The sequence below is a fragment of the Actinoplanes sp. NPDC023936 genome (assembly GCF_040639325.1).
Classification (GTDB): domain Bacteria; phylum Actinomycetota; class Actinomycetes; order Mycobacteriales; family Micromonosporaceae; genus Actinoplanes.
This window is the reverse complement of the sequence record NZ_JBEZZR010000005.1, coordinates 197644-251541: the sequence shown is the minus strand read 5'-3', so window position 1 is coordinate 251541 and position 53898 is coordinate 197644. Positions and strand designations below refer to the sequence as shown.

The window sequence follows — 53898 nt, the reverse complement described above, 5'->3', positions numbered from 1 at the left end:
CACAGCCGACCATTTCAAGGCTGATCTGCACCGGTACCTGCAAGAGGCGCGCGACGCCCTGCTCTGGAAACTGGAAGGCCTGCCGGAGTACGACATCCGGCGCCCGCTCGTGCCGACCGGCACCAACCTGCTCGGCCTGGTCAAGCACAACGCCGGGGTGGAGGCCGGCTACTTCGGCGCGACGTTCGGGCGGCCGTTCCCGGACGCCCTGCCGTGGATGGAGGTGGACGCCGAGCCGAACGCGGACATGTGGGCCACCGCCGACGAGTCGCGGGACGACATCGTCGGGCTCTACCAGCGGGTGTGCGCGCACTCCGACGCGACGATCGAGGCCCTCGGGCTGGACGCCGAGGGGCGGGTGCCGTGGTGGTCGCCGGAGCGGCAGGTGGTGTCGCTGCACCGGATCCTCGTGCACGTGACGGCGGAGGCGCACCGGCACGCCGGGCATGCCGACATCGTGCGGGAGCTGATCGACGGGGACGCCGGGGTGCGGAGGACCAACAGCAACATGCCGGACGCCGATCGGCAGTGGTGGACCGGGTACCGCGACCGTCTCGAAGCGCTGGCCCGGACCTTCCGAGCCTGACCTCGGGCCCCCGGCTGTTCCGTTCCGCCGGGTACGGATACCCGGCCTGCGGGTATGCGGCCGCCATGAGCACAGACACCGGGTTAGCTGGACCGGCAGTGGCGCGCAAGGCGCGCCGCGGCCGGGGGCACGGCAGGTGGCCGCGGGGGACTCACGGGGACGTTTCGACGTTCGTACCGTCTCTGGTTCTCAAGCGTTCCCGTTGCGGGACGACCGTGTATTTCGGGTCCTTGGCCGAGGCGATGCCGCCGTCGAAGATGCCGAAGCGGGTCGCCAGGGAGGCGGCCAGCAACGATGCTCCGGACAGGGCGGAGACGACGCGGCTGCGGCGTCCGAGCAGGGCGCCGGCCACGCCGAGAATGGTCAGCGTGCGGCCCGCGCGCAGGAGTTTCCCGGGACGGCCCTGGGCGTACGGCTCGCTCAGGATGCCTTTCGTGGTCTCGACGCGGTGGGCGCCGTAGAGCTCCATCGCCGCGCCGAGGACGGCCATCGTGCGAGCCGGGGCGGTCTGGGTGTGCGGGGCCGCGATCAGGCCCACTCCCGCGCCGCTGGCCAGGGCGCTCCCGGCGAAGACGAACGGGAGTTCGGGGTAGGCGGCGTGCCAGCTCGGGGTGGCGGTGTCGGCGAGCAGAACCGCGGTGTAGGTCGCCAGCGCGGGCGCGAGGGCGGCGGCCGCGTAACCCCCGGCCGCACCGATCCGGGGCCAGCGGAGGATCTCCGCTCCGGCGGCGACGCCGGCCGCACCGCCGAACGCGCTGAGGATCCAGGTGCCGACCGACATCGGTGAGGTCAGTTTCGCGACCCGGAGCATGTGGTGGAAACGTTCCGGGCGGCCTAGGTCGTTGACCAGGAAGTACGTGCTGGCGCCGAGGGCGCCCAGCGCGGTGAGGCGGCCGGCCCGGCGCAGCGCGGGCCGGTTCGTGGCGTCGCCGCCCGCGGCCAGCAGGGCGGATCCGGCGGCCAGCCCACCGGTGAAGAGGTAGGCGGCGATGTCGTGGTGCCAGACCGCCGGGCGGACGATCGGGCGGCCGTAGTAGGAGCGGAACTCGGCGGGCGGAACCATGGCGCGGTCCTTCATCGGTTCCCTCCCAGGAAGGACACGGCGACGGCGGCGGCCATCGCCAGGCCGGCCAGTCCCGCCCGTTTCCACATGGCCGGCAGGTCGCGGGTGGTGACGATCGGGTCCGGCGGCAGGCCGTAGACCTCGGGTTCGTCGAGGAGCAGGAAGAACGCGCCGTCACCGCCGACGCCGTCGTCCGGGTCGTGGCCGTACAGGCGGGCGCCCTCGACCTTGGCCACCCGCTCCCGGGCGCGTTCCCGCAGCTCGTCGAGCTCACCGTACTGAATGGACTGGGTGGGGCAGGCCTGCGCGCAGGCCGGTGTCAGGCCGTCGCCGATACGGTCGTAACACATCGTGCACTTCCACGCCCGCCCGTCGCCCTTGCGCTGGTCGATGACGCCGTAGGGGCAGGCCGGAACGCAGTACCCGCAGCCGTTGCAGATGTCCTCCTGCACCACGACGGTGCCGAACTCGGTGCGGAACAGCGCGCCGGTCGGGCAGACGTCGAGGCAGCCGGCGTGGGTGCAGTGCTTGCACACGTTGGACATCATCAGCCAGCGGAAGTCCGGCGTGGCCGGGCCGCCGGCGGCGACCGCGAGGGCATCGACCGAGGAAGCGGCCGGCTGCTCGATGAACGCCACATGCCGCCACGAGTCCGCGGACAGCCCGCCGGTGTTGTCGTAGGAGTGGCCGAGCAGGGTGAACCCGTCGTCCGGGACGGCGTTCCACTCCTTGCAGGCCACCTCGCACGCCTTGCACCCGATGCAGACGCTGGTGTCGGTGAAGAAACCCATGCGCGGTGGCGCGTCGGTGTAGCCCGCGTCCGACGCCGGGTCGAGCGGGCCGTACAGGCTATTGGTCCCCATTCGCCCGCCTCCGGTAGTCGTTGACGTAGTCGATCAGCGCCGGGCCGGTCGGGCGGCGCCCGGGACGGATGTCGCAGGTGCCGACCTTGCTCTCCTGGATGAGCACGTTCGGGTCCAGGACGATGCCGATCAGGTCGTTGGCGGAGTCGCCGGTGACCAGACCGGAGCTTCCCCAGTGGTACGGCATCCAGATCTGGTGCACGACGCGGCCGTCGATGCGCAGCGGCCGGAGCCGGTCGGTGACCATGACCCGGGCCTCGATGGCGGCGCGCGAGGTGACGATGTGCGCCCAGCCGAGGTGCTCCAGGCCGCGTTCCGCGGCCAGCTGCGGGGAGACCTCGACGAACATCTCCGGCTGCAGCTCCGACAGGTACGCGAGTTGCCGGCTCATGCCGCCGGCGGTGTGATGCTCGGTCAGCCGGCTGGTGGTGAACACGTACGGATAGGCCGCGGACACCGGGTTCTCCGGGTTCGCCGGGTGCGCGTACCGCTTCCGGGTCGGATTGGCCTGCTGGCCGTAGAGCGGATTCACCACCGGCGACTCGGCCGGCTCGTAGTGCGTCGGCAGCGGCCCGTCGATCAGGCCGCTCGGCGCGTACAGCCAGCCCTTGCCGTCGCCCTGCATGATGAACGCGTCGTCCCCGGCGATCGCCTCCACGCCGGTGGCGCCCTCCGGCGGGCGGTAGGACGGTGGCTTGGTCTTCTCGAAGTCGGGCACGTCGTAACCCGTCCACTCGCCCGCGCCCGGATCCCACCAGACGTACTTCTTCCGCTCCGACCACGGGCGCCCCTCCGGATCGGCCGAGGCCCGGTTGTAGAGCGTGCGGCGGTCGGCGGGCCACGCCCAGCCCCATTCCCGGGCCACCCAGTCCTGCTCGTGGCCGGGTTTGCGGCGGGCGGCCTGGTTGACGCCGTCCTTGAACACACCCGAGTAGATCCAGCAGCCACACGCCGTGGAGCCGTCGGCCTTGAGGTCGGCGAATCCGGAGACGACGGACTTGTCGGAGACGCGGTAGCCGTTGATCTCGCGCAGCACGTCCGCACCGCTCGGCTCGTCACCGTGGACCTGGTAGTCCCAGTTCAGCTTGAGCAGCCCCTGGTCGCGGTCCAGAGTCGACCCGGCCAGCTTCGCCCGGATCCGGCGGCCGAGGTGGTAGAAGAACCACAGCTCGGAGCGGCAGTCGCCGGGCGGGTCCAGGGCCTTCTCGCGCCACTGCAGCATCCGCTGGGTCTGGGTGAACGTGCCCTCCTTCTCGGCGTGCGACGCGGCCGGCATGAAGAACACCTCGGTCCGGCACTCGGACGGTACGATCTCGCCGGTGGCGATCTCCGGCCCGTCCTTCCAGAACGTGGCGCTCTCGATCATGAAGAGGTCACGGACGACGAGCCAGTCCAGGTTCGCCATGCCGAGCCGCTGGGCCTTGCCGTGCGCCGAGCCGACGGCCGGGTTCTGCCCGAGCAGGAAGTACCCCTTGATCTTCCCGTCGATCATGTCGAGCACCTGCTGATACGTACCATGGTCGCCGGTCAGGCGCGGCAGCCAGCCGAAGCCCCAATCGTTCTCCGCTGTCGCCGCGTCGCCCCAGTAGGCCTTGAGCAGGCTGACCGCATAGGACTCGGCGTTGGCCCAGAACCCCTTCTGCTCCGGGTGGCGGATCTCGTCGACCCACTTCTGGAACGTCTCGTGCTGCCTGTGGTGCGGCATCGGCAGATATCCGGGCAGCAGGTTGAACAGGGTCGGGATGTCGGTCGACCCCTGGATGCTGGCGTGCCCGCGCAGCGCCATCACCCCGCCGCCGGGCCGTCCCATGTTGCCGAGCAGCAGCTGGATGATCGCGCCGGTGCGGATGTACTGCACGCCGACGCTGTGCTGCGTCCAGCCCACGGAGTAGACGAGCGCGGTGGTGCGTTCCCGGCCGGAGTTCGCGGTCCACGCCTCACAAACCCCGAGAAACTGCTCCTTGGGTACGCCACAGACCCGCTCGACGACCTCCGGCGTGTACCGGGCGTAGTGCCGCTTCAGGATCTGGTAGACGCATCGCGGGTCCTGCAGCGTCGGGTCGCGGGGGACGCCGGCCGGGATGGGCGGGCCGTGCGACTCCTGTTCCAGGCCGGAGGCGGTCTCCCGGTCGGCGTGCGCCTCGCCCTCCTGCTGTCCCATGTGCTGCTGTCCCGCGTACTGCCAGCTGGACTGGTCGTACACGTTCAGCTCGGGGTCGAACCCGGAGAACAGCCCGTCGAGCTCCTCGGTGTCCCGGAACTCCTCGCTGACGATCATGGACGCGTTGGTGTACGCGACCACGTACTCCCGGAAGTCCTTCTCGTTGCTGAGGATGTAGTTGACCACCCCGCCGAGGAACGCGATGTCCGCGCCGGCACGCATCGGGACGAACTCGTCGGCGAGCGCGCTGGTCCGCGTGAACCGCGGATCGACGTGGATGATCTTCGCACCGCGATTCTTGGCCTCCACCACGTACTGGAAACCCACCGGGTGGGCCTCCGCCATGTTCGAGCCCTGAATGACGATGCAGTCGGCGTTGGCCAGATCCTGGAGGAATCCGGTGGCCCCGCCACGGCCGAAGCTGGTTCCCAGACCGGGAACGGTGGCGGAGTGTCAAATGCGCGCCTGGTTCTCGATCTGTATCGCGCCCATCGCGGTGAACAGCTTCTTGATCAGGTAGTTCTCTTCGTTGTCGAGGGTCGCCCCGCCGAGACTCGAGATGCCGAGCGTGCGGTTCAGCGGGCGGCCGTCGGCGTCGGTGTCCTCCCAGGTCTCTTCGCGGGCCGCGATGACCCGGTCGGCGATCATGTCCATCGCCGTGTCGAGGTCGAGTTCTTCCCAGTCGGTCGCGTAGGGCCGCCGATAGAGGACCGTCTTGATCCGGCGGTCGCTGGTGACCAGGCTCTTGCTCGCCGATCCCTTCGGGCAGAGCCGCCCCCGGGAGATCGGGCTGTCCGGATCGCCCTCGATCTGGACGACCTCGCCGTCCTTCACGAAGATCCGCTGGCCGCAGCCGACCGCACAATAGGGGCACACGGATCGCGCCATCGTGTCAGCGGTCTCGGTCCGTGCTTGCAGACTGCGCGAACGGGTGGATTGCGCGGCAGCGCCCCGCCCCAGCGGGTCGGTGCCGGTGAGCTGCCGGTAGACCGGCCAGCCCTCGATCCAGGTGCGCACGCCCATGTGATCGACACTAACCCCGGTGCGCGCAATACGCACGATATGGGGAATTGCAACCGGCGACGGCCGACCACCATGATCTACGGCATGGCGGCGCTCGCGGGTTTGCACGACATCGACTGGTCCTCACTCGAGCACGGATCGGCCGTACCCCGTCTGCTTGCCGACCTGGCCGGCGGCGAGCCGACGGCCTTGCGCGACCTCTATCGCCTCGCCCCGGACGGCGAGGACGTGCGTCAGTGGGTGGTGACGGCGCTGCCGTTCCTGCTGGATCTGGTGACCGACACGGCGCGGCCGCTGCGCGGTGAGACACTGCGGCTGGTCGGTGATCTCGCGGGGGCGGATCGAACCTGGCAGATGGCCGGGCAGACCCTGACCGCCAAGCGACTGCTGGCGGAATGGGACGGTTTGAGTGATCTGCTGCTGGATGAGGATCCGTCGGTCCGGGAGGCCGCCGCCTACACCCTGCGTGCCGTCTACCGCCTGATCACCAACCCGACGGGTGACCTGTGGGAGCGGTTCGCCGAGGAGCCGGACCCGGGCGTGCGCCTCATGCTGCTGCGAACCAGCGTGATCACCGGCGCGGTCGGTGGCGGTTACGAGCTGACCAAGGTCTGGCTGGCCTCGGTCGCGGACACCGACGACGACCTCCGGGTACGGATCAGCGCGCTCACCGAGTTGATGGCGCTGTACAACCCGGTCCCGTTCGACGCGCACCGTGCTCGCGAGACACTGCTCGACGCGTACCGGGAAGGTCTGAACCGGGAGCCGGAGCCGGTCGCCGACATGGCCGCGCCGCTGCTCACCGGCGCGCGGATGGCGACCCGGCAGTGGACGCCCGGCTATCACCAGGTGGTGCAGGCGGTACGGGCCACGTACCGCGACGACGTCGACGCCCACCTCGGCCTGCTGCACGAGATGCTGGCGATGGACGCGTGGGACGCCCGGCAGGACGCGCTCTACGAGGCCCGGTCGCTGGTGCAGCGGCTGCGCGGACCGTACCGGCCGCTGATCGACCGGGCCGCGGAGCTGCTGTTCGACCGGGACGCGCAGGTCCGGGCGGCCGCGCTGCATCTGCTGCAGGGCGTCGGTGAGCTGGCCCGGCCGGCCGCCGACGCGGTGTGGGAGACGATGTCCGGCGCGAAGCCGTGGACTCATCAGGGCGCGCTGAGCCCGGCGGTCGACATCCTGGCGAGGCTGCGCGACGAGCGTGTGCTGCCCATGCTGGAGCGCCTGCTGGACGACGCACCGCAGACGACCGGCCTGCACGAGGTGATCGCCGGGTACGGGGTGCGGGCGCGCGGGCTGGGTCGCACGCTGCGCCGCCTGCTGCGTTCCCTGCCGTCCCCGCCGTCGTCCTCCGCCTCCGCTGCGTCCTCCGCCTCCGCTACCGCCTCCACCTCCGCTGCTTCCGCTGCATCCTCCGCTTCCGCTGCCGTTGCGTATCGTGCGGCGCTGCTCGATGCGCTGATCGCCGTCGTGCCGCAGGAGGCCGCCGACTATCTGATGCAGGAGCCGCTCGATCTGACCGGTCTCCATCGCCTGATCCGCACCGGTCGCGCCGCCGCGGCCCGCGCCGCGGAGATCCGCACCGCCCTGACCAGCGAGGACCCGGTCGTCGCGCTGACCGCCGCCCGCGCGATCTGGTTCGTCGCCGGCGACGCCGAGGCCGCCGCGACCGTTTACGACCAGTACCTGACCCGCCCGGACCACGCCGTGCCGGCGATCGACGGCCTCGCCGAGCTCAACTCCCGCGCCGCCGGCCGCGCTCCCCTGCTCAACTACCTGGTCAAGAGGCGCACGAGCGGCGAGATCCGGGTGGCCGCCGCCTGCGCCCTGTGGCGGATCACCGGCAACCCGAGCAGCGCCCGCCGCCTCGGCCCGATCTGGGAGGTCACACCCCGGCTGCGCCCGCGCATCGCCCGGCTGTGGGTGGAGACCGGCATGGGCGCTTACGCCACTCGTTACGCGAAGGCCGAACTGGCGATCCCGACCCGTCACAACCTGACCAATCGCGGTGTGAGCCCGTCCGAGGTCAGCGACGACGAACAGCTGCTGGCCGACTGCCGCAAGCTGATCACCGACAAACCCCGCTGGCCGTTCTGAGCGTCAGCTCTGCTGGTAGTTCACCGCGGTGAACCCGCACGGCTGATGTGTGTGCAGGTAATAGGCGCCCTCCCCGGCATCGATGTCGGACCCGCCGATCAGGCCCAGATAGTCCATCCGCTGACCGCAGCCGGGACACCCCGGGTGGTCGGCGTCCTGGATCCACTCCGGCCGCCCGCCCAGCGTCGACCCGCCCGAGCTCCAGGCGCTGGCCCGGAACGGACTCGGCCGCCGCGGACCGGCCACCGGGAGCAGCGCCGGCGGCTCCTCGGGCCCCTCGTCTTTCGGCAGGTAGGCCGGTGCGATGTTGCCCGGCCACCAGCTCGCCCCACCGTCCGGCGTGACCTCACTGAACACCGTCGCGTAGCACGCGCAGAAGTAGCAGGTCTCGACGACCAGCCGCCCGGACCAGCCGGTGTGCCAGAGCGCGGTCACCACCGCCTGCTTGCCGAAGTCGAGCTCGGCGGCCACCCACAGCGGCGACGAGCACCACGGGCATGTCTTCCGATCCGGGCTGTCGCCGGCCCGGCCCGGCGCCGGCGCCCGCAGTAGCCACTCGTAGGCGACGTCCCCGCACAGCTCCCGCCGGCTGCCGTCCGCGTCGATCGTCCAGCCGCCCTCCTGCGCGTAGTCCAGCGGGCCGACGTGCAGCTCGCCGGCGCCGGGCGGCGGCTGGCTCGCCCAGCGGCGCAGGGCAAGCTCGGCGAGCGGGTGGCCGCTGTGTGCCAGCACGAGGAGCAGGTGGTTGAGCGACAGCCGGTCCGCTCCGGCGTCGACCCGCTCGATGACCCGTCGCACGGTCTGCTCGTCGGCGGCGCGGTACAGCTTCGCCGGCCACAACAGATCGTGGTCGAGCATGAGCCCGTGGTGCGGCGTCAAGCGTGCGGGCGCCGAGTCCGCGATCTCGGACAGCTCCTCCACCGCGACGTCGTCATCCCCGGCGGCCCGCCGGACCAGGTCGTCAATCATGCGGCGGATGCTAGACCCGGGGTCCGACAGAAACGGCGGCGGCGGTCACGACGCTCGCTGACCGCGCAGGCTGATCAGACCGTGGTGAAGAACGCGGCCGGATCCTGCAGCCAGTAGTAGAGGAAGCTGCCGATGATGACGAGCCCGAAGGCGGTCTCGACGGCGCTCTTCTGATGGAGTTCCCGCCGTTCATGAGCCACGGTGGCCCGCCGGAACCGGGTGGCGGTCCAGATCGCCTTGGCGAAACAGAACGCGGGAAGCACGAAGTAGGGCGCGTTGAGCACAGAGACCTCAAGCCTGTCGTACCGGACCGCCACGACGCCGGCGAGCAGCGCCAGCAGATAGACACCGAGCAACAGTTGAGCGGTCCGGGCCACGAGCTGCTGCCGACCGGCAAGCACTTCCGCCTGATTCATCGACCGTTCCCTTCATCCGGGGGCGACGCTCAGGTGTACGTGCCCACCGAGAGGGCGGTTCGAAATCAGCCCAGTGCGGGGGCGGCCACGTCGATGCGGTTGGTCCAGATGCCGCCGGACCAGCCGTCGGGCAGCTGGTTCAGGTCGGCGGGGGTGTCGAAGCCGGCGGAGAAGTCGCCGCCGTCGGCGGTCAGGATGACGCGGGTGCCGGCGTCGGCCATGCGCTCGACGAAACGGTGGGGCCAGCCCCACAGCCAGCGTCCGTATCGCTGCGGCAGGTGCAGCTGGGTGTCGCGGCAGGCGTCCGGGACGTGGCCGGTCCAGCCCGTGGCCTCGTACCTGATCAGGCATTTTTCCATCGAGGCCCGGGACGTGGCGCGGACCTCGGGGAGTTTCGCGGCGAAGGCCTCGACGGCGCGGTCCTCGCCGTAGACGGTGAGCTGGCGGCGGCGCTGCTCGGGCAGGCCGGTGAGCAGCGCGGCGAGGGCCTCGCCGTCGGCAGGATCGTCGTTCTTGAGGTGGATGAGCAGCTCGCGGTCGCCGAACGCGGCGAGCACCTCGGGCGCCGTGGGCATCAGGCCGGCGCCCTTGCCACGGAACGGGTAGGTCGCGCCGCCGTCCGCGGTGTAGCCGTACCCGATGTCGAGTTTGCGCAGCTCGTCCATGGTGTGATCGGCGGTCGTGCCACGGCCGTCGGTGCGGCATTCGAGGGTGGCGTCGTGGAAGACGGCGAGCTGGTTGTCGCGGGTGAGCTTCACGTCGAACTCGACCACGTCGGCGCCGGCGTCGAACGCGGCGCGCATCGAGGTGAGGGTGTTCTCCAGGTAGGGGTGCGCCGGGGGATGGATCACCTGAGCGGTGCAGGTGTCGGCCCGCACCTTGGCGACGTCGAAGGTCTGTGCGAGGCCACGGTGCGCCATCAGCAGCGGCCGGCCCTCGGTGTCCACGAAGGCCGAGGTGTTGCCGATCCAGAGGGCAGCCACGATGACGGCCAGCACCGCGAGGGGGATCCGTAACCGCCTGACGATCTTCGCCATCCCGACATCCTGTCAAGGGCCCGCAAACCGGTGCTTCAGCCCGGCGGTCCGGTTGCGGTCGGGCGCGGGCTTTGATCGTACGGAGGAAGGCTCTTGATCTTTTGAAAAGGTGCTCCGGTCGTCCAGGATGGCCGGGTGCGGATGACGTTCGTGGTGGCCCAGGTGCCGGTGTCGTGGGATGTCGAGGCGAATCTGAGCAGCGTGCGGGAGGTCGTCGGGTCGGCGCGCGCCGGTGATGTGGTGGTGCTGCCGGAAGGGATGCTTTCCGGGTACGGGGAGGATCTGTCGCCCCTGGACCGCCTCTCCCCCGCGGTGATCTCCGATGCCGTCGCCGACGTGGAACGGCTGGCCCGCTCGTCCGGGGCGCTGGCGGGCGCGGTGGTCGCCGTTCAGTTGTGCCGGGAGATCAGGTTTCCGGAGCAGTGGCAGCACCTGGCGGCGGCGGGCGCGCAGGCCTTCGTCTACCTGACGAACGCGGCGAACGTCCGTGAGGTGCCGGGGGTGTGGCGCAGCCACCTGATCAGCCGGGCGGCCGAGAACCAGCGGTTCGTGGTCTCGTCGAACGTCGCTCATCCCGATCAGCACTGCCCGAGCATGGTGGTGTCGCCGCGCGGGGAGGTCCTCGGTGAGCTGCCGCCGGGTGGCGCCGGGGTTCTGCGGCTGACCGTGGACCTGGCGGACGCCGGGGACTGGTACCTCGGGCAGCGCCGCACCGATGTGGTGTCGGTGACCTCTCACCCGACCCAGACCCGCCCGGCGGAGGCGTAGCCGGCGTCGGCGCGGTCGACCAGGAGGATCGTCTCGCCGGTGCGCAGCGTGCGCGGCGTGGGGAAGTCGACGCCGAGGACGGTGATCGGACGCCCGGTGAGCTCGTCGTGCAGGCGGGGCACGCCGGCGAAGCCACCCTCGGCGCTGCCGACGACGAGGCCGGGGCGCGCCGCGATGTCGAACACCTCGTTCACCTGGAAGCGGATGGCTGTCACGGCTGGTTCCTCCGGTAGCGCTCCAGGGCTGGGATCTCGCTCGCGTACGCCTCGTCCTCGAGCGCCTTCAGCGGGCGGTGGAAATGCTCACCGGCGCGTTGCTGCTGGACATCGAGGGAGACGCCGACCCCGCCGAGGGTGCCGTCGACCCAGCTCTGGCCACGGATGCCCGCGACGATCTGCCGGCCGTCCTCCACCAGGCCGATGCCGGTGAACGCGGTGGTGGTGTCGGCGGCGACGGCGACGGCGGAGCTGTCATGGGTCCCCTCTCGATGGTTACCTCGGGAGGGTGTACCTACGTGCGGATGGCCGGGTTCGGAAAATCAGCGGCGTTTCTGCGGGCCGGTGCTGCACACTCGCGGCCATGTCGATCGTGATCTCGGACGTCTCCAGCCTGGTCGCTGCTCGGGCTCGTGGGGAGCGGCTCAAGTTTCTGTTCTTCTGGGGGCATCAGCCCGAGCGGGACGGCAGCGTCGGCACCGGGTGTCTGAGCCAGTGGGCGCCGGCCCCGTTCACCGTGGACGGTGTCGCGTTCGCCACGGCTGAGCACTACATGATGTGGCGCAAGGCGGTGCTGTTCGGTGACGATGCCATGGCCGAGCGGATTCTCGGGGCGTCGCATCCGCGGGCGGCCAAGACGCTCGGCGGGCGGGTCGCCGGGTTCGATCAGCAGACGTGGAACGAGCACCGAGTCCCGATCGTGGTGGCCGGCAACCTGGCGAAGTTCGGTCAGCACGCTGACCTGCGCGCCTATCTGCTGGGTACCGGGGAGCGGGTGCTCGTCGAGGCCAGCCCGATGGACCGGATCTGGGGCATCGGGCTGACCCGTGACGACCCGGCGGCCGGTGACCCGGCGCGGTGGCGCGGGCTCAACCTGCTGGGGTTCGCACTGATGGAGGTGCGGCGGACACTGGCCGCGGGGCGGTGACGAAGCCCCAGGCGGGCGGGATCCCGCCCGCCTCTCGGGGGCGCTACGCCGCGGCGCCGGCCCAGGTGAACGTCTGGGGCCGGGCGGTCACGGCGGTGGCGAAGTTGTTGTTGACGGTGGTGGCCTCGCGGGCGTTCGGGTTGGGGTTGGTGCAGCTGACCGGCGCGCTGCTGCCGGACATCAGGTCGGCGCAGAGGCCGGTGCGGCGGTCCGGCAGGCCGAGCAGGTGGCCGAACTCGTGTGCGGCGATCCGCGGCTGGTAGTAACCCTGGTTGACCGCCTGACGACCCATGTACCAGCTGCCGTTGCCCAGTGAGCTCGTGTAGGCGCGGGGCCAGCCGTTGTCGGCGTACACACGGATGTTGGGGGTCCGGCCGGCGGGGACCGGCTCCAGGCGGACGTTGGCGACGCGGCTGTTCCAGATCTGTGCGCCCTGGGTGACCACGGCGCGGAACTCCTGGGCCTGGCTGGCGTCGTAGTACAGGATGCGGGGCGCCGCGGTGGCGGGTGCGGCGGTGACCGCTTGCACGCCGAGCACGGCCAGAGCCGCGACGATGGCCGCGGCGAGTTTGCGGAGCAGCATTGCTTCCTCCGGAGGGGGTCAGGAACGGGTATCCCTGACAATGCCGCCATTCAGTGATAATCATCAATGCGTTGCGGCATACTGGTTCACCCCTATCACCGCGGTACGAGGCCGGGCGCCGGCCGATTCTTCGGTCACCTCTTCGCGACGGCGGCCAGGGCACCGCTCTCCATCGCCACCCACACGTGGGTGTCGGCGGGCCAGAGGCCATGGGGTTCGTCGCCGGGCAGCGGGTGCAGCGTGATGTCGCCGCCGGCGGTGATGTGCGCCAGTTCCCCGGAGCCCCAGAGGGTGGCCCAGCAGGAGCCGTCGGCGTCGGCGGCCACGGCGTGCGGACGGCAGGCCGGGTCGTCGAAGGGGAACTGATGGATCTTCCCGGACTCCTCGACACGGCCCACGCTGCCGCCGGCGATGTCGGCGTACCAGATGCCGGTTTCTCCCGCGGTGATGCCGACCGGAGCCGGCGGGGTGCGGCCCTCGGGGAGTTCGACGATCTCCACGGCGCCGTCGCGGACGCGGGCCAGGGCGGCGGCGCCGTTGAGGGCGGCCCAGGGTGTGCCGGCGGCGTCGACCGTGAGCATGGCCGGGCGGGCGTCGGGGACGGGCAGGTCGACCATGGTGATCGCGGCGCCACCGGAGAGGCGGCCGATCTGGTTGGTACCGGGGGCGGTGAACCAGACGTCGCCGCCGGGTGTGGCGGTGATGCCGTAGGGGGCGGTTCCTTTCGGCAGGTCGATGACGGCGTGGGCGCCGGACGGGTCGCGGCGGGCCAGCCGGTCGTCGGCGCGGGTGTACCAGACGGCGTCGGCGGTGACACTGAGCAGCATCGGCCGGGTCTCGGGGAGCGGCTCGTGGTGGACGGCGGGTTCCGGGTCGCCGGGGTCGACGTGTGCCAGGCCCGGCGGGGTCAGGACGGTCAGCCACAGGGTTCCGGTGGGGTCTCCGGCGACGGCGTAGGGGGCCTGGCCGGGCAGTGCGATGGTCATCCGAGCTCCGATCGTTAACGCTACAGCTGTAGCATTAAGGCATGGAGAGCTTCGCGCAACCCCTTTCCTCCGGCGCGGCCCGGCCCGGCGGGCGGACCGCTCGCACCCGGGAACGGGTGCTGGAGGCCGTCACGGCGATCCTGCCGGAGAAGGGGTTCGACGGGTTGACCGTGGAGGCGGTCGCCGCCCGGTCGGGAGTGCATCGGACCACCGTCTACCGGCGGTGGCGGGACACCGGCGGACTGCTCGCCGACGCGTTCGACGCCGCGCGGGAGATGCCGTGGGAGCCACCGGACACCGGGACGCTGCTCGGTGACCTGACCGAGGTGAACCGGCAGGTGGTGGCGGCACTGACGGAACGCCCGTCGATCGCGCAGGCGCTGATCGCGGCGTCGTTCCGGTCGGCGGTGGCCGCGACGGCGCTGCGGGAGTTCTGGGAGGACCGGTTCGCACGGGCCGGGGTGGTGGTGTCCCGTGCGGCCGAGCGCGGTGAGATCGGGACGGATGCCGGGGCACGGGAGGTGCTGGTGGCCGCTTGCGCGCCGGTGTTCTACGAGCTCGTGCTGATGCGGGCGCCGGTCACGGACGACCTTGCCGAGCGGTACGCGCGGGCAGGCGCGGCGGTGGCGGCCGCCGGGTGGTGACGGCTCGGGCGGGCGGGACGGCGTGACCGGAAAGGGTGACCATGCACCGGTCGCCGTAGCTCGCCGGACGGCCGTGAGCGGGCAGCGGATCGCGCGGACTCTCGGGGAGCCCGCTTGGACGCGTACCCAATGCTGTTGTCCTTTGTGGAATTCTGGATGCATGGTCAAACTCGGTGTCAGTCTGCCCCAATTCCAGCACTTCGTCCCTGGTAAGGATGTCGTCGCCGCGGCTCGGGCGATGGAGGAGATCGGTTTCGACAGTCTGTGGGTGTTCGAGCGGATGCTCGTTCCGGAGGATCAGAGTGGGCCGCACGGGCTGTACGGCGTGCCCGGTCTGCCCTGGCCGGAGCGCTATCGCGGGGTCGCGGACGCGCTGGTGACGCTCTCCACGGCGGCTGCGGTGACATCGCGGATCGAGCTCGCGACAGGGGTTCTGGTGGTGCCGCTGCATCTGCCGATGCGGCTGGCCCGGGAACTGGCGACCTTGGACGCGGCGAGCGGCGGGCGGGTCATCGCGGGGCTGGGTTCCGGGTGGTCGCCGGACGAGTTCGCGGCGGTCGGCGCCGTTCCGTTGTCGGAGCGCGGGCGGGCCCTGGATGACTTCCTGGACATCGCGGCGGAGGTGTGGGGACCGAATCCGGTCAGTTTCAAGACGCGCCGGTTCGAGGTGTCGGTGGCCGACATCGGACCGAAGCCGGCCCGGAAGATCCCGATCCTGCTGGGCGCCAACAGCGAGCGGGCGCTGCGGCGGGTGGCCCGGCGCGCGGACGGCTGGGTGGCCAGCGGGGTGACGCCCGCGCAGGTCAAGGAGACCCTGGCCGGGCTCCGGGCGATGGCGCAGGAGTTCGGGCGGGACCCGGCGGGGATCAGCTGCACGGTAGGGATCAGCACCCTGGATCTGACCGCGTCGACGGCGTCGCCCCGGCCCCCTTATGCCGGGAATGTCGCGCAGCTGGCGGAGGATGTGGCGGCGCTGGCCGAGGCGGGCGCGGACCACGTCTACATCACGCTGCCGGCCGCCGTGGACGGCATCGGTGAGCTGATCGACAAGGCCTCCGAGCTGCATGAACGGGTGCGCGCCCAGTGGTGATCAGGCGCGGAACGTGCGTCGATACGTGTCCGGTGGGACGCCCACGCTGCGCTGGAAGTGACGGCGCAGCGTGGTGGCGGTGCCCATGCCGGCCGCCTCGGCGATGACATCGATGCCGTCGTCGGTGTTCTCCAGGAGCTCCTGAGCGCGGCGGAGGCGCTGGGTGAGCAGCCACCGCAGCGGGGTGGTGCCGGTGGTGGCGCGGAAGTGGCGGATCAGGTGGCGTGAGCTCATGTTCGCCTGCCGGGCCAGGTCCTCGACGGTCAGTGGCTGGTCGAGGCGCTGCATCACCCACGGGAGCAGTGCGGACAGCGGGTGATCGTCCTGCTCGGGGATCGGTGTGGTGACGTATTGGGCCTGTCCCCCGGCCCGGTGCGGCGGGACGACGAGCCGGCGGGCCACGATGTTGGCGATCGCCGGGCCGTGGTCGCGGCGGACCAGGTGCAGGCACAGGTCCATGGCGGCGGCCTTGCCTGCCGAGGTGAGGACGCGGCCGTTGTCGACGTAGAGGACGTCGGGGTCGACGGTGACGTCCGGGTAGCGGGCGGCGAGCTCGGCGGTGTGCGCCCAATGGGTGGTGGCCTGCAGACCGTCGAGGATTCCGGCGGCGGCGAGGACGAACGCGCCGGTGCAGAGGGAGACGATGCGGGCGCCCGCGCGATCGGCCTCGATGACCGCCGTCAACAAGCCGGCGGGCAGCTCGGCCTCGACGTCGACGACCGCGGGGACGATCACCGTGTCGGCGTCGGCGAGCTGGTCGAGGCCGCGATCGGGTTCGACGTGGAAGCGGCCGGCGCGGACCGGGTGGTCGCCGCAGACGGTGACGTCGTACCACGGGCCGGGGATCGCATCGGGTTTGGCGCCGAACACCTCGTAGGCCATGGCCAGCTCGAAGTGCAGCATGCCGTCGGTGGCGGCGATGGCCACGGATCTCATGTCGGGAATTGTATGGGTCGTGTCGTTCCGGACACTGTCCCGGTCTTCCCTTCCCCGACAGAATTCTCGGCATGGTGAAGGTTGCGGTGTTCGGGGCGTATGGGCATACCGGTCGGTTCGTGGTGGCCGAGCTGGTGGCGCGGGGATTCGAGCCGGTGCCGCTCGGCCGGCGCGACGCGTCGGTGGAGGATCCGGAATCGCTGGACCGGGCTCTGCGCGGGGTGGCTGCGGTGATCAACTGTGCCGGGCCGTTCGCGGCCACGGCCGGGCCGCTGGTGGCGGCGGCGGTGCGGGCCGGGATCGGCTACGTGGACGTGGCCGCCGAGATCGAGGCGAACGTGGACACGTTCTCCCACTTCACCGCGCCGGCCCGGGAGGCGGGGATCGTGGTGGTGCCGGCCATGGCGTTCTTCGGCGGGCTCGGGGATCTGCTGGCCACCGCCCTTCTGGAGGGCTCCTCCGCGGCGGACGAGATCCATATTGGGTACGGCCTGAGCAGCTGGCATCCGACAGCGGGAACCGTGGCGTCGGGGGCGGTCTCGCGCGAGCGTCGTGGTGGGCGGCGGGTCCGGTTCGCCGGTGGACGGCTGGAGTATCACGACGACGAGCTGCCGGTGGTGGAGTGGGAGTTCTCGGAGCCGTTCGGGCCGCGGAAGGTGATCTCGGAGTTCTCGATGGCGGACGTGGTCACCGTGCCGAGTCATCTGGAGGTGCCGGTGGTGCGCTGCTACATGAACGCCGACGCGGTGGCTGATCTGTCGGCGGGTGACTCGTCGGCGGTGGCGGCGCAGACGTTCGTGGTGGACGTCCGGGTGCGGCGCGGCGGAGTGGAGCGCCGGGTCGTGGCCAGTGGCTCGGACATCTACGCGATCAGCGCGCCGCTGGCGGTGGAGGCGGTCGCGCGGATCCTGGACGGGCGGACGCGGGCGGCAGGGGTGGTGTCGGCGGGGGCGGCCTTCGACGCTGAGGACTTCTTGCGGGCGATGTCGGCGCACCTGACGGTTACCGCCGGTTGACCGGGGTTCGCGGAGACTTCTCCGATGGACCGGTGCTGGCGGATCCGGCGGCGCTCGCTGATCGACTGCTCAGGCGGGGTTGAGCCAGTGGGTCTCGCCGGTCGCGGTGATCGCCAGATGGACGAAGGTGCTGTCGGCGGTGGCGCCGTGCCAGTGCGGGATCCCCGGCTCGACGTGGATCCAGTCGCCGTGGGCCAGCTCCCTGGGCTCGTCGAGGCCTTCCCATTGGAGGAGGCCCCGGCCGGAGAGGACGATCAGGGCCTGCTCGCCGGTGTGGATGTGCCAGTGGGAGCGGGCGCCCGGGGCGTAGGTGAAACGGTTGCCGCGCATGCCGCCCGGGTGGGTGGCGGGCAGGATGTCGGCCTGCCACACGCCGCCGGTGAACTTGTCGGTCGCGGCCGGTGGGCTGGGCACGGCGGCCTCGGGGATGATCGCGAAGTCCATGCGCTCGATGATCCTCCGGGTGGGGTGATCGCGCGATCTTGTTGACCGGTGTGGCTAGGGTCGGTTCATGGCTTCTGCTTCGTATGGGCGTGCTGTGGGGTTGGCGGCTTTGCAGGCGGTTCTGAGCAGCACGTGGATCGCCGCGCGGGAGTTGTCGCCGGCGAAGCGGCGCATCGCGCGGGCCGGGACGGTGGCGGCGGTGGCGGCGGTGGGCTGGGTGGCCGCGCCGAAGGATTCGCCGGACGATCAGGTCGAGCTGGCTGTCGGGGAGAGGCCGTATCTGGTCGCCGAGGGCGCGGTGGCGTCCGGCGGGGCTTCGCCGGACAGCGGTTCCGAGGCGGCTTTTGACAAGCGCAAGGCCGCTCTGGCGGTCGGCGCGATCGGCATCGGGGTGGCGGCGATGGTGGGGCGGCGGCAGCTGGAGAAGCGCTGGCTGGCGAAGCTGACCCGGAACGGTCATCCCCATCCGACGCGGGCGCTGGCGGTGCGGATGGCGGGGGTCGAGTTCGCGGGGCAGCTGGCGATGCAGCTCAACGACGTCCGCAAGGCGCGCTTGCAGGAATCGCGCCGTTAGAGGAACACAGTCGGTCGAGGGGCGGTGCGCTGATCACGCACCGCCCCTCTCGTATGTGCAATCGACGTGGACATCTGAGCGGCTCACGGGGCTTTCCCGGACTATCCAGCGGCTCTTCTAATGCTCCGAAGAAGAAGTTCGGAGGCCTTGAGTGGCCAGCGTTGTAGCGACACGATGATCGTGCCGATACAGTCTCCTTTGTCAGTAAGCGGTCCGACAGGCTTCCTGCACCTGGATATGCCTCCCATCCGCACGATCGATTCGTGCTGCCCGGGGGCAACCGTCCATGTCGGCATTCCGCGTTTCTGCGGCTGCTCTGCTCCGCCTCGCCACCGAAGGAACGCTCATCGACCGTGTCGCCGAACACGTTCGGAGCACCGGCCAGGGGCCCAGTCCTTCCGAACGCAACGCGTGGGGGCGGAGCCTGTCCGTCCTGGCGCAGGATCTCGCCGACGCAGGGCTGCACGACGTCGAAGTTCTGGTCGAGTACAAACTTCCGCTGACAAGCCGGCGGATCGACGCCGTGCTGGCGGGCCTTCACCCGCGGACCGGCGAGGACTCCTTCGTCGTCATCGAGCTCAAACAATGGTCCGCCGCCGAACTCCACGAGGGCAACGAACGGCTGGTCGACGTCAGGCATGTGGCGGGCACGCGTCTGCACCCCGGCCTCCAGGTCGCCGAGTACTGCGAATACCTGGTCGACTTCCTCGGTCTCCTGTCCGAGCACCAGAACGCGATCCGGGGCGCCGCCTACCTGCACAACGCGGTCGACCAGGATGTCGCGGGCTTGTTCGAGCGGTCGGCCGACGAGCGCAGTCGCATCTTCACCAAGCAGCGCCGGGGCGCATTCCTGGATTTTCTGCAGGCCTCGCTCGACCCCCGCAAGCCCGGCGCCGCGGCAGCGGATCGGTTTCTGGACAGCGCGGTGCGTCCGAGCCGGCATTTGCTGAGCTACGCGGCGCGTGAACTCAAGGAACGGTCGCATTTTACTCTGCTGGACGAGCAGCGGGTCGCTTACGAACTGGTGATGCATGCGGTTGAACGGGCTCGTCAGGACGACCACAAGAGAGTGGTGGTGGTCGCCGGGGGTCCTGGCAGCGGCAAGAGTGTCATCGCGTTGAGCCTGCTCGGCGAATTGGCGCGGCAGGGCCGGACCGTGCTTCACGCGACCGGTTCTCGGTCTTTCACGGAAACGCTCCGGAAGTACGCTGGGAAGGGCTCCACGCGGCTACGGGACATGTTCAAGTACTTCAACAGCTTCATGACCGCTGAGCGCAACGGCATCGAAGTTCTCATCTGCGACGAGGCTCATCGCATCCGGGAGACATCGGTCAACCGCTGGACGAAGAAGGACCAGCGGCAGAATGCCCGGGCGCAGATCGAGGAATTGGTGGCCGCAGCGCGGGTCCCTGTTCTGTTGCTCGACGATCACCAGGTCGTGCGGCCCGGCGAACAGGGAAGCGTGGAGCTCATCATCTCCTACGCCAAGTCGCTGAACCTCAACGTCGAGGTCGTGTCACTCCACGACCAATTCCGGTGTGGCGGCAGTGAGGCGTACGAAGAATGGGTCGTGAATCTGCTGGGTCTGGATGGCGGCACGCCTTTCGTCTGGGAGGGCGACGGGCGCTTCGACCTGCGGCTGGCCGAGACTCCGGAAGAGATGGAAGCCTTTCTCGCCGCCAAGCAGGCCGCCGGGCAGACGGCCCGGATGACCGCCGGCTACTGCTGGCCGTGGAGCGACCCGCGTCCTGACGGGACGCTCGTGGACGACGTCAAGCTCGGATCGTGGTCCCGGCCGTGGAACGCGAACAGTCTCCGGACCGTCGGGAATGCGCCGGGAAGCCCGTACTGGGCGACAGACCCGAACGGTTTCGGACAGGTCGGTTGCGTATACACGGCGCAGGGCTTCGAATACGAGTGGTCCGGCGTGATCATCGGGCCTGACCTCGTCGCACGGGACGGACGGCTGGTAACCGACCGTGACGCGTTCAAGGATCCGGATTTCCGCAACCGTAAGGCGGTCAGTGATGAGCGGGTCGACCAGCTCATCCGTAACACCTACAAGGTCCTGCTGACCCGCGGGATGCGCGGCACGATCGTGTACGCGGCGGATCCGGAGACGCGGACATTCCTTCGTCACCTGGTTCGGGTGCGTCATGAACCCGAGGTCACGTACGAGGATTGATCGCCAGGCGTCCCGCCACGCCTGCGGCGTGCCGATGGATCCGGCCGTCCGGCGCACGTCTGATCACCGGGCCGGATCAGAAGGGCGGTCCGTCGTCGACGGCGGGGTCGAAGCCGGCCCGGATCGGTCGGGGCTGCCGCCTGCCGCGTGGCCAGCGATCATCGATGACGGTCGCGGCGCTGCGGCAGGCCGGGCAGGCGGTCGCCCATCCGGGAACCCACGGGTACGGGGAGGCGCTGACGTCCTCGCCGGCGATCCCGCACAACGTCGAGCCGAAGTAGCCGTACGCATGGCGAGGTTGATCCTCCCAGCCGTCCATCTCGGCGCGCTCCCAGCGCCTCTCCGGGCGCTCGTAGTTCCGCGGACCGATGCCGGCGTCGATCACCGCGTAACACCAGCCACACACCCAGATCTCGTCACCGGGCACGGGCAGTCTCCGCGCCTGACGTCCGCACACGTCACACCGCACCGCGCACCCCCGGCCTCCGGGCCCTGGCATCCCGACCTGTCCGAGGCGATGACCGGCAGGGGCCGGGCGGTCATGGAGGAACGCCTGCTCGACGCCCTCCTGACCGATCTGAAACACCCGTGACGGGCGCCCCGGGTGATGGCTAGCTGGTGACGATCTCCGAAGCCGCCGGGGCCTTGATGTCGACCGGCACGCCGAAGTCGGAGTAGGCCATGTCCATCTTGACCTCGGGCTGGGTACCCACCGCGGGAATCGTCAGCGTGTACCGGGTCAGGCGGCCCTCATCGTCGATGCCGGCTTGGAACGGGACGGTCTTCGCTCCCAGCTTCTCGACGTCGGCGGCGCCCATGCCCAGCTGCTGGCCGGCCTTGGACAGGTCGATCGTGCCGGTCACGGTCTCATCGCCGGCCCATGTGACGTCGGTGGCGGCCTCCAGGCTCCGGACGGTGTCGGTGGCGTCGAAGGCGCCGATGGTGCCGGTGCCGCCGGCGCCGTTGAGTTTGCGCCAGGTCTTGCCGTCCATGCCGGGGATGTCGGAGCCGGGCATGGTGATCCGGATGTAGTTCGCCCCGCCGACGATGCGCATCTCGGTCTTGATGTCGGTGCCCTCGGACTCGGCCTCCATGATGAACTCGCCGGTCTTCTTCACCGGGTCCATCACGCCGTTCATGGTGCCCTGGTCGCCCATGTTGATGACGGCTTTGAACGACTCCTGCTGCAACTTGTTCGCGGCGTCGACGAGCGCGGCGGCCGGGTCCTTGGTCGCCTCGGCGGGCTTGGTGTCGCCGGACGCGTCACCGCCGGACGTGTCGTTGCCCGCACAGCCGCTGAGCGCCAGTGCCGCAGCCATGGCCAGTGCCACCCCGCCGCGCATGATCCGCACCTTCATGTGACCTCCCCGTCTCTGGAGCAGGCCACTTTAGCGACATCAGTCGATCAATGTGGAACCGGGGCGAGGCCCTGGATCAGGTAGAGCACGGCGAGTGCGGCGGCCAGGACGCCGAGCAGCAGTCGCAGCAGGCGTTCCGGCAGGTGTGGCTGCAGGCGGGCGCCGAGGTAGCCGCCGGCCAGCCCGCCGGCGCCGCAGAGCAGGCCGAGCAGCCAGTGCGGGGCGATGTCGCCGCCCTCGGCCAGGGCGAGGACGCCGTAGGTGGCGGCACCGGCTATCGAGGTGACGAACGTGGAGGCGAGGGCCGCGGGGGCGATCCGGCTCATCGGGGTGCCGCGGCCGGCGAGGACGGGGCCGAGGATCGAGCCGCCGCCGATGCCGTAGATGCCGCCGACGGCGCCGGTGGCCAGGCTCAGGCCGAGGATCGCGGGCCGCGACAGCGGCGGGCGGTCCGGGATGCCCCGGCGCAGCGCCCGGGAGCAGAGCCACAGGCCGAGCGGGAGCAGCACGGCGGCGGCGACCAGGCGGAACACCTGAGGGCCGGGGATCGCGTAGACCCGGATGATCGCGCCGAGGACCACCCCGGGCAGGGTGCCGGCGAGCAGCAGCCGGGCAAGCGGGCCGGTGAGCTGGCCGTTGCGGCGGTACCTGGTCAGGGCGCCGGGGCCGGCGACCACGTTGTAGAGCAGGTTGGTCGGGGTGATCGCGGGGCTGGGCACGTGCAGGACGCTGAGCTGCACCGGGAGCAGGAACACCGCACCGGAGACGCCGACCGGCGCCGTGCCGATGGAGATCAGCAGACCGGCCAGGAAACCGGTGAGGCCGGTCTGCCAATCCATGATCAGCAGCTTAGGAAGCCGGTGTTACGTGACATGTGTGAAGCGACCCCGGCGCGGGCGGCGACCGGCGGTGACCGTGGACAGGACGGCGCCGCAGGGCGTGGGGATGCGGCCCGCGCCGGGGTCGGGATGCTCGACAAACAGACACTTGTCGATGCCTTGAGTATTCGGCGACGGCACTGTCGTGTCAACAACTTCCGGAGACGGACCGGAAATTACGGGAAGCGGGTGCGGCTCCCCCGCTCACGGCCGGTAGTTCGGCGGTCCGATCAACGACGTTGCGCCGCCGGCCGCCGCGACCGGGCGCAGAGTGGGACGCGCACGCGCCGCCGCAGAGAGGGGCCGAGCCCATGATCAAGCTGCTGGTCGTCACCGTGACAGTGCTCAACGCCGGGCTCATCGCCGTGCCCGCAACCGGCGTGCCCGCGACCCGGCCGGACATCGACAGCGTCCGCACCTGGAACGAGCTCGCGGTCGACGCGGTCCGCCTCAACCGGGCCACCGACGCCGACGCGGCCCGGCTGTACGCGATGGTCGGCGTCGCCGTGTTCGACGCGATCAACGGGATCACCCGGCAGCGGACCCCCGGGCTGGTCCCCGCCACCGGCCCGCACCACGCTGACCAGCAGGCAGCCGCCGCCGCCGCGGCCCACGCCGTGCTCACCCGCCTCGACCCGGCACGATCTTCCGGGTACGACGCACAGCTCACCGCCGACCTCGGCGAACTCGGCGCCACCACGCCCGCCGTGACCCGTGGCGCCGCCTGGGGCGACCGGGTCGGCGAGCAGGTCGTCGCGGCCCGGACCGGCGACGGATCCACCCCTGTCGCATCGCAACCGGCCGGCAGCGGTCCCGGGGTCTTCCGCGCCGCGTGGTCCGGCGTCCAGTACCGCGACGTCGCCCCGTTCGCCGCCGACGACCCCGCCCGGTACGCTCCCGGGCCGCCGCCCGCGCTCACCAGCAGCGCCTACGCCGACGCGTTCGCCGAGGTCGCCGTGCTCGGTGACGCCGGCCGGCTGGCGCCCGAGCTCCTCGCGACCTACCAGTTCTGGTCGCTGCCGCCCGGTTCCAGCCAGCCGCCCGGCGAATGGCTGCGGATCGCCCTGACCGTCTCCGCCGACCGGCACCTGCCGCTGGCCGAGCAGGCCCGGCTGACCGCGCTGCTCACCATGGCCCTCGCCGACACCACCGTCGCGACGGTCGCCACCAAGTACGCCTATCGGCACTGGCGGCCCACCACCGCGATCCGCGAAGCCGACACCGACGGCAACGCCGCGACCGCCCCGGACCCGGCGTGGTCGCCGCGGGCGGGCAGCGCCGGCGGCAGCCCGGAGTACGTCTCCGGGCACAGCTCCTACAGCGGGGCGGGCGCGACGGTGCTGGCCGCGTTCTTCCACCGCGACCACGTCACGTTCCGCCACGCGACCGACTCGGCGCCGGGTGGGGTGGCACGGGCGTACCCGAGCTTCTCGGCCGCCGCGGCCGAAGCCGGCGTCTCGCGGATCTACGGCGGGCAGCACTTCGGCTTCAGTAACCGGGCGGGGCTGGCGCTCGGCCGGGCGGTGGCGACCGAGGTGGTGCTCACGAGCCTGCGCTAGGTTCCGGCTTCTCGGCTGCCGCGTCTCGGGGGGGGCGCGGCGGGCCGTTGGGCGGGCCGCACCGCGCGAACGCTCGACCGTCACGGTCACTGGCGCGAGCGCGAGGCGGGCGCGGGGCGGGCGCGGGGCGGGCGCGGGGCGGGCGCGGGGCGGGCGCGGGGCGTGGTTCCGCGATCTCGGAGCATTCGCGCTTTGCGTAACCTCGCGGACGCCCCAGGCCCCACCAGTTTCCGCACACCCCCGAGGGCTAGAGCTTCAGCACATACCGGTGCTCGCCGGAGAGGACCAGTTCGCCGCGCTGGTTGTGCACCGTCGCGCGGGTGGTCACGATGCCGGTGCCGTCCTGCGGTTCCAGGCCGATCACCGTGAGGCTCGGGTAGAGCGTGTCGCCGGCGTTGACCTCCTTGTGGAACTCGGCGGTCAGGCCGGCGAACGCCACGAAGACGTCGCCGATGTACTGCGGGAACAGGGTGGCTCCGGGCGCGGTGAACGCCAGCACCTGCAGGCCGTGGACGACCGGCGCGGGGTGGCCGTGCGCGCGGGCGTAGACGGCGTCGTAGTGGATCGGGTGGTTGTCCGCGGAGACGGTCTGGAACGCGGCGGCGTGGGCGTCGGTCACGGTGCGGCTGGGGGCGTTGAACACCTCGCCGACCCAGAGGTCGGCGAAGGTGCGAGAGGGGACGACGGTGTGCTTGGCGGGATCAAATTCAGTCATGCGGCAAGAGTTCCCGCGGTGTGCGGCCACGCCGTCCGTCAGTTGACTGCCGATCGCCTGCGGGCCGATAGGGTTCTCTGGTGTGCTGAGGCAATGAGGTTATTACTGGTGGTGAGTGCCGGACTGGTGACGGCGGCGATCGGGGCGGGACCGGCGGCGGCAGCGCCGGCAGGCTGTTGTGACGCGCCGGGGATCACCGCTGTGCAGAGCGGGACGCTGCAGCAGCGCGGCATCGTAATCGGCAGCAACGTCCAGAGGAACGGCATCGTGATCGGCAGCAACATCGACCGCAACGGCAGCATCGCGGTCGGCGGCCGCTGACGTGGGAACTCGGCTCAACGTCGGTCGATGACCTGGATGTCGATCGGTTCGCCGCTGTTCAGGTAGAGGAGATAGCCGTCCTCGTCCGCGTCCACGGGAACGACCACGAGTGCGTACTCCGGCCGCGGCAGCCACCCATAGTCCGCAGGTGGGTCGTAGTGCTCGATCGCCGTCACCCGCACCCGCGTCGGCGGAATACCGATCATGCACGGATCGCCCTCCCCCATCTCGGAGGGATGCGGCTCCACCCGCCATGGCGTGCTCTGCCAATCCACATCATCGGGATCCAGCGGGAAACCCATGGTCCCGTGCCACGAATTCTTCGACTCGGGATCGCGCTCGGCCCACGGCCATTCGAGGCTCGCCCACATCGGTGAAATCCTGCTGACCCGCGAGTCGAACGGCTCAGCCGAGATCATCAGCACGTCACCCACGGTATAGCCCTGCGCCGTCGCCAACCGCCTGCCCAGCATCGACCACCTCCACTAGCGCTTGACGAATCGGCGCAACAGTATCGCCGGCCGCGTGACAATACGTTGCCGACAACGGTGGAGCAGCGCTGCGTCCACGCCCTTCCACGAAGCGCGGTCGGCCCCCGCACGCGGGCGCTCAGCGCACGCAAGAGCCGATCGCGTGCGCCAGCCGCCGCCCCGCGGGCGGTCACCAGCGTGCGCGACACACCGCTGTCGGCATTCATGCCGAGCGGATGATCCTGCGGCGCCGCCCGACCTGATTCGATGAAGGCCCGGGGAGAGGGCGGCATCGATGACCACAACCGCGACACTCGTGTTCCTGCTGGTCGTCGGTGCCCGTTTCCTCGTCCCCCTGCTGATCCCGCGCTACCCCCTTCCCGCGATCATCGCCGCCCTCATCCTGGACGCCGTCGACCAGACCGTCTTCCAGTCGTTCGGCTTCGACCCGCCCGGCTACCAGGGCTACGACAAGGCGATGGACGTCTACTACCTGGCGATCGCCTATCTCTCCACGATGCGCAACTGGGCCAGCCGCCCCGCCGTCGCAGTGGCCACGTTCCTCTACTTCTACCGCCTGGTCGGCGTCGTCGCGTTCGAGCTGACCGACTCCCGCGCGCTGCTGATGGTCTTCCCGAACACGTTCGAGTACTTCTTCATCGCCTACGAGGCGTACCGCCTGTTCTGGAACCCGGCCCGCGTCACCCTGCACCGCTGGATCACCACGGCCGCCGTCATCTGGATCTTCATCAAGCTGCCGCAGGAGTGGTGGATCCATGTCGCCCAGCTCGACTTCACCGACACGGTCGCCGACGTGCCCTGGTTCGGCCCGGCGGTCGTCGCCGCGCTGATCGCCGCCGGTCTCGTCTACTGGTTCCTGATCCGCCCTCGCCAGCCGCGACCCGACTGGTCCTGGCACGTCGCCGCCGATCCGCTGCCGGCCGGAACGCTCACCGTCGCCGACCGCAACCGCTGGGTCGCCGAGCACGGCCGGCTGTGGTCGATCGGCACCCTGGAGAAGGTCGCCCTGGTCAGCCTGATCTGGATCATCTATGCCCAGGTGCTGCCGAGCGCCACCTTCACGAACGACCAGCGGATCCTGGTCACCTCGGCATTCGTCGTGGTCAATGCCGCTATCAGCCTCGCCTCGGCCCGCGCCGCCCGCAGCGTGGAGAGCGCCCTGACCGCGTTCACCGCCCGCGCCCTGATCAACATCGGCCTGGTCTGGCTCGCCGACTGGCTCCTGCCCCGCAGCGGCGGCGACCTCGACCCGGCAGTCGCGCTCTTCTTCGTGCTGCTGCTGAGCCTGATCACCCTGCTCGACGACCGCTACCGCCCGATCTACGAGATCCGCTTCCGCAACAACCCCCTTGCGGTACGGAAGTAGCCCTCCCCGCAAAACCACACCTCCCCGGGCTACACCGCGATCCAGGAGATCCGTCCCGGCCGCTGCGCGGCCTACGGCGACGGGCGGTCCGTCCCGCTTGAACGCCCCCGCCAGAATGATCGCCATGCCACCGGAACGCGACCGCCTCCCCTGGCCGGCGATCGGTCCCGTGATCGGCCTGACGCTCGGCGCCGTCGACTCGGTCGTGAACCACATCCCGGTGCTGCTCGGCGAGACCGGCGCCGCCCGCGCCGACCGCGGCCCCGCGTCCCAGGCCGCCGAGTTCCTCAGCCTGATCCTGGACGCCGGCTGGGCCTGGGCCGCGGCAGCGGTGCTGGCCGGCTGGCTGGCGAGCCGCTCCCCGCGACCGGCCGCCGGACCGGCCGCCGGATCTGCCGGAATGCTGCGCGGCGCGCTGGCTGGGGCTCTCGCGCTGCTGGTCGCCACGTCCGCCTACTACGCCACGGACCTACTCTTCGACGGCGGCGGCTGGTGGGGCATCCCGACCCGGTACTGGCTGATCGGCAGCCTGGTGCTCGGCCCCCCACTCGGGCTGACCGGCGCGCTGATCCACCGCCCCGGTCCGATCGGGACAGTCGCCGCCCTGGTCGTCCCGGGCGGCGCCACAGTGCAGATGCTGATCCTGCCCCCGCCCGCGGAGAGCCTGATGGCCACACCGGTGCGCCTGACCGTCTGGCTGGCAGCGTCCCTGACCGTGGTCCTGATCGTCCGCCGCCACGCCCGCCGCTCACCCCGGCGCGCCCGGGCGGTGCCATCATGAGGCATGAGGTTCGCGGGGCGGCTGGACCGGGCCGCCTTCACCGAGATGGTCGACCGGAAACTGGCGAAAATCAGGCAGGCGGCCGCGGAGTTGCCGCTGTACGAGCCGGTCGGCTGGTCAGGCGCGCGGCGGATCGGCTCGTGGTCGTGGACGAACGACCGGCTGACCGCTGGCGCGCTCCGCTTCGGCGCCGCCCCGTGGCTGGAGATCACGACGACGACCGAGCCGGTGGTGGACGTCGTGATCGGGCAGCGGATGGCGGCGGCGCTGGAGACGCGGGATCCCCGGGAGGTCGACGTGCCGGTCCTCGGTCCGCCCGGTGAGCTCATCATCGAGGTGGACGGGCGGGCGAGGCGGTTCGACCACTGGCCGGACGAGGCGGGCTGGCAGGCGGCCTCGACCCCGATCGTGATCAGCACCAACGGCTTCGCCCCGAGCGGAATCCGCCTGGTCCGGGTCTCCGAGATCGAGCCCTACCTGACCGAAACCAGAACCGCCCTGCTGGCCGACTACGACACCGCCTGACTGCCATTTGTGGCCGCGTCGTGGTATAGCATCGCTGCTATGGCGTGGGGTGCTGTGGAACTTGAGCCGGAGGTGCAGAAGTGGCTGGAAAGCCTGCCGACAGCTCAGTTCGCCCACGCCGCGTTCTATATCGATCTCCTTGCCGAACAGGGTCCTCTGCTCGGTGAGCCCTACACCAAACAGCTCGAACGGAAGCTTCGTGAGCTGCGGTTTCACCTCGAGCGGCGGGCGATTCGGATCACCTACTGGATTGCCACCGACAGGAGAATCATCCTTCTGACCGTGTTCCACAAGACGCGGATGCGGGAGGAGCGAGAGATCGACCGGGCACGTCGGGCGTTGGCGCGGTGTGTCGACGAGGCACACGAGATTGTGGACGAGGAAGGCTAGGTCATGGGTGAAGGTGGCAACTGGGCCGCGATGCGGGAACGGCGACTGGCCGAGCCGGGTGCTGCTGAGGCGTATGACGCCGCGCGGCTGGCGTTCGAGCTCGGTCGTTCCGTCCGAGAGCTTCGTGAGCGCCGGGGTTGGAGCCAGACGCAACTGGCGACGGCGTCAGGAATGACGCAGTCCGCGGTCGCGCGTTTCGAGGCCGGCGGGACCGTCCCGACTCTGATGGTGCTGGAGCGGCTGGCGACGGCGCTGGACGTAAGTCTCAAGGTCGGCTTCGAGCCGCGTGGTGAAGCCGCCTGAGCCGGGGGAAAGGGCGCGCGCCGCGGCCCCGGTTGTGTCAGGATGCGCGGCATGCCGGTTCGCGCGCTGACCTTCGGAGCCGTCGCGGAAGCCTACGAGCGGTTCCGCCCGGAATACCCGCAAGCCGTCTACGACCTCGTCGCGGAGTACGCCGGCCGCCCGATCCGGACCGCTGTGGAGATCGGCGCCGGCACCGGGAAGGCGACCCGGCTCTTCGCCGCGAACGGCGTCGCGGTGACGGCCACCGAACCCGATCCGGCCATGCTCACGGAGCTGCGCGAACACGTACCCGCAAAGGTCACGCCCGTGCGGGCGGCGTTCGAGGACCTCGAACCCGGCGCCTACGACCTCTTCTACGCGGCGGCCGCCCTGCACTGGACGAAACCGGAGGGCCGCTGGCCGCGCGTCGCCGCCCTGCTCGAACCGGACGGCGTGGTCGCCAGCTTCGGCGGCCCGCTCCAGTTCACCGACCCGGCCGTCGAGCGGGCCGTCCGGACCGCACGCGCGCCGTTCCTGGAGAGCGACGACCTCCCCTCCCCGGACGGCACCGGGCCGGACGAGGCGATGCAGTGGCCCGGCACCGAACTGCAGCGGTCACCGCTGTTCACCGACGTCCGGCAGCACGTCATCGAGCGCCGCGTGACGATGACGCCGGGCGGTTTCATCGGTCACCTCTCGACGGTCTCGGCGTACCTGGAACTGCCGCCCGCCCGGCGCGCCGAGGTGTTCCGCCGCATCGAGAAGGTCCTGCCGCGCGAGGTGGAGCTGACCGCCGACCTCTACCTCCATCTGGCCCGGAAAACTGGCCCGGAAAAATGATGCCGGGCGCCGATGAGTTTCCGCGACCACCCCGGTCTACCCCTGCGAAACCAGCTGACGTGAAGGGAACATCATCATGGCGAAGGTCATCTCCACGCTGTTCATCTCGGCCGACGGCGTAGCCGAGATCGACCCCGGTTGGCACTTCCCCTACTTCGACGAGAACATGGGACGCGCCGTCACCGAGGACTACGAAACCTCCGACACGCTGCTGCTGGGCCGCGACACCTACGACAGCTTCGCCGGCGCCTGGCCGGACCGCGAGGCCGCCGGCGGCGAGGACGCCCCGTTCGCGAAGCAGATCGGCGACATGCGCAAGGTCGTGGCCTCCCGCCAGAACCTCCAGTTCACCTGGCGCAACTCCGAGCTGATCGACGGCGAGCTGACCGACGCGGTCCGCGCCCTCAAGGCCGACCCGAGCGTCCAGGGCATCCTCATCCCCGGCTCGATCTCGGTGGTCCAGCAGCTGCTCGCGGCCGGCCTGGTCGACGAGCTTCGCCTGCTCATCCACCCGGTCGCCGCCCGCAAGGGCCGCAAACTCTTCGACGACGGCGACACCGCGTACCACCTCAAGGTCACCCTCACCGAGGCCTACCCCACCGGCGTCATCCGCGTCATCTACACCCCCACCGAGGCCCCCAAAACCGCATAGGGTACGGCTAAATCATCCACAAAAGCAGCAAACCCGTCCCCGACTACACCGCGAGCCGGTGGGCACGCGCCCGGCGTGCCCACCGATGTGCCCGGGCGACAGCGGTGGCCGACCCCGTGGCCGGACGTCAGGACGTCAGGAGGGGCTGAAGGACCTCGTGGACGTAGGTGTTCGGGTGCTTGCCGGTGAACCGCTCGGCGTACGGGCCGAACGCGGTGACCGGGACGTCCTGGCCGGTGTGGCCGTCGGTCGTCCAGTCGATGAAGAACTCGAAGCCGGTGCCCTTGACCGGGAACGGCCCGTCCTCGCCGACCGACTCGTCGTCGGCGTCCACGTCCTCCACGGCCAGGCCGCCGGTCTCGTGGTCGCCGGTCACCACGACCAGGGTGTCCCGGTGATTGGCGGCGTACGCCCGGGCCACCGCGACCGCCTTGTCGAGCTCGCCCATCGTCTGCAGGGTGCGGCGGGCGTTGTTGCGGTGCGCGAACTCGTCGACCCCCTCCTCCTCGACCAGCAGGAAGAAGCCGTCCCGGTCGGCGGACAGGTTCTCCAGGGCCTTCTTCGTCATCGTGGAGAGGCTGACCACCGGGTCGTAGATGTCGCCCTCGCCCTCGGCGCGCTGCTGGAACATCTCCTGGTTGGCGAAGAGGCCGAGCAGCTTGCCCCGGCCGGCCGCGGCCAGCTGCGCGGGCGTGGAGACGTACCGGTAGCCGGCAGCCTGCGCCTGGGTGATCAGGTTCCCCTTGGTGCCGCGGCTGCCCTCGGTGGGATCCTCGGCGGGCTGGTCCGGGTACGCGCCCGGGGTGCCGGCCGGCAGCCACCAGTCCTCGCCGCCGCCGAGGATGACGTCCGGCTTCGAGACCTCGAGGTACTGCCGGGCGATGTCGTCCTGCGCCCCGCGGTCGACGGAGTTCGAGAAGAACGCCGCCGGGCTCGCGTCGGTGACCTGCGCCGTCGTCACCAGGCCGGTCGCCTTGCCGGCGCGCTTGGCCTCCGCGCCGAGCACCGGCAGCGGGTTGCCGTCCGGGTCGACGCTGATCGCGCCGTTGTAGGTGGCCACGCCGGTCGCCCAGGCGCTCGCGCCGGCCGCCGAGTCGGTGATCGCCGACTCCGGGTCGTCCGGGCTGGTGGTGAGCTGACCGGAGACCGGAAACTTGTCCATGATGAGCCGGCCGTTCAGGCCGGCGTGGTAGAGGCGGGCGGCCTCGCGGTGAGCGGCGGCCATGCCGTCCCCGACGATGAAGATGACGTTCCTGACCGCGGGCGGTTTCGGCTTTCCCGCGCCGGCGTCGGTCACCGGGTTCATCAGGCTGAGCCCGGCGGCCGCCACCACTCCCGCCACGACCGGCGCCGCGAGCCAGCGCACAGTGCGAACCTGCATGTCTCCTCCTACAGCATCAGCGATGTATCGGGAGGCCCCTCCGACAGGGATGGGCATCGATGTCAGTAAACGCCACACCACGATTGATCGCTCGGTCCCGGCGAAGCGGGTGTGTGGCACGACCGGGGGCGGGTACTGCGAGCGGCACAGGCAGCGTATCGAGGAGGAGCCGTGACCGAGCAGGATTGGCAGCCGCTGGAGGAGTCGCCGGAGGTGGTGGACGCCGCGCAGGACGACACCACGGTGCCGGAGCTGGCCACCGAGGACGCGGCGGACGACGGCCCCGAGTTCCTGGAGCCCACCGAACAGGGCTGACCGCGGTGTGACGAAGCGCGCCGGCGCGTGTCAGGGCCGGAAGCTGGCCCGGTATTCGGTCGGTGTGCGTCCGGTGAGCTGCCGGAACGCCGCGTTGAACGCCGACAGCGACGTGTACCCGACGGCGAAGGCGATCCGGGTGACCGGAGTGTCCCCGGCGGCCAGTTCCTCGACCGCCCGCAGCACCCGCATCCGGCGCAGCACCTCCCGCCACGTCATCCGGGTCTCGTCGGAGAACCGCCGGGCCAGCGACCGGGGCGCCAGCCCCACCAGCTCCGCGATCCGCTCGAACCGGACCTGCTCACCGAGCCGCTCCTCGGTGAGACGGAGGGCTCGCCGCAGCTCCGGCGACGATCCGGCCGGCACGACGACCGGGCTGGGCCGCTCGGCGAGTCGCCACGTGACAGCGGCGAGGGTGGTGAACAGCGTTCCCCCGTACCCGTCGGAGCTGTCCTTGATCTCCGCGCATTCGGCGAGCAGAGCGCCGGCCAGCGGGCTGAGGTCGAACACCGTCAGCGCCGCCGGTGGGCTCGGCGTGCCGGCGGGATCGAACAGCACCGACGCGGTGGTGACCGGCTGCGGAATGCTCACCCGGACCGCCCGGCCCGCCTCGATCAGCGCCGCCCGAGCCGGCGGCAGCAGCCACGACTGCCCGCCGCCTTCGAGCCGCAGCGCCCCAGCCGAGGCGCAGAGCAGGTAGTGCCGGTCCACGCACAGCTCGCGGGCGGGCGCCCGCGGAAACGTGCGAACGAAGGTGTACGCCGCCGGTGTCATCGGAGACTGATGGTAGGGAGTCAGCCGACCGTCTCCAACAGCTCTGCCCGGAACCGGCGGCTGACCGGCGGCCCACTCATCAGGGGCCGGAGCACCGCTCCGGACCGGGCGAAGGACTCGGATCGCTGATAGTCGGCGAACGACTCCTCGTCCGCCCACTCGTGCACCAGAGTCACGTGGTTCTGGCCGTCCCGTGCGGCGTACACCCGGAAGGCGACGTTGCCCGGCATGGCCCGGACCACCTCCCCCTCCCTGTCGAGTTGAGCGAGCGCTGCGGCCCGGTCACCGGCCGCGGTGGCGAAATCGACGATGGCGATGAACATGATTACCTCCCGAATCGATGGATCGATCCTCGCGCCACACCGGCCACGCCGGCTGCCGCCGGCCGGACAGGTTCACGCTCCGGTCTGCCAGGGCATGATGAGAACGACGACCCGGAGGGAGCTTCGATGATCGGCACGCTGCGCGGGGTGGTGCTCGACGCACCTGACATCCGGCTACTGGCCGCGTTCTACTCCGCCCTCGGCGGGTGGACCGAGCGGTACGCCGACGACGAGTGGATCAGCATGGACGCCGGGGACGGCTGGCGGATCGCCGTGCAGAGCAGCCCTGACCACGTACCCCCGCGGTGGCCTGACCCGGAGCGTCCGCAGCAGGCCCACCTGGACCTGCGCGTGCCCGACCTGGCCGCCGGCGCGGCGCGGGCGGTGGAGCTGGGGGCGACCCCGCTGCGCGAGAACGAGAACTGGCACACCCTGGCCGACCCGGCCGGCCACACCTTCGACCTGTGCCTGTTCCCGGCGAACCCGGAGCCCACGCTGATGGGCGTCATGCTGGACTGCCCGGACGCGAAGCAGCTGAGCACGTTCTACGCCGAGCTGCTGGGCAAACCGGTCACCTATGAGGGCGACGGCATGGCGATGATCGGCGAGGAGGGCGGCCAGCCGATCATGTTCCAGCAGGTGGCGGACTACCGGGCACCGCGGTGGCCCGACCCGGCGTACCCGCAGCAGTTCCACATCGACGTGACGGTCGACGACATCGAGGCCGCCGAGCGGGCGACGCTGGAGCTGGGCGCCACCAGGCTCCCCGAGCAGGGCGACAACTGGCGCGTCTACACCGACCCGGCCGGGAAGCCCTTCTGCCTCTGCTGGGACTGACACCCCACGGCACGCACTCCCGCCTGCGTGGATGGTCAGCTTCCCCGCGCTCCCGCCTGCGTGGATGCCGATCTTGGAAGTGCCGATGCCGGCCGGCGCTCAGTGCTGACCCTGGTAGCGGAGTTTTCTGGATGAGCCAGCGGGGTCGGTGCTGCCGGAATGGGCGCGCCGGAGCACTGTGTCGACGGTCAAGACGACGTGTTTCCGCTAGTAGCCAGCCTGAGCTACGGCCGGGCGGCGCCAGCCGTAGGCCAGAGCGGCTACCCGGGCTTGATCACACGCTTGAGCTACGGCCGGGCGGCGCCAGCCGTAGGCCAGAGCGGTTACCCGGGCTTGATCACATGTGTGGGCTACGGCCGGGGCGGCGGGTTCCAAGATCGGCGAGGCGGGAGGTGCCAGGTGCGAGGTGCGAGATGCCAGCCGCAGGACGCCAGCGCGGGGCCGGCGGGGCACGCGGGGGCGCGGGGCCGAGGCCGAATATCTGCTGGTAGCGGGGCTTTCTTGATCAGCCAGCGGGGTCAGCCCTGAGAACCAGCCGGACCAGCTGGTTCTCAGGTCTGTCTTCCCGGTCGGCCGGCAGCCGGGGTGACGTTCTCCATCCGGGCGCACTTGTCTCATGGCGGCCTCGCGGCTGCCGATCAGCACGCCGACGGAACAGGTGCGACCCCGGAGGCGTCGGTGTTCACACGGTGGGCGGCATTGGGCACGGCAGTGGCCCTGTTGGCCGCGACGGCCGGCTGCGGCAGCAGCGACGACGAGGCAGCCGCGGCTGCCAGCGCGGCCAAGGGCACGATCGGGCTGGCCATGCCGACCAAGGCCTCGTCGCGCTGGATCGCGGACGGGGACAACATGGTCAAGCAGTTCCAGCTGCTCGGCTACGGCACCGACATGCAGTACGCCGACGACGACGTGGACGTGCAGGTCCAGCAGATCGACGACATGATCGACGCGAAGGTGAGCGCCCTGGTCGTCGGTGCGATCGACGGCACCGCGCTGAAGAGCGTGCTCGGCAAGGCGGCCCGCGCGGACATCCCGGTGATCGCTTACGACCGGCTGATCCGGGACAGCGGCGACGTCGACTACTACGCCACGTTCGACAACTTCAAGGTGGGCGTCGAGCAGGGGACCGCGATCGTGGACGCGCTGAAGCTCTCCTCCACGAAGAAGACCTACAACCTGGAACTGTTCGCCGGCTCCCCCGACGACAACAACGCGACGTTCTTCTTCAACGGGGCCATGAGCGTGCTCAACCCGTACATCACGAAGGGTCGTCTGAAGGTCCGCAGCGGGCAGACCACGTTCGCCGAGGTCGCGACGATGCGCTGGGACGGCGCTGTCGCGCAGAAGCGGATGGCCGGAATCCTGGCGAAGAACAGCGACGTGGACGCCGTCCTCTCGCCCTACGACGGGATCAGCCGGGGCATCCTCGCCGCCTTCGCGGACGCCGGGATCGACCTGCCGGTGATCACCGGGCAGGACGCCGAGCTGGAGTCGGTGAAGCTGATCGCGAGCGGCGAGCAGACCGAGACCGTCTACAAGGACACCCGCGAGCTCGCCAAGGTCGCCGTGCAGATGACCGACGCGCTGCTCAGCGACGAGAAGCCGATGGTCAACGACACCGAGCAGTACGACAACGGGGTCAAGACCGTGCCCACGTTCCTGCTGCAGCCGGTGAACGTCGACAAGTCCAACTACGAGCGTGTCCTCGTCGACGGCGGCTACTACACCGCCGCCCAGATCGGAGCATGAGCGATGCTGAGCAACACTCCCGTCTGGGCGAAGCTCACCGGGCTGGTCACGGCCGGCCTGTGCGCCGTCGGCACCTGCGTCGGCGTCACGCTCTACACCAACCACGTCGCCTCGGACACCGCGGACCGGCTGGCGAACCTGAACACCGCCAGCGCGCTGGTGCTGCGCCTGGACCGGGTCGCCAGCGACCTGAAGGTCAACGGCCTGCAGGCGATCACCCGGGACGACCCGGCCACCCAGGCCGCGCTGCTGGACGCCCAGCTCAAGCAGGCGAACACGCTGCTCGACCAGCTCGACGGCGTCGAGCTGCCCAGCGACCTGGACGCCGCCGTCACCCGGATCCGCACCGCCTACGCCGACTACAGCGCCGTCGTCGAACGCTACGTCGCCGGCGCCGAGGCCGACCAGGAGTCGGCCCGGCTGGCCTGGGAGCAGATCGACGTCGACAACTACCTGACCAGTGCGGTGCTCGCCAACGAGCGCGCGCTGTTCGCGTCGACGATCGAGCGGGCCGAGGCCGACGCCGCGACCAGCCGGGACCGGGCGCAGCTGATCCTGCTCGGCACCGCGCTGGCCGCCGCGGTCCTGCTCTGCGTGCTGGCCCGGATCATCGTCACCTCGATCACCCGGCCGTTGCAGCGGGTCCGCACCGCGCTCGGCGCGATGGCGGACGGCGACCTCACGGTCACCGCCGACGTCACGTCCGGCGACGAGGTGGGTCAGATGGCGCGGGCGCTGGACGAGGCGCAGGCCAACATGCGTACCGTGGTGGCGCAGGCGGCGGCGTCCGCACGCGCCCTGGCCACCGCCGCCGAGGAGATGACCTCCACGGCCGGCGCGATCGCCGACACCGCCCGCGGCTCCTCCGAGCAGGCCCGCGACGTGTCCGGCACGGCAGCCGCCGTGTCGGCGAACGTGGGCGCTGTAGCGGCCGGCGCGCAGGAGATGGCCGAGTCGATCCGGGAGATCTCGCAGAGCACCGCGCAGGCCGCCCAGGTCGCCAACCAGGCGGTCGCGGTGGCCCGGTCCACCAGCGCGCACATCGACAAGCTGGGCGCCTCGTCGGCGGAGATCGCCAGCGTGGTCCAGGCGATCACCAGCATCGCCGAGCAGACGAACTTGCTGGCGCTGAACGCGACGATCGAGGCGGCCCGCGCCGGTGACGCCGGCAAGGGGTTCGCGGTGGTCGCCAGCGAGGTCAAGGACCTCTCCCAGGAGACCGCCCGGGCCACCGAGGACATCACCCGCCGGGTCGCCGCGATCCAGGCGGACACGGCCGGCGCGGTCGAGGCGATCAGCCAGATCACCGCTGTCATCGAGCAGATCAACGATCACCAGGCGACGATCGCGGCCGCCGTGGAGGAACAGACCGCCACGACGGCCGAGATGAACCGCAGCATCACGGCGGTGGCCGACGGCGCCGGTGACATCGCCGGCGGCGTGGCCGGGCTGGCGTCGGCGTCGGAGACCACGACGGCCGGCATGACCCAGTCCCGGCAGGCGATCGGCGAGCTCAGCACGATGGCGAACGAGCTCCAGACCCTCGTCGCACGGTTCCGGGTCTAGCTATCGGCGCGCCGTCTCCAGCTGACGCGGGGTCCGCCTCCCGCGGACCCGGTGCCACACGCCTGCCGCTGTTGCTCGCATCGTCAGCCACAGCACGCGGACGATGCCCGTACCCCGCAGCAGGGTCTCCCCCGCGATCGCGGCGGCCCGGTCCATCACCGTGCAGGCGCGCCGGTAGTCGTCCTCGTCGTCCCGCAGCTCCCAGAGCCGCTCGGCCTGCTCCCACGCCATCGCGCGGGTGGTGCGGACCAGGACCCGCTGGCTCCAGTCGTCGAGCTCACCCACGCACCTGTCGATCTCCATCTGCCAGGCGGTGGCGAACCGGCGCCGCAGCGGGGGGATCTCCTCGTAGAAGATCTTGTTGACCAGCAGGTAGTCGGGGTGCTGCGGCCCGTCGCCCGGATAGCCCATCCGCTCCCAGGTGGCGATCACCGCCAGCGCCAGGTCGTGGTTGATGTGCGCGTTGACACCGAGCACCGCCGCTTCCAGCGTGCTGATCGTGTCGTCGTGGGCGCGGCGGAACAGCACCTCCCACGCGTCCGGCGTGTCCTTGCCGGGCACCCCCCACGACGAGAGCGCGGTGAAGTAGAGCCGGGCGAACTCGACGTCGAGCACCTCGAGCCATTTCTTGTCGTGCACCTCGTCGCCGAGCAGATGCGCGGCGACCCGCTCGGTGATGGTCAGGTACAGCGCGTTGAACTGCCCCACCCGGTTCTTCGCCGGGCTGGGCGGCAACGTGTCGAGAATCGTCTGCAGCAGCTTGAGCCGCTCCACCACACCGGCGATGTCCTCCGGCGGCACCCGGCAGGCGTCCGCCATGGCCTGCTCCGCGGGCGTCCACCCGTTCACCGCTTCCGGGACGGCAGCCTCGATGCGCCGGCGGCACTCGCGTAGCCGCTCAGCGCTAGCCTCAACTTGCACGCGATCGAAATTCACACCTCATGGTCGGTGCAGCGGCCCCGCCGAGGCATCCCATTAACGGCTCCCACCCAGTCGGATAGACGACTGTCTTCCTATGCCGGAGATCAAAACCGCCTTCGGGTACGCCCTGCCGAGCTTGTCGCCGTCATCCACGCCGGCCGCCGTGACCAACCCGTTCGGCCCTGTTGCGATGCCGCTGTCGTGAGTCGTCGTCGGCGCAGGTCGTCGTCGGCACGGATTGATCGGTCCAGGGCGGGCGTCTCGTCGGCCAGGTCGTCCGCGGTTTCGCCCGCTGGGTGAGGGGTCGCCGCCTCTGCGGCCGGGCGGCTCATCGAACCCACGCCGCGTCACGATGGGTGACTGTCCACCTGGAGAGCTACGTGGCATTGCGGCAAGGCGTCCGGGACGCAGACGCTGCGATTCATGCACCAGCGGGCGAAACTGAAGGCGACCGGGAAATCCGCGTCGGATAGGTGAGTCCCGCTCGGAGAAAAGGGGCAGCCGACCCCGTCCGAGAGTACGAGCCGGCCAGCCGTGCGCCTGATTGTCATCCCGCGAATATTCCGCGAATGTGGGCTTCCACAAGGGCTGGTCCATTGTGATCTTCGGCCGAAAACGACCGTCGACCGGGATTCGATCTTCACCGGATGCGGAAGAAGGACTATCGACAATGAACGAATCACCCGCGCCCGGACGTGACACCTATCCGCAAGGGCACATCCCAGCGCAGTGGCCCGCCTACGGCAGCCAGCCCTACGCGGCCGCGCAGCCCTACGCCGCCACGCAGCCCAGTACGGCCGCGCAGCCCTATACACCGGCGCCGCAGCCGGGACAGTACGCCACCCCCGCGATCACCACGCCGCTCGTCTCCCCCGGCGGGCGGCTCGGCGCGGTCCTGCTCGACATCGGGCTGGTCGTGGTCACCCTCTGGATCGGCTGGTTCGCGTGGTCGATGGTGACCTGGTCACAGGGCCAGTCCCCGGGCAAGAAGCTGCTCGGCTACGTGGTCGTCGACGCCGCGACCGGCCAGCCCTTCGACTGGTCCCGGATGGCGCTGCGCGAACTCGGCATCAAGGGCCTGCTCGGCACGGTGCTGAGCATGTGCACGCTCGGCGTCTACTTCTGGGCCGACGCGCTCATGATCCTCGGCGCCGGCACCCGAACGCTGCACGACCGGATGGCCGCCTCGGTCGTGCGGCACCTCTAGGCACACACGACGATGCGTGAACGAGGGCTCGACCGGGCCCGGCCCGCGGCGCCGGGCCCGGCGCCGGGCGGCAGAGCCGTGGCGGAGTCGGCCTCCACCTGGATGCAGGTGGTGTTCGCCGGGATCAGCACGAGCGTCGCGATCGCCGCCCTGGTCATCGCCTATTTCGCGTGGATTCGGCCGCACTCCCCGGACGGCCCCGCCGAGCCACCGGCCGCCGCCCCGGCTCCGGCCGCCACCACCGCCGCGACCACCCCGCATCCCACCGATGCCACCACCGCGACGGCGGCGGCCACCACAGCACGGCAGGGGGTCGGCCTCACCGCTCTCGAACCGGAGATCGGCGGTGACAAGATCCGGGTCACCGGCGGGGAACTGGCGATGCCCTGCGCCACCGGCCAGTCGAACGATCGGCAGCGCTCTGTCCAGTACGACGTGGCCGGCCGATACACGGCGTTCACCGCGAATATCGCCGTGGCGGAAGCGCCGGACGTCGATTCGCAACTCCAGATGAAGATCTTCGCCGACGACCGTCAGGCCGCCGTGCACACATTGGTCAAAGGCAAAACGGAAACCGCCCACGTGCCGCTCGACGGAGTCAGCAAAATGCGCATCGAATTGACCTGCCAGTCCCGGCTCAGCGAATTGACGATCACCGAACCCCGCCTGGACAAGAGGGAGCCGACGAGGTGACCACTCCGCAGACGCCCCCGCAGCAACGCGGATACCTGCTGGTGATCACGCTGGTGGTCGCGGCTCTCGCCCTGGTCGTCGGACTGGCCGGCGTCGTGCTGTCGGCGATCGCGCTGGGCCGCAGCGACGAGGCCTCGGAACTGGCGAAGCAGGCGAACACCAAACCGGTCGCCGCCGCACCCACCACCGAGGCGACGGCCGACCCGCCTGCCCCGGAGCCCACCGATCCCGGGTCGGCGGCGCCCGCTCCCGAGTACCCCTCCGGCGCCACGACGACGCCGGCGGACATCAGCCCCACTGCCGACTACACCGTCTCCTACCAGGGCGAGCACCTGCGGGTCCGCTCGGTCGGCTGCGGCGGCGACCACATGGCGGTCGACCTCGACGAGCCACGGGTGGCCGGCGCGGGGCGCTACTCCACGGACTTCGGCGTCCAGGGCTGCAACGCGCCGGGCGAGATCATCACCAACCTGCCGATCGCCACGGTGTCCGGCCCGGCCGCGACCCCGTTCGACTGCCTGGAGACCATCCGCACCGATCCGGGCCGCTCGCCGATCGCGCCCACGCGGGGCATGACCCTGTGCCTGGTCACCGACCAGCAGAAGGCGACCTCGAACGGCGAGTCCCAGAAGATCGTCTTCGTCACCGTCGACTCCATCTCGGTCGATCGGGAGACGGTCGTCCTGAACCTCACGCTGAAGGCCTGGGACATGCCGCAGTAGGCGTCGGACGGAATTGGTCCGGACCTGTTACCCAATCTCTCGCCGTCCCGGCACCACCCGTTCACGCTCATTGATTTCGATGCCTTTCAAGTGTTCTCCGCGAACTCGAAAGGCACGCGATGCATCGAACTCTGGCCGCCGCCCTGCTCGCCGGCATGGCGATCACCGGCCTTGCCACGCCCGCCCAGGCCGCCGTACCCACGAAGAAGCTCCTCGTCGTCGGCATGGACGGCCTCAACTGGGACAGCGCGGTCGCCGCCGACGCGCCGAACCTGGACGCCCTCGCCACGCAGGGGCTGCTCGCCCGCAGCCTCGTCCAGTGCCCGTCGCGGGCCGACTCGTCCAGCGGCCCCGGCTGGTCGAACATCGCGACCGGCGTCTGGCCGGACAAGCACGGCGTCACGAACAACACGTTCACCGGCAAGCAGTACGCCGCGTACCCGGACTTCCTGACCCGGCTGGAGACCGCGAACCCGGCCTACCGGACCTACTCGGCGGTGGACTGGGCGGCGCTGCACAACCAGGGCACGTTCTCCGCCGCGATCGACACCCGGGTGACCTATGACGGCGACGGGAACGGGTACGCCGGCGAGGACGTGAAGATCACCGCGGACGCGGTGAGCCGGCTCGCGAGCGGCGGACCGGACGCGTCGTTCGTCTACCTCGGCAACACCGACGCGGTGGCGCACTCGTCGGGCACCGGCGCCCTCTACACCGCGGCGATCGCCAAGCAGGACCAGCAGCTCGGGCAGATCCTGGCCACCGTGAAGGCCCGGCCCACGTACCCGAGCGAGGACTGGCTGATCCTGGTCACCACCGATCACGGCCACCGCGTCCCGCTCGGCGGGCACGGCGGCTGCGGCATCGAGGAGCGCGGCACGTTCCTGATCGCGGCCGGCGCCGGGATCACCGCCGGGAGCCGGCCGATCGACGTGCGGCAGGTGGATCTGGCGGCGACCGCCCTCGCCCACTTCGGCGTCACCGCGCCCATCGAGAGCACGAGCGGCTCCGCCGCTGTCGACGGCAGGAATGTCACCGTCCGATCCACCGACCCGTTCGACAGCCTCGCGCTGCGCACCCGGGTCGACGAGACCGGCATCCCGTCCACCCTGGCGGGCTGGACGCCCGCCGCGCCGGCCGGCTGGACGGTGGACCGCGGCGCGATGCCGTCCGGCGGGGTGACCGAGTGGCGTGGCTGGTCGTTCGCGACCGACGAGTTCTGGAGCCGGGCGCAGACCGGTCAGGAGCGGGAGAACGCGCTGCGTACCCGTGGGGTGTTCGCGGTGGCCGACAGCGACGAGTTCGCCGACAAGGCGGGCGGCGCGACGTTCGACTCGACGCTGATCTCACCGGCCTACACCGTCAGATCCGGCAATCTCGTGAAGATCTCGTACGTCACGCACTACCGGCAGGAGGGCAACCAGAAGGGCGACGTCCTGGTCTCCTTCAACGGCGGCCCCGACCAGCTCGTCAAACGCTATGCGACAGACGCCCTGGCCACCGCCGAGAGCCTGCCGGTGACCGTCCCGGCCGGCGCCACCAGCATGACCGTCAAGTTCCGCTACTACGACGCCGCCAACAACTGGTACTGGGTCATCGACGACTTGCGCGTCTCCTGACGCGGTAAGGAGCCGGGCCGGCCCTTCGGTAGGGTCGGCCCGGTGACGGTCGATGCGGTTCGCGGCGGGGTGCCCGAGCACGGCAGGGTGCCCAAGTACTACACGGTGAAGAGCCAGCTCCTCAATCTGCTCTCCGAGCTCGGCGAGGGCGCGCTGCTGCCGGCCGAGCGGGACCTGGCGGCGGCGTACGGGGTGGCCCGCTCCACCCTGCGCCAGGCGATCTCGGAGCTCACCATGGAGGGCCGGCTGCGCGCGCATCGCGGCCGGGGCACGTTCGTGGCCTCGCCCAAGCTGATCCAGCCGCTGAGCCTGTCCAGCTACACCGAGGCGCTGCGCGAGATGGGCCACGTGCCCAGCCGGCGCCTGATCACCGAGGAACGCGTCCCGGCCGGCTCGCTCGCCGACGACCTGGCGATCGCGGCGACCGACGAGGTCCTGCACCTGGAACGGGTGCTGCTCGCCGACGACGAGCCGCTCGGCCTGGAGAGCACCTACCTGCCGGCCGGCCGGTTCGGCGACCTGATGGACGGCTGGGACGCGACGGGTTCGCTCTACCGGCACGTGGCGGACCGTTACGGCATCCGGTACGCGCAGGCCACCGAACGCATCGAGACGGTCCTGGCGAGCCCGCGCGAAGCCCAGCTGCTGAACACCAACCCGGCCCAGCCGATGCTGCTCATGCAGCGCGTCTCCGCAGATCAGGACGGCCTTCCGATCGAGCGGGTGCGCTCGCTCTACCGCGGCGACCGGATCGGTTTCGTCACCCGCCTCACCGGTTGATCGCGCTTTATTAAAGGTTCGAACCTTTGAGGTTCGTTCACCGGAGCGTCATGCTGCCTGCACGTGCGAGTCGCCGATCTCTCTGAAGCTCTTCTCCAGAGCAAGGGAGATCAAATGCGAGTGATCATCGTGGGCGGCGGGGTGCTCGGCACCATGCACGCCTGGCAGGCCGTCCAGCGCGGCCACGACGTGGTCCAGATCGAACGGGAGGCCGAGGCCCGGGGCGCCTCGGTCCGCAACTTCGGCCTGGTCTGGGTGTCCGGCCGGGCGCCCGGCGCCGAACTGGACACCGCGCTGCGGGCCCGGGAACTCTGGGAGCGGATCGGCGACCAGGTGCCGGGCATCGGCTTCCGGGGCAACGGGTCGCTCACGCTCTGCCGTACCCCCGAGGAAATCGCCGTGGCGCAGGCCGCGGCGGAAGGTCCGCACGCGGCCGCCCGCGGCTTCCGGATCGTGGACCGCGCCGAGGCGCAGAAGATCAACCCGGCGCTGCGCGGAGACTTCGCGGCGGCACTGTGGTGCGAGCGCGACGGCGCGGTGGAATCCCGCGTCGCGCTTCCGGCCCTGCGGGCCACGCTCGGCGCGACAGGCGCCTATCGGTGGGTTCCGGGCCGGGAGGTGCGCGCTCTCACTGACACCGGGGTACGCGACGACCACGGCGCCCACCACACCGGCGACCTGGTCGTCCTCACCACCGGCGCGGCGCTCTCCGGTCTCGTCCGCGAACTCGCCCCGGAGCTGCCGGTGCGCCGCGTCTGGCTGCAGATGGCACAGACCGCCCCGCTCGGCGAGCCGCTGACCACCTCGGTCGCCGACGCCGACAGCTTCCGCTACTACCCGGCGTTCCGCGGGCCGCAGCTCGACGCGCTGGTCACCGGCCAGCCGCAGCCGCCGGTCGCCGCCACCCACGCCATGCAGCTGCTGATGGTGCAGCGCCTGGACGGCGGGCTGACCATCGGCGACACCCACGCCTACGCCGAGCCGTTCCCGTTCGACCAGGTGGAGGAGCCCTACGAGCACCTGATCGATGTCGCCTCCGGGCTGCTCGGCCGGGCCCTGCCGCCGATCCGGCGGCGCTGGCACGGCGTCTACGCCCAGTGCACCGACCCGGCCGCCGTCGTGCACCGGCAGCGGATCGCCGGCAACGCCGTGCTCGTCACCGGACCCGGCGGACGCGGCATGACCTGCTCGCCCGCGATCGCCGAGCAGACCGCGACGGAGATGGGCTGGTGAGCATCCAACTGGTCGTCCTGGACATGGCCGGCACCACCGTCGCCGACGACGGCCTGGTGCTCCGGGCCTTCGACACCGCTCTCGCGGCCGCGCCGGTGGGCGACACGGACGCCGCCCGGCAGTACGTGCTCGACACCATGGGCCAATCCAAGATCACCGTGTTCCGGCACCTCACCGGCGGCGACGAAGCACGAGCCCAGCGGCTCAACGCCGCGTTCGAGACCGCCTACGACGACCTCGTCCACCTGTGCACGCCGATCGACGGCGCCGCCGAGCTGCTGCGCGACCTGCGCGCGGCAGGCATTCGCACCTGCCTGACCACCGGGTTCTCCCGACCCACCGCCGACCGGATCCTGACCGCCCTGGGCTGGCACGACCTCGCCGACCTCACCCTCACCCCGGCCGAGGCCGGACGCGGCCGCCCCTACCCCGACCTGGTGCTGACCGCGCTGCTGCGGCTCGGCGCCGACGACGTCCGCAACGTCGCCACCGCCGGCGACACCACCTCCGACGTCCGCACCGGCCGGCGCGCCGGGGCCTCGATCGTGGCGGGCGTGCTCACCGGAGCACACGACGCCGCCGCGTTGCGGGACGCCGGGGCGACGCACGTCCTCTCCTCCGTTCGTGAACTTCCGTCAGTTTTGGAGCAGTCATGAGACGTACCCTCGCAGCTCTTGCCTCGGTTTTGATCTTGGCGGGTTGTGGATCCGGGACCGGGTCCGGCGACACCGAGGACGGCAAGACCGTCACGCTCTACACCGCCGACGGGCTCGGCGACTGGTACACCCAGCAGTTCGCCGCGTTCGAGAAGCAGACCGGCATCACGGTGCAGACCATCGAGGCCGGCTCCGGCGAGGTCGTCTCCCGGCTGCAGAAGGAGAAGGCGAACGTCCAGGCCGACCTGGTCGTCACGCTGCCGCCCTACATCCAGAAGGCGTCCGCGGACGGCCTGCTGCAGGCCTACACCCCGGCCGGCGCGGAACAGGTGACCGGGGCGGCCGCCGACTACACGCCGGTGGTCAACAACTACCTGTGCTTCATCTACAACCCGGCGAAGCTGCCGAACCCGCCGAAGACCTTCGACGACCTGCTCGACACGTCGCTGGCGAAGAAGCTGCAGTACTCCACGCCGGGCCAGGCCGGTGACGGCACCGCCGTGCTGCTGCACCTGCAGCACGTGCTCGGCAAGGACGGCGCCCTGGAATACCTGAAGAAACTCGAGGCCAACAACGTCGGCCCGTCCTCGTCCACCGGCAAGCTGCAGCCCAAGGTCAGCAAGGGCGAGATCTACGTGGCCAACGGCGACGTGCAGATGAACCTGGCTTCGATCAACAACGACAAATCCAACTTCAAGATCTTCTTCCCGGCCGGTACGGGGAAGAAGCCGTCCACCTTCGCCCTGCCGTACGTGATGGGCGTGGCCGCCGGAGCCCCGCACGCCGGCAACGCGAAGAAGCTCGCCGACTTCCTGCTCACCCCGGCCGCCCAGGAGCAGATCGCCCCGCAGGCCTACGGCTTCCCGGCCCGCGGCGACGTCACGCCGGCCGACACCACGATCCTCGACGGCGTCGAGATCTGGCAGCCGGACTGGACGCGGATCCTCGCCGACAACGACGCCGACATCGCGGCCTACAACGCGGCGCTCGGACTCTCATGACCCAGCAGCCGGCGGTCCGGTTCGACCGCGTCCAGGTCCGATACGGCGCGGTCACCGCCCTCGACGACTTCAGTCTCGACGTGGCCGCCGGCGAGACGGTGGCCTTGCTCGGCCCCTCCGGATCGGGCAAGTCCACCGCCCTCAAGGCCCTCGCCGGGTTCCTCACCCCCAGCTCCGGCCGGGTCCTGCTGAACGGCCGGGACGTCACCGGCCTGCCACCGCACCGGCGCGGACTCGGCGTGGTCGTCCAGCAGTACGCCCTGTTCCCGCACATGACCGTGGCCGAGAACGTGGCGTTCGGCCTGCGCGCCCGGCGTTCGTACTCGGCGAGACGCGTCGCCGACATGCTGGAACTCGTCGGCCTCCCCGGGTTCGGCAAGCGGTACCCGCGGGAACTCTCCGGCGGCCAGCAGCAGCGCGTCGCGATCGCCCGTGCCCTCGCCATCGCTCCCCCGGTGCTGCTGCTCGACGAGCCGCTCTCCGCACTCGACGCCCAGCTCCGCGCCGACCTGCTCGAAGAGCTGCGCCGGCTGCGCGACGAACTGCCCGACGTGGCGATGCTCTACGTCACCCACGACCAGACCGAGGCGCTGACGCTGGCCGACCGGATCGCCGTGATGCGCGACGCCCGGCTGGTCGACATCGACACCGCGTTCGGCCTGTACCAGCAGCCGCCGAGCAGTTTCACCGCGTCCTTCCTCGGCGGCGCGAACCTGCTGCCCGCCACCGTGGTCTCGGCCGGCGGCCTGGTCCGGGTCGGCGGCGTCACTGTCGCCGCGTCCAGCGTCGATCCGCTCGTGGAAGGCGCCGACGTGCGCGTCGCGATCCGCCCGCACACCCTCACCGTGGCCGACGACGGGCTGGAGGCCACCCTCACCGGACTCCAGTGGCGCGGCGCCACGTTCCGCCTCACCTGCCTCGTCGACGGGGTCGCGGTGCACGCCGACGTGTCCTCGGCCGACGGCCTGCCGCCGGTCGGCTCGCCGATCCGGCTGCGACTGCCCGCCACCGGAGCGGCGGTGGTGCCCCGATGACCCGTACCCGGGTGCTCTGGGTCCTGCCGCCGCTGGCCCTGCTCGCCGGTTTCCTGGTCTACCCGCTCGCCCTGGTGCTCCGGCAGTCGTTCACCTCCTCCTCCGGGGCATCCACCGTGGAGATCTGGCGGGCCATGCTCTCGGCCGGCGAATTCCACCGCGCGCTCGGCAACACCGTCGTCATCGCGGTCGCCGCCACCGCCGGCTGCATCGTGCTCGGCACGTTCTTCGCCGTCGTGCTCGCCCTCGTCCCGTTCCCCGGCGCCGCCGCGGTGTCCCGGGCCGTCGACACGATCCTCGCCTTCCCGTCGTTCCTGATCGCGCTCAGCTTCACGTTCCTCTACGGCGCCGCCGGCATCCTGCAGCTCGGCGACTTCCTCTACTCCCGCTGGTGCGTGATCCTCGCGGAGATCACCTTCTACACGCCGTTCGTCATGCGGCCCGCCCTCGCCGCGCTCACCCAGCTCCCCGCCGAACGCCTCAACGTGGCCGCCTCCCTCGGCGCGCGGCCCTGGCGGGTGCTGCGCCGCATCGTGCTCCCCGAGATCGCTCCCGCCGTCGCCGCCGGTGGCGCGCTCTGCCTGCTGCTGACCCTCAACGAGTTCGGCATCGTGCTCTTCATCGGCGCCAAGGACGTCATCACCCTGCCGATGCTCGTGCACAGCAAGGGCGTCGTGATGTTCGACTACCCCGCCGCCTGCGTGGTCGCGGTCGTCGAGGTCGCCCTCTCCCTGGCCCTCTACTCGCTCTACCGCTGGGTGTTCACCAATGCTCGTATGGTCGCGTAACGGCCGCTGGTCCGTGTGGGCCGCGTTCGCCGTCGTCTTCGTCCCCGTCGTGGTCGCCCCGTTCGCCGTGCTGGTGGCGGCCGCGTTCGCCGCCGAGTGGAACGGCGTGCTGCCCGGCGGCGTCACCACCGGCCACGTCGAAGCCGCCCTGACCGGCCTGAACCGGGCCAGCCTGCTGGTCAGCCTGCAGACCGCGGCCGCCGCCGGCCTGCTCGCCGTCCTGGCCGGAACCTGGGCCGCCATCGCCCTGTCCACCGCCCCGCGACCGCTGCGCCGGGTGGCCGACGCCCTGCTGCACCTGCCGGTCGCCATCCCGTCGGTGGTCGTCGGCCTCGGCCTGCTCGTCGCGTTCAGCCGCCCGCCGCTGCTGCTCAACGGCACCCGCTGGCTGGTGCTGGCCGCCCACGTCATCCTGGTGCTGGCCTTCTCCTACAGCACCGTGGCCGGCGCGCTGTCCCGCCTCGACCCGTCGTACGCCCAGGTCGCGGCGTCGCTCGGCGCCCACCCGGCCCGGGTGCTGTGGCGGATCCGGCTGCCGTTGCTGCTGCCCGCCATGGCCGCCGCGGCGGCGCTGGCGATCGCGCTGTCGATGGGCGAGGTGGGTGCGACCATCATGGTCTATCCCCCGGACTGGCGAACCCTGCCGGTCACCGTCTTCACCCTCACCGACCGGGGCGAGACCTTCGACGCCTCGGCGGCGACCCTGGTGCTGCTGACGGCGACGCTGCTGCTCCTGCTCGCGCTGGGGAGGCTGGCCCGCACCCGTCGCTGACATGCCGCGGCAGACCCCGGCCGGCACGCTCGCCACCGCCGGCCGTACCCGGTAGTGCCGGTCAGGCGTCGGCTTCGACAGCGAAGGTGTTTCCGTCCGGATCCCGGAACCACGCGATCCGGCCCCCGCCGGCACGGGCGGTGATCCCCCTCGCGTCGTGCTCGAACTGCTCGTAGCGCGCGAACTCGACGCCGGCCTCGGTGAGTTCCCCGACGACCCGGTCGAGGTCGTCGACGTACCACGTGGCGAGCGTCGCCTCCGTGGTCCCGGCGGTCGTCGACTGGTAGACGTTCAGTGCGGGCCCGCCGCCGGAACCGTAGATCCGGCTGCCGCCGGCGATGCGGGCGCTGGGACCGGTCTCCACCACTGGCAGACCGAGCTTTCCTTCGTAGAACGCGACAGCCACGTCGATGTCGGACACTGCGATCGAGGCTCGCACGGGGTACTGGTCCAGAGGCATCCACCCAGCCTATTCGCGGCGGCGGCGATCGGCGTCCGGAGACGGTAACCTCCCGCCATGGTCAGCTGGCAGATGCGCGGGGTCGGGCTCTTCACCCGGCTGGTGTACCGGCGCCGCTACGCGACCGAGACCGCCGGGCTGCGCACGCTGAACCGGCCCAAGGGCCCGTCCGCCCCGCCGAAGTCGCTGGCCTGCACCAGCTCGACCGTCAACGGTTTCACCGTGTACCAGGTCGGCGACGCGGAGACGGCCGTGGTCTATCTGCACGGGGGCGCCTACACCAGCGAGATCGTCGAGCAGCACTGGTCGCTCATCGGTTTCATCGCCGAGCAGGCCGGCTGTGAGGTACACGTACCCATCTATGGCCTGTCGCCGGAGCACCATGGCCGGGAAGCGCTCGACCTGGTCAGCGAGGTCATCCGTGGCCTGGGCCGGCCGTGTCACCTGGTCGGCGACTCGGCCGGCGGCGGGCTGGCGCTGCTCGCGGCCCAGGCGAACAAGGGGCGTGTCGCCGGGCTCACCATGATCGCGCCGTGGCTGGATCTGACCATGTCCAACCCGGGGATCGACGCCGTCGAGCCGCACGACCCGTGGCTGTTCCGGGCCGGGCTGCGGCCGATCGCGGACGCCTGGACCGGTGGTCTCGCGCTCGACGACCCGCGGCTGAGCCCGATCCACGGAGACCTGGACGGCCTGCCGCCGACGCAGATCCTGGTCGGCACCCGCGACATCACCCTGCCGGACTGCCGGCTGCTGCGCGATCGGCTGCCCGCCGGCACACCGCTGACCTATCACGAGGAGCCGGGCGCGATCCATGTCTATCCGCTGCTGCCGGTTCCGGAGGCACGCGCGGGCCGCCGGGCCATCGTGGCGCACATCCTCGGGGCCCGTCCCTCGCAGACGTGATCTACAGTCACGCCATGATCGGAGCGTCGACCTGGTGGACACACGCGGTAACGGCCTTTCTCGTGGGCGTCCCCGCCCTGGTCGGCCTCGGGCTGCTCGCCGCCACGGCGCGGCGGTGGGCCAAGCTCCGCGCCCTCACCGCCTCCGGCCGCCCGGCAACCGCTCGCGTGGTCGACAACCAGCTGGAATCCCGGTCCAACGGGCGGACCACCTTCCGGCCGGTGGTCACCTTCCGGACCGAGTCCGGCCAGGAGGTGACGACCACCCTCCCCGACCTGGACGGCTTCCGCTCCCACCTCGCCGGCACCGAGGTGGCCGTCCGCTACGACCCGCAGAAGCCGTCGGACGCGACGCCGGCCCAGCGCAACAGTGGGCGGCTCGTCGTCACGATGGTGTTCGGGGTGCTGTTCCTGGTGTTCGCCGTGTGCGCCTACCAAATGATCAGCACTGGCGTGGACGAATTCGGTGACTTCCAGATGCCGTGACGGCCCATTTCTTTCCCCTGTTGACCGCGGAATGCTCCGAGCTTGTGATCAATGATTCGGCGCGGCTACTCTCGCCGCGACATTCGGTCAGTCCAGGCGCGGGGAGTGGCTGTTGCGGATCGTCGTGCTCGTCGCGCTCGGCGCCGATCTCGTCCTGACCATTCTGCTGATCCGGGGTGCTGCCGCCTCCGGCTCACCCGGCTGGGTAACGGCCACCATGGGATTGCTTCTGGCGCTCGTTGCCGGGGCGAGCGTGGTCATTCTGCTGAGACACACCCGGCGATCGGCCGCCATACTGATGGCCGCGCTGGCGGCGCAACTCGTTCTGACCGTCGCGGTCGTGGTCGGCACGTCCGGGACACGCCTCGACGCGGGCGGGGAGATGCCGCCCGCCCCCGAGCCGACGGGCGTGACAGCGCTGGCCCGGGATCACGTGACCGCCCCGGCGGTCGTCGTCTCCGGCACCGGGAGGCTGATGCTCTGCGGCGAGTCGCCGGGTGACTGCGACACCGACTCCGTCGCCTCCATCAACAGCACCTCGCTGGAACTGGGCTTCCGTAGCTGGGAGACCGGGCCGGTGCCCGCTGCCGGACGATTCACCATCCGTCTGGAGCGGGTCCGTGCCGTTCCCGCCCGCTCCGTGCACGGATGCGCCACGGTGTCACCGGAACTCACGGACGGCTATCAGCACTATGACCGCACGTTCACCGTAAGCCGGGAGAAACCCACCCTGAGCCTCACCGCCGATGAGGTCCTCGGCCGCCCGCCACAGTTTCCCGGTGCGGCCTCGCGCAGGTTTCGCATCGTCATCGGCACCCGCCTCGCACCGGTCGTGGACACTTGCGCGGCAGGCGCGCTCTACCGCTGGACGGTCACCGAACGATGGCGAACCGGCTCGGAGGCGGCAGGTCCGGCAGCCGCCCCGGGCCCGTCCGGTGACCGCAGCCGGGCCGCGGCCGATTCCGGCCTGGTCGCCGTCTGGGACTAGGGCCTGCACCCGCTCGATCGTGCCGGCCTTCAGCCGCTCCGCCTCGACCACCTCGAAGCCGGCGGCACGCACCAGCGGCAGCTGCCGCCGGGTGAAGTGCTCGCCCGCCGCCCGGACGGTGACCCGCTCCACGAGCCACTGCGCCGCGTGCACCGGCGGCCAGCTGCTGCCGATGTGGTCGAGCAGCAGGAGCCGCCCTCCCGGCACGAGCACCCGCCACGCCTCGCCGATCGCCGCTCGCGGGTCGGGGATCGTGCAGAGCGACAGCGCGCAGACCACCGTGTCGAACGAGCCGTCCGGGAACGGCAACCGGGTCGCGTCGCCCTCGTGCAGCTCGACCGGGCGTCGCGCTCGCCGCCGGGCCACGGCCAGCATCGCGGGACTCAGGTCGATCCCGGTGACGGTGGCGTCGGCGGGATAGTGCGGGAGGTTGCGCCCGGTGCCCACGCCGACGTCGAGGATCCGGCCGGTGGCGCGGGCCCCGAGCCACTCCCGCCCGCCGGTGAACCAATGTTTCTCCAGGAACGCGATCTGCCGGTCGTAGCGCGGCGCGGCCTGATCCCACACCCGGCGAGCCTTGGCGGTCTCATCCATCAGACGGCCACTCATCCATCGGACGGCCACTTATCCATCGGACGGCCACTCATCAGGACGCCTGCCGGACCGGCATGCCGGCCAGCCAGACGTCGGCCAGCTCGCTCAGCGGCACATCGAGGGCCTGACTCAGGCAGACCACCGTCCCGAACGCGGGCGCCGGCAGCCGGCCCGCCTCGATCTTGCGGAGGGTCTCCGGTGAGATGCCCGCCGCCAGCGCCACCTCGCCGAGGCTGCGCCCGGCCCGGGCGATCCGGAGCGCGGCTCCGAGTCGCTGGCCCGCGGCGATCTGTTCCGGGGTGAGCGGTTGGCGAACCATGCCAGCAGGATAACCCCCGGAACCGGCGTGGTATAAAAATACCGTGATCGAGTTGAAGTCTTCGGATGAGATCGGCCGGATGGCCGTCACGGGCCAGTTCGTCGGCGAGCTGCTCGCGGAGTTGCGCGACGCCGCCGCCGTCGGCGTCAACCTGATGGACCTCGAGCACCAGGCCCGCCGCCGCATCAAGGAGCGCGGCGCGGAGTCGTGCTACTGGGACTACGCCCCGTCGTTCGGCCGCGGCCCGTTCCGCAACGTGCTCTGCCTCTCCGTCAACGACGCGGTGCTGCACGGCCTGCCGCACGACTACGTGCTGCGCGACGGCGACCTGCTGAGCATCGACATGGCGGTCGGCATCGACGGCTGGGTCACCGACTCGGCGCTCTCGTTCGTGGTCGGCACGCCCGACCCGGGCGACCTGAAGCTGATCGAGGCGACCGAGGTGGCGCTGGAGGCCGCCATCGCGGCCGCGCAGCCGGGCGGCAAGCTGGGCGACATCTCGGCGGCGATCGGCGCTGTCGCTCACGACTACGGTTATGGCGTGAACCTCGAGTTCGGCGGCCACGGCCTCGGCCGCACCATGCACGAGGCGCCGCACATCCCCAACAACGGCCGGGCCCGCCGCGGCATGAAGCTGGAGCCGGGCCTGACGATCGCGATCGAGCCCTGGTTCTGCAAGACCACCGACAAGATCAAGTTCGACGCCGACGGCTGGACGATCCGCTCGGCCGACGGCTCCCGCACCGCACACTCCGAGCACACCGTCGCCATCACCGAGTCCGGCCCGCGGGTGCTCACGCGCCGGCCGGTCGGCTGAGACCACCGCCGGCGGCCGCCGGCTTCGTCGATCGCCGCAATTGCGGGGGTACGGCCGGAGCGTCATGGGCCGAGCTGGTGCACAGTGCTGCACCGGGAGCACTGACGTCCGGCTGGTCCGGCTGGTCCGGCTGGTCCGGCTGGTCCGGCTGGTCCGGCTGGTCCGGCTGGTCCGGCTGGTCCGGCTGGTCCGGCTGGTCCGGCTGGTCCG

General features: G+C 70.9%; 60 protein-coding genes (1 of these 60 only partly in view). 36 read left to right on the top strand and 24 right to left on the bottom strand.

The window, feature by feature from the left end:
* Positions 1 to 586 carry the 3' portion of a DinB family protein gene (locus AB0F72_RS09810; RefSeq protein ID WP_360428093.1) on the top strand. The gene continues 17 nt to the left of window position 1, outside the view, so the window shows 586 of its 603 coding nt (coding positions 18–603); its start codon lies off the left edge, out of view; the stop codon is at positions 584 to 586.
* Between the two features lie 151 nt (positions 587 to 737).
* Here the strand turns inward: AB0F72_RS09810 and nrfD are convergent, their stop codons facing one another.
* Genes nrfD through fdh form a run of 3 tightly spaced genes read right to left on the bottom strand, consistent with a single transcriptional unit; the run spans position 738 to position 5696 of the window.
* Complete coding sequence (gene nrfD / locus AB0F72_RS09805) at positions 738 to 1664, bottom strand: NrfD/PsrC family molybdoenzyme membrane anchor subunit (RefSeq protein ID WP_360428090.1); 927 nt, start codon at positions 1662 to 1664, stop codon at positions 738 to 740.
* Positions 1661 to 2512: a 4Fe-4S dicluster domain-containing protein gene (locus AB0F72_RS09800; RefSeq protein ID WP_360428087.1), complete on the bottom strand. Its 852-nt coding sequence runs from the start codon at positions 2510 to 2512 to the stop codon at positions 1661 to 1663. The genes nrfD and AB0F72_RS09800 overlap by 4 nt, the downstream gene beginning before the upstream one ends.
* Entirely contained in the window at positions 2499 to 5696 is a 3198-nt protein-coding gene (gene fdh, locus AB0F72_RS09795) for a formate dehydrogenase (protein ID WP_360428084.1), read from the bottom strand. The genes AB0F72_RS09800 and fdh overlap by 14 nt, the downstream gene beginning before the upstream one ends.
* Positions 5697 to 5780: 84 nt before the next feature.
* Between fdh and AB0F72_RS09790 the strand changes: the two genes are divergently transcribed.
* Positions 5781 to 7799, top strand: a complete 2019-nt coding sequence (locus tag AB0F72_RS09790) for a hypothetical protein (protein ID WP_360428081.1) — start codon at positions 5781 to 5783, stop codon at positions 7797 to 7799.
* A gap of 3 nt (positions 7800 to 7802) precedes the next feature.
* Here the strand turns inward: AB0F72_RS09790 and AB0F72_RS09785 are convergent, their stop codons facing one another.
* The 3 genes from AB0F72_RS09785 to AB0F72_RS09775 form a co-directional block, all read right to left on the bottom strand.
* Complete coding sequence (locus AB0F72_RS09785) at positions 7803 to 8768, bottom strand: hypothetical protein (protein ID WP_360428079.1); 966 nt, start codon at positions 8766 to 8768, stop codon at positions 7803 to 7805.
* A 74-nt stretch (positions 8769 to 8842) separates the two neighbouring features.
* Complete coding sequence (locus AB0F72_RS09780; protein ID WP_360428077.1) at positions 8843 to 9184, bottom strand: hypothetical protein; 342 nt, start codon at positions 9182 to 9184, stop codon at positions 8843 to 8845.
* Positions 9185 to 9249: 65 nt separating this feature from the next.
* Positions 9250 to 10221 (bottom strand): glycerophosphodiester phosphodiesterase family protein, encoded by a 972-nt coding sequence (locus tag AB0F72_RS09775; protein ID WP_360428074.1) that lies wholly within the window; start codon positions 10219 to 10221, stop codon positions 9250 to 9252.
* 141 nt (positions 10222 to 10362) lie between these two features.
* On the opposite strand from AB0F72_RS09775, the gene AB0F72_RS09770 reads away from it, so the two are divergent.
* Positions 10363 to 10989: a carbon-nitrogen hydrolase family protein gene (locus AB0F72_RS09770; RefSeq protein ID WP_360428371.1), complete on the top strand. Its 627-nt coding sequence runs from the start codon at positions 10363 to 10365 to the stop codon at positions 10987 to 10989.
* Here the strand turns inward: AB0F72_RS09770 and AB0F72_RS09765 are convergent.
* Both AB0F72_RS09765 and AB0F72_RS09760 read right to left on the bottom strand, forming a co-directional pair.
* Complete coding sequence (locus AB0F72_RS09765) at positions 10956 to 11204, bottom strand: hypothetical protein (protein ID WP_360428071.1); 249 nt, start codon at positions 11202 to 11204, stop codon at positions 10956 to 10958. The genes AB0F72_RS09770 and AB0F72_RS09765 overlap by 34 nt on opposite strands.
* Complete coding sequence (locus AB0F72_RS09760; protein ID WP_360428069.1) at positions 11201 to 11401, bottom strand: hypothetical protein; 201 nt, start codon at positions 11399 to 11401, stop codon at positions 11201 to 11203. Before AB0F72_RS09760 ends, AB0F72_RS09765 begins: the two co-directional genes overlap by 4 nt.
* A gap of 167 nt (positions 11402 to 11568) precedes the next feature.
* Here AB0F72_RS09760 and AB0F72_RS09755 point away from each other — a divergent pair, with 167 nt between their 5' ends.
* Positions 11569 to 12132 carry an NADAR family protein gene (locus tag AB0F72_RS09755; RefSeq protein WP_360428066.1) on the top strand — a complete coding sequence of 188 codons (564 nt, stop codon included), beginning with the start codon at positions 11569 to 11571 and terminating at the stop codon, positions 12130 to 12132.
* A 43-nt stretch (positions 12133 to 12175) separates the two neighbouring features.
* Here AB0F72_RS09755 and AB0F72_RS09750 read toward each other — a convergent pair whose 3' ends face one another.
* Entirely contained in the window at positions 12176 to 12715 is a 540-nt protein-coding gene (locus AB0F72_RS09750) for a snapalysin family zinc-dependent metalloprotease (protein ID WP_360428063.1), read from the bottom strand.
* Positions 12716 to 12849: 134 nt separating this feature from the next.
* Positions 12850 to 13701, bottom strand: a complete 852-nt coding sequence (locus tag AB0F72_RS09745) for a hydrolase (RefSeq protein WP_360428060.1) — start codon at positions 13699 to 13701, stop codon at positions 12850 to 12852.
* 41 nt (positions 13702 to 13742) lie between these two features.
* On the opposite strand from AB0F72_RS09745, the gene AB0F72_RS09740 reads away from it, so the two are divergent.
* A complete protein-coding gene (locus AB0F72_RS09740; protein ID WP_360428058.1) occupies positions 13743 to 14345 on the top strand; it encodes a TetR/AcrR family transcriptional regulator in 603 nt (200 codons plus the stop codon).
* A 160-nt stretch (positions 14346 to 14505) separates the two neighbouring features.
* Complete coding sequence (locus AB0F72_RS09735; protein ID WP_360428055.1) at positions 14506 to 15435, top strand: TIGR03619 family F420-dependent LLM class oxidoreductase; 930 nt, start codon at positions 14506 to 14508, stop codon at positions 15433 to 15435.
* On the opposite strand, the gene AB0F72_RS09730 is transcribed toward AB0F72_RS09735, so the two are convergent.
* Positions 15436 to 16371 (bottom strand): helix-turn-helix domain-containing protein, encoded by a 936-nt coding sequence (locus AB0F72_RS09730; protein WP_360428052.1) that lies wholly within the window; start codon positions 16369 to 16371, stop codon positions 15436 to 15438.
* Positions 16372 to 16442: 71 nt separating this feature from the next.
* On the opposite strand from AB0F72_RS09730, the gene AB0F72_RS09725 reads away from it, so the two are divergent.
* Entirely contained in the window at positions 16443 to 17387 is a 945-nt protein-coding gene (locus AB0F72_RS09725; RefSeq protein ID WP_360428049.1) for a saccharopine dehydrogenase, read from the top strand.
* 69 nt (positions 17388 to 17456) lie between these two features.
* On the opposite strand, the gene AB0F72_RS09720 is transcribed toward AB0F72_RS09725, so the two are convergent.
* Positions 17457 to 17831 carry a cupin domain-containing protein gene (locus AB0F72_RS09720; protein WP_360428046.1) on the bottom strand — a complete coding sequence of 125 codons (375 nt, stop codon included), beginning with the start codon at positions 17829 to 17831 and terminating at the stop codon, positions 17457 to 17459.
* Between the two features lie 109 nt (positions 17832 to 17940).
* On the opposite strand from AB0F72_RS09720, the gene AB0F72_RS09715 reads away from it, so the two are divergent.
* Both AB0F72_RS09715 and AB0F72_RS09710 read left to right on the top strand, forming a co-directional pair.
* Positions 17941 to 18405: a hypothetical protein gene (locus AB0F72_RS09715; protein WP_360428044.1), complete on the top strand. Its 465-nt coding sequence runs from the start codon at positions 17941 to 17943 to the stop codon at positions 18403 to 18405.
* 286 nt (positions 18406 to 18691) lie between these two features.
* On the top strand, positions 18692 to 20590 hold the full coding sequence (locus AB0F72_RS09710; protein WP_360428041.1) for a DUF2075 domain-containing protein: 1899 nt from the start codon (positions 18692 to 18694) through the stop codon (positions 20588 to 20590).
* A 76-nt stretch (positions 20591 to 20666) separates the two neighbouring features.
* On the opposite strand, the gene AB0F72_RS09705 is transcribed toward AB0F72_RS09710, so the two are convergent.
* The 3 genes from AB0F72_RS09705 to AB0F72_RS09695 form a co-directional block, all read right to left on the bottom strand.
* Positions 20667 to 21017 carry a hypothetical protein gene (locus AB0F72_RS09705; RefSeq protein ID WP_360428039.1) on the bottom strand — a complete coding sequence of 117 codons (351 nt, stop codon included), beginning with the start codon at positions 21015 to 21017 and terminating at the stop codon, positions 20667 to 20669.
* Positions 21018 to 21201: 184 nt separating this feature from the next.
* Positions 21202 to 21948 (bottom strand): hypothetical protein, encoded by a 747-nt coding sequence (locus tag AB0F72_RS09700; protein WP_360428036.1) that lies wholly within the window; start codon positions 21946 to 21948, stop codon positions 21202 to 21204.
* Positions 21949 to 21995: 47 nt separating this feature from the next.
* A complete protein-coding gene (locus AB0F72_RS09695) occupies positions 21996 to 22787 on the bottom strand; it encodes a sulfite exporter TauE/SafE family protein (RefSeq protein ID WP_360428034.1) in 792 nt (263 codons plus the stop codon).
* 350 nt (positions 22788 to 23137) lie between these two features.
* Here AB0F72_RS09695 and AB0F72_RS09690 point away from each other — a divergent pair, with 350 nt between their 5' ends.
* Complete coding sequence (locus AB0F72_RS09690; RefSeq protein WP_360428031.1) at positions 23138 to 24385, top strand: vanadium-dependent haloperoxidase; 1248 nt, start codon at positions 23138 to 23140, stop codon at positions 24383 to 24385.
* 247 nt (positions 24386 to 24632) lie between these two features.
* Here AB0F72_RS09690 and AB0F72_RS09685 read toward each other — a convergent pair whose 3' ends face one another.
* Positions 24633 to 25100 (bottom strand): MaoC family dehydratase, encoded by a 468-nt coding sequence (locus AB0F72_RS09685; protein ID WP_360428028.1) that lies wholly within the window; start codon positions 25098 to 25100, stop codon positions 24633 to 24635.
* A 42-nt stretch (positions 25101 to 25142) separates the two neighbouring features.
* On the opposite strand from AB0F72_RS09685, the gene AB0F72_RS09680 reads away from it, so the two are divergent.
* Complete coding sequence (locus AB0F72_RS09680; protein ID WP_360428025.1) at positions 25143 to 25421, top strand: hypothetical protein; 279 nt, start codon at positions 25143 to 25145, stop codon at positions 25419 to 25421.
* Positions 25422 to 25435: 14 nt separating this feature from the next.
* Here AB0F72_RS09680 and AB0F72_RS09675 read toward each other — a convergent pair whose 3' ends face one another.
* Complete coding sequence (locus AB0F72_RS09675; protein ID WP_360428022.1) at positions 25436 to 25894, bottom strand: hypothetical protein; 459 nt, start codon at positions 25892 to 25894, stop codon at positions 25436 to 25438.
* A gap of 292 nt (positions 25895 to 26186) precedes the next feature.
* On the opposite strand from AB0F72_RS09675, the gene AB0F72_RS09670 reads away from it, so the two are divergent.
* From AB0F72_RS09670 to AB0F72_RS09640, 7 genes are all read left to right on the top strand, one after another.
* On the top strand, positions 26187 to 27278 hold the full coding sequence (locus AB0F72_RS09670) for a hypothetical protein (RefSeq protein ID WP_360428020.1): 1092 nt from the start codon (positions 26187 to 26189) through the stop codon (positions 27276 to 27278).
* Positions 27279 to 27402: 124 nt separating this feature from the next.
* Positions 27403 to 28059, top strand: a complete 657-nt coding sequence (locus AB0F72_RS09665) for a hypothetical protein (protein ID WP_360428018.1) — start codon at positions 27403 to 27405, stop codon at positions 28057 to 28059.
* A 3-nt stretch (positions 28060 to 28062) separates the two neighbouring features.
* A complete protein-coding gene (locus tag AB0F72_RS09660; protein WP_360428015.1) occupies positions 28063 to 28584 on the top strand; it encodes a hypothetical protein in 522 nt (173 codons plus the stop codon).
* 39 nt (positions 28585 to 28623) lie between these two features.
* Positions 28624 to 28974: a type II toxin-antitoxin system RelE/ParE family toxin gene (locus AB0F72_RS09655; RefSeq protein WP_360428013.1), complete on the top strand. Its 351-nt coding sequence runs from the start codon at positions 28624 to 28626 to the stop codon at positions 28972 to 28974.
* A 3-nt stretch (positions 28975 to 28977) separates the two neighbouring features.
* Entirely contained in the window at positions 28978 to 29277 is a 300-nt protein-coding gene (locus AB0F72_RS09650; RefSeq protein ID WP_360428010.1) for a helix-turn-helix transcriptional regulator, read from the top strand.
* A 51-nt stretch (positions 29278 to 29328) separates the two neighbouring features.
* Positions 29329 to 30096, top strand: a complete 768-nt coding sequence (locus tag AB0F72_RS09645; RefSeq protein WP_360428007.1) for a methyltransferase — start codon at positions 29329 to 29331, stop codon at positions 30094 to 30096.
* A gap of 76 nt (positions 30097 to 30172) precedes the next feature.
* Positions 30173 to 30748: a dihydrofolate reductase family protein gene (locus AB0F72_RS09640; protein WP_360428005.1), complete on the top strand. Its 576-nt coding sequence runs from the start codon at positions 30173 to 30175 to the stop codon at positions 30746 to 30748.
* Between the two features lie 127 nt (positions 30749 to 30875).
* Here AB0F72_RS09640 and AB0F72_RS09635 read toward each other — a convergent pair whose 3' ends face one another.
* On the bottom strand, positions 30876 to 32129 hold the full coding sequence (locus AB0F72_RS09635) for an alkaline phosphatase (RefSeq protein WP_360428002.1): 1254 nt from the start codon (positions 32127 to 32129) through the stop codon (positions 30876 to 30878).
* A 171-nt stretch (positions 32130 to 32300) separates the two neighbouring features.
* Between AB0F72_RS09635 and AB0F72_RS09630 the strand changes: the two genes are divergently transcribed.
* Entirely contained in the window at positions 32301 to 32444 is a 144-nt protein-coding gene (locus tag AB0F72_RS09630) for a hypothetical protein (protein WP_360427999.1), read from the top strand.
* Positions 32445 to 32474: 30 nt separating this feature from the next.
* Here AB0F72_RS09630 and AB0F72_RS09625 read toward each other — a convergent pair whose 3' ends face one another.
* Together AB0F72_RS09625 and AB0F72_RS09620 are read right to left on the bottom strand one after the other, a co-directional pair.
* On the bottom strand, positions 32475 to 33218 hold the full coding sequence (locus tag AB0F72_RS09625) for an AraC family transcriptional regulator (protein ID WP_360427996.1): 744 nt from the start codon (positions 33216 to 33218) through the stop codon (positions 32475 to 32477).
* A 20-nt stretch (positions 33219 to 33238) separates the two neighbouring features.
* Positions 33239 to 33541, bottom strand: coding sequence for an antibiotic biosynthesis monooxygenase (locus AB0F72_RS09620; RefSeq protein ID WP_360427993.1), 303 nt, complete (start codon positions 33539 to 33541; stop codon positions 33239 to 33241).
* A 126-nt stretch (positions 33542 to 33667) separates the two neighbouring features.
* On the opposite strand from AB0F72_RS09620, the gene AB0F72_RS09615 reads away from it, so the two are divergent.
* The 3 genes from AB0F72_RS09615 to AB0F72_RS09605 all read left to right on the top strand — a co-directional run bounded on the left by AB0F72_RS09615 (position 33668) and on the right by AB0F72_RS09605 (position 37693).
* The gene (locus tag AB0F72_RS09615; protein WP_360427990.1) at positions 33668 to 34378 is read left to right on the top strand and encodes a VOC family protein; all 711 of its coding nucleotides are present in this window, start codon (positions 33668 to 33670) and stop codon (positions 34376 to 34378) included.
* 699 nt (positions 34379 to 35077) lie between these two features.
* Positions 35078 to 36127 carry a multiple monosaccharide ABC transporter substrate-binding protein gene (chvE, locus tag AB0F72_RS09610; RefSeq protein WP_360427987.1) on the top strand — a complete coding sequence of 350 codons (1050 nt, stop codon included), beginning with the start codon at positions 35078 to 35080 and terminating at the stop codon, positions 36125 to 36127.
* A gap of 3 nt (positions 36128 to 36130) precedes the next feature.
* The gene (locus AB0F72_RS09605) at positions 36131 to 37693 is read left to right on the top strand and encodes a methyl-accepting chemotaxis protein (RefSeq protein ID WP_360427984.1); all 1563 of its coding nucleotides are present in this window, start codon (positions 36131 to 36133) and stop codon (positions 37691 to 37693) included.
* On the opposite strand, the gene AB0F72_RS09600 is transcribed toward AB0F72_RS09605, so the two are convergent.
* Positions 37694 to 38614: a DUF5995 family protein gene (locus AB0F72_RS09600; RefSeq protein ID WP_360427981.1), complete on the bottom strand. Its 921-nt coding sequence runs from the start codon at positions 38612 to 38614 to the stop codon at positions 37694 to 37696.
* Positions 38615 to 39284: 670 nt separating this feature from the next.
* Here AB0F72_RS09600 and AB0F72_RS09595 point away from each other — a divergent pair.
* From AB0F72_RS09595 to AB0F72_RS09545, 11 genes are all read left to right on the top strand, one after another.
* Positions 39285 to 39821: an RDD family protein gene (locus tag AB0F72_RS09595; protein ID WP_360427978.1), complete on the top strand. Its 537-nt coding sequence runs from the start codon at positions 39285 to 39287 to the stop codon at positions 39819 to 39821.
* 111 nt (positions 39822 to 39932) lie between these two features.
* The gene (locus tag AB0F72_RS09590) at positions 39933 to 40514 is read left to right on the top strand and encodes an NPCBM/NEW2 domain-containing protein (protein WP_360427975.1); all 582 of its coding nucleotides are present in this window, start codon (positions 39933 to 39935) and stop codon (positions 40512 to 40514) included.
* Entirely contained in the window at positions 40511 to 41236 is a 726-nt protein-coding gene (locus AB0F72_RS09585) for a hypothetical protein (protein WP_360427972.1), read from the top strand. The genes AB0F72_RS09590 and AB0F72_RS09585 overlap by 4 nt, the downstream gene beginning before the upstream one ends.
* Positions 41237 to 41355: 119 nt before the next feature.
* Positions 41356 to 42855, top strand: a complete 1500-nt coding sequence (locus AB0F72_RS09580; protein ID WP_360427969.1) for an alkaline phosphatase family protein — start codon at positions 41356 to 41358, stop codon at positions 42853 to 42855.
* Positions 42856 to 42897: 42 nt separating this feature from the next.
* Positions 42898 to 43635, top strand: a complete 738-nt coding sequence (locus AB0F72_RS09575) for a GntR family transcriptional regulator (protein ID WP_360427966.1) — start codon at positions 42898 to 42900, stop codon at positions 43633 to 43635.
* Positions 43636 to 43749: 114 nt separating this feature from the next.
* Positions 43750 to 44868, top strand: a complete 1119-nt coding sequence (locus AB0F72_RS09570) for a TIGR03364 family FAD-dependent oxidoreductase (protein ID WP_360427963.1) — start codon at positions 43750 to 43752, stop codon at positions 44866 to 44868.
* On the top strand, positions 44865 to 45524 hold the full coding sequence (locus AB0F72_RS09565; protein WP_360427960.1) for a phosphonatase-like hydrolase: 660 nt from the start codon (positions 44865 to 44867) through the stop codon (positions 45522 to 45524). Before AB0F72_RS09570 ends, AB0F72_RS09565 begins: the two co-directional genes overlap by 4 nt.
* Positions 45521 to 46525, top strand: a complete 1005-nt coding sequence (locus AB0F72_RS09560) for a 2-aminoethylphosphonate ABC transporter substrate-binding protein (protein WP_360427958.1) — start codon at positions 45521 to 45523, stop codon at positions 46523 to 46525. Before AB0F72_RS09565 ends, AB0F72_RS09560 begins: the two co-directional genes overlap by 4 nt.
* Positions 46522 to 47559: an ABC transporter ATP-binding protein gene (locus AB0F72_RS09555; RefSeq protein ID WP_360427955.1), complete on the top strand. Its 1038-nt coding sequence runs from the start codon at positions 46522 to 46524 to the stop codon at positions 47557 to 47559. Before AB0F72_RS09560 ends, AB0F72_RS09555 begins: the two co-directional genes overlap by 4 nt.
* Positions 47556 to 48347, top strand: coding sequence for a 2-aminoethylphosphonate ABC transporter permease subunit (locus tag AB0F72_RS09550; protein WP_360427952.1), 792 nt, complete (start codon positions 47556 to 47558; stop codon positions 48345 to 48347). The genes AB0F72_RS09555 and AB0F72_RS09550 overlap by 4 nt, the downstream gene beginning before the upstream one ends.
* Positions 48328 to 49119 carry an ABC transporter permease subunit gene (locus AB0F72_RS09545; RefSeq protein WP_360427950.1) on the top strand — a complete coding sequence of 264 codons (792 nt, stop codon included), beginning with the start codon at positions 48328 to 48330 and terminating at the stop codon, positions 49117 to 49119. Before AB0F72_RS09550 ends, AB0F72_RS09545 begins: the two co-directional genes overlap by 20 nt.
* Positions 49120 to 49180: 61 nt before the next feature.
* Here AB0F72_RS09545 and AB0F72_RS09540 read toward each other — a convergent pair whose 3' ends face one another.
* A complete protein-coding gene (locus AB0F72_RS09540; RefSeq protein ID WP_360427947.1) occupies positions 49181 to 49579 on the bottom strand; it encodes a VOC family protein in 399 nt (132 codons plus the stop codon).
* Positions 49580 to 49636: 57 nt separating this feature from the next.
* Here AB0F72_RS09540 and AB0F72_RS09535 point away from each other — a divergent pair, with 57 nt between their 5' ends.
* Both AB0F72_RS09535 and AB0F72_RS09530 read left to right on the top strand, forming a co-directional pair.
* The gene (locus tag AB0F72_RS09535) at positions 49637 to 50485 is read left to right on the top strand and encodes an alpha/beta hydrolase (RefSeq protein WP_360427944.1); all 849 of its coding nucleotides are present in this window, start codon (positions 49637 to 49639) and stop codon (positions 50483 to 50485) included.
* Positions 50486 to 50499: 14 nt separating this feature from the next.
* On the top strand, positions 50500 to 50970 hold the full coding sequence (locus tag AB0F72_RS09530; RefSeq protein WP_360427941.1) for a DUF3592 domain-containing protein: 471 nt from the start codon (positions 50500 to 50502) through the stop codon (positions 50968 to 50970).
* A gap of 661 nt (positions 50971 to 51631) precedes the next feature.
* On the opposite strand, the gene AB0F72_RS09525 is transcribed toward AB0F72_RS09530, so the two are convergent.
* Positions 51632 to 52552, bottom strand: a complete 921-nt coding sequence (locus AB0F72_RS09525) for a methyltransferase domain-containing protein (RefSeq protein ID WP_360427938.1) — start codon at positions 52550 to 52552, stop codon at positions 51632 to 51634.
* Between the two features lie 52 nt (positions 52553 to 52604).
* Positions 52605 to 52871 carry a helix-turn-helix transcriptional regulator gene (locus AB0F72_RS09520; protein WP_014446086.1) on the bottom strand — a complete coding sequence of 89 codons (267 nt, stop codon included), beginning with the start codon at positions 52869 to 52871 and terminating at the stop codon, positions 52605 to 52607.
* Positions 52872 to 52914: 43 nt separating this feature from the next.
* Here AB0F72_RS09520 and map point away from each other — a divergent pair, with 43 nt between their 5' ends.
* Complete coding sequence (gene map, locus AB0F72_RS09515) at positions 52915 to 53688, top strand: type I methionyl aminopeptidase (RefSeq protein WP_360427935.1); 774 nt, start codon at positions 52915 to 52917, stop codon at positions 53686 to 53688.
* Positions 53689 to 53898: the final 210 nt, after the last annotated feature.

Excerpts from the sequence above, each read along its gene's own strand:
- nrfD (WP_360428090.1), bottom strand. The coding sequence starts at position 1,664 with ATGAAGGACCGCGCCATGGTTCCGCCCGCCGAGTTCCGCTCCTACTAC.
- AB0F72_RS09800 (WP_360428087.1), bottom strand. The coding sequence starts at position 2,512 with ATGGGGACCAATAGCCTGTACGGCCCGCTCGACCCGGCGTCGGACGCG.
- AB0F72_RS09790 (WP_360428081.1), top strand. The coding sequence starts at position 5,781 with ATGGCGGCGCTCGCGGGTTTGCACGACATCGACTGGTCCTCACTCGAG.
- AB0F72_RS09785 (WP_360428079.1), bottom strand. The coding sequence starts at position 8,768 with ATGATTGACGACCTGGTCCGGCGGGCCGCCGGGGATGACGACGTCGCG.
- AB0F72_RS09780 (WP_360428077.1), bottom strand. The coding sequence starts at position 9,184 with ATGAATCAGGCGGAAGTGCTTGCCGGTCGGCAGCAGCTCGTGGCCCGG.
- AB0F72_RS09775 (WP_360428074.1), bottom strand. The coding sequence starts at position 10,221 with ATGGCGAAGATCGTCAGGCGGTTACGGATCCCCCTCGCGGTGCTGGCC.
- AB0F72_RS09770 (WP_360428371.1), top strand. The coding sequence starts at position 10,363 with ATGACGTTCGTGGTGGCCCAGGTGCCGGTGTCGTGGGATGTCGAGGCG.
- AB0F72_RS09755 (WP_360428066.1), top strand. The coding sequence starts at position 11,569 with ATGTCGATCGTGATCTCGGACGTCTCCAGCCTGGTCGCTGCTCGGGCT.
- AB0F72_RS09750 (WP_360428063.1), bottom strand. The coding sequence starts at position 12,715 with ATGCTGCTCCGCAAACTCGCCGCGGCCATCGTCGCGGCTCTGGCCGTG.
- AB0F72_RS09745 (WP_360428060.1), bottom strand. The coding sequence starts at position 13,701 with ATGACCATCGCACTGCCCGGCCAGGCCCCCTACGCCGTCGCCGGAGAC.
- AB0F72_RS09740 (WP_360428058.1), top strand. The coding sequence starts at position 13,743 with ATGGAGAGCTTCGCGCAACCCCTTTCCTCCGGCGCGGCCCGGCCCGGC.
- AB0F72_RS09735 (WP_360428055.1), top strand. The coding sequence starts at position 14,506 with ATGGTCAAACTCGGTGTCAGTCTGCCCCAATTCCAGCACTTCGTCCCT.
- AB0F72_RS09730 (WP_360428052.1), bottom strand. The coding sequence starts at position 16,371 with ATGAGATCCGTGGCCATCGCCGCCACCGACGGCATGCTGCACTTCGAG.
- AB0F72_RS09725 (WP_360428049.1), top strand. The coding sequence starts at position 16,443 with ATGGTGAAGGTTGCGGTGTTCGGGGCGTATGGGCATACCGGTCGGTTC.
- AB0F72_RS09720 (WP_360428046.1), bottom strand. The coding sequence starts at position 17,831 with ATGGACTTCGCGATCATCCCCGAGGCCGCCGTGCCCAGCCCACCGGCC.
- AB0F72_RS09710 (WP_360428041.1), top strand. The coding sequence starts at position 18,692 with ATGTCGGCATTCCGCGTTTCTGCGGCTGCTCTGCTCCGCCTCGCCACC.
- AB0F72_RS09700 (WP_360428036.1), bottom strand. The coding sequence starts at position 21,948 with ATGAAGGTGCGGATCATGCGCGGCGGGGTGGCACTGGCCATGGCTGCG.
- AB0F72_RS09695 (WP_360428034.1), bottom strand. The coding sequence starts at position 22,787 with ATGGATTGGCAGACCGGCCTCACCGGTTTCCTGGCCGGTCTGCTGATC.
- AB0F72_RS09690 (WP_360428031.1), top strand. The coding sequence starts at position 23,138 with ATGATCAAGCTGCTGGTCGTCACCGTGACAGTGCTCAACGCCGGGCTC.
- AB0F72_RS09685 (WP_360428028.1), bottom strand. The coding sequence starts at position 25,100 with ATGACTGAATTTGATCCCGCCAAGCACACCGTCGTCCCCTCTCGCACC.
- AB0F72_RS09675 (WP_360428022.1), bottom strand. The coding sequence starts at position 25,894 with ATGCTGGGCAGGCGGTTGGCGACGGCGCAGGGCTATACCGTGGGTGAC.
- AB0F72_RS09670 (WP_360428020.1), top strand. The coding sequence starts at position 26,187 with ATGACCACAACCGCGACACTCGTGTTCCTGCTGGTCGTCGGTGCCCGT.
- AB0F72_RS09665 (WP_360428018.1), top strand. The coding sequence starts at position 27,403 with ATGCCACCGGAACGCGACCGCCTCCCCTGGCCGGCGATCGGTCCCGTG.
- AB0F72_RS09660 (WP_360428015.1), top strand. The coding sequence starts at position 28,063 with ATGAGGTTCGCGGGGCGGCTGGACCGGGCCGCCTTCACCGAGATGGTC.
- AB0F72_RS09655 (WP_360428013.1), top strand. The coding sequence starts at position 28,624 with ATGGCGTGGGGTGCTGTGGAACTTGAGCCGGAGGTGCAGAAGTGGCTG.
- AB0F72_RS09650 (WP_360428010.1), top strand. The coding sequence starts at position 28,978 with ATGGGTGAAGGTGGCAACTGGGCCGCGATGCGGGAACGGCGACTGGCC.
- AB0F72_RS09645 (WP_360428007.1), top strand. The coding sequence starts at position 29,329 with ATGCCGGTTCGCGCGCTGACCTTCGGAGCCGTCGCGGAAGCCTACGAG.
- AB0F72_RS09640 (WP_360428005.1), top strand. The coding sequence starts at position 30,173 with ATGGCGAAGGTCATCTCCACGCTGTTCATCTCGGCCGACGGCGTAGCC.
- AB0F72_RS09635 (WP_360428002.1), bottom strand. The coding sequence starts at position 32,129 with ATGCAGGTTCGCACTGTGCGCTGGCTCGCGGCGCCGGTCGTGGCGGGA.
- AB0F72_RS09625 (WP_360427996.1), bottom strand. The coding sequence starts at position 33,218 with ATGACACCGGCGGCGTACACCTTCGTTCGCACGTTTCCGCGGGCGCCC.
- AB0F72_RS09620 (WP_360427993.1), bottom strand. The coding sequence starts at position 33,541 with ATGTTCATCGCCATCGTCGATTTCGCCACCGCGGCCGGTGACCGGGCC.
- AB0F72_RS09615 (WP_360427990.1), top strand. The coding sequence starts at position 33,668 with ATGATCGGCACGCTGCGCGGGGTGGTGCTCGACGCACCTGACATCCGG.
- AB0F72_RS09605 (WP_360427984.1), top strand. The coding sequence starts at position 36,131 with ATGCTGAGCAACACTCCCGTCTGGGCGAAGCTCACCGGGCTGGTCACG.
- AB0F72_RS09595 (WP_360427978.1), top strand. The coding sequence starts at position 39,285 with ATGAACGAATCACCCGCGCCCGGACGTGACACCTATCCGCAAGGGCAC.
- AB0F72_RS09580 (WP_360427969.1), top strand. The coding sequence starts at position 41,356 with ATGCATCGAACTCTGGCCGCCGCCCTGCTCGCCGGCATGGCGATCACC.
- AB0F72_RS09570 (WP_360427963.1), top strand. The coding sequence starts at position 43,750 with ATGCGAGTGATCATCGTGGGCGGCGGGGTGCTCGGCACCATGCACGCC.
- AB0F72_RS09560 (WP_360427958.1), top strand. The coding sequence starts at position 45,521 with ATGAGACGTACCCTCGCAGCTCTTGCCTCGGTTTTGATCTTGGCGGGT.
- AB0F72_RS09555 (WP_360427955.1), top strand. The coding sequence starts at position 46,522 with ATGACCCAGCAGCCGGCGGTCCGGTTCGACCGCGTCCAGGTCCGATAC.
- AB0F72_RS09550 (WP_360427952.1), top strand. The coding sequence starts at position 47,556 with ATGACCCGTACCCGGGTGCTCTGGGTCCTGCCGCCGCTGGCCCTGCTC.
- AB0F72_RS09545 (WP_360427950.1), top strand. The coding sequence starts at position 48,328 with ATGCTCGTATGGTCGCGTAACGGCCGCTGGTCCGTGTGGGCCGCGTTC.
- AB0F72_RS09540 (WP_360427947.1), bottom strand. The coding sequence starts at position 49,579 with ATGCCTCTGGACCAGTACCCCGTGCGAGCCTCGATCGCAGTGTCCGAC.
- AB0F72_RS09535 (WP_360427944.1), top strand. The coding sequence starts at position 49,637 with ATGGTCAGCTGGCAGATGCGCGGGGTCGGGCTCTTCACCCGGCTGGTG.
- AB0F72_RS09530 (WP_360427941.1), top strand. The coding sequence starts at position 50,500 with ATGATCGGAGCGTCGACCTGGTGGACACACGCGGTAACGGCCTTTCTC.
- AB0F72_RS09525 (WP_360427938.1), bottom strand. The coding sequence starts at position 52,552 with ATGGATGAGACCGCCAAGGCTCGCCGGGTGTGGGATCAGGCCGCGCCG.
- AB0F72_RS09520 (WP_014446086.1), bottom strand. The coding sequence starts at position 52,871 with ATGGTTCGCCAACCGCTCACCCCGGAACAGATCGCCGCGGGCCAGCGA.